Below are 56,220 nucleotides of genomic sequence, written 5' to 3'. Positions count from 1 at the left end.
GATGCCGTTGTCACCCAGGCGAATGCGATCCGGGTCGAGACCATTCACGTGAAGCTCGGGGCATCCGCTGACGGCGATATCCTCGACTACACCGACACCACCGTCCACGCGGTCGCCAACCTCAGCACCGCGCAGGCCGGATCGTTGATGCCGGGGAAACCGGTGACCGTAGCCCTGCCCGACGGGTCGACCATCGGCGCTCAGATCACCCAGATCCAGAAGAACCGCGGGTCCGACAAGGACGGAAAACGATTGCCGGACCGTGCGGTGATTGAATTCGCCGACCAGTCGGCGGTCTCAGGGATCGGCCTCTCCGCAGTGCGGGTCACCATCCCCAGTGACACCGTCGATGGAGCCCTCGTCGTACCGGTCACCGCGCTCCTCGCCTTGGCCGACGGTGGGTACGGCGTCGAAGTGCTCCGGAACGGAAGGCGGGTCCTCGTACCCGTGAAGGTGGGACTGGTCGCCGATTCCCGGCTACAGATCACCGGGGACATCAAGGAAGGGGAGGAGGTGGTGGCGGCGCCATGACCGAATTCGTCCTCACCGTCGAGGAGGTGTCCAAGACGTATCCGACAGACCCGCCGACGCACGCAATCAGCGCAGCCAACCTTACGGTGCGTGCCGGGGAGTCGGTCGCGATCGTGGGACCGTCCGGGTCGGGCAAGTCCACTCTGCTCTCAATCATGGGCACCCTTGAGGACCCCACCAGCGGAACGGTGCGTCTGCGGGGCTTCCCGGTCGCTCGACTCGGCGATGCGCAGCGTGCGGCACTGCGGGCACGACACATCGGTTTTGTCTTCCAACAGTTCCACCTCATCCCCACCCTCACGGCCGAGAAGAATGTCGCGACCGGGCTGCTCTACACCGGCGCCGGACACGCCGAACGCCTCCGTCAGGCCCGAGACGCTCTCGAAGCCGTCGGGCTGGCCCACCGAACCCGGTATCGGCCCGGACAGCTTTCCGGAGGTGAGAAGCAGCGTGTGGCGATTGCCCGCGCACTCGTCAAGCGACCGAGCATCGTGTTCGCCGACGAACCCACCGGTGCCCTCGACACGGCCACCGGGGAGAGCATCATCCGTCTCCTCAGTGAGATTGCCGGTTCCGGAACGGCGGTCATCGTCATCACCCATGACCACGCCATAGCCGACACAATGCCGCGCCGTGTCCGAATCCTCGACGGCCGCATCACCACCGATACGGGGTGCCCACCGCATGAGCAACTCTGACCTTCATCCGATCCGGATTCGCATCCGCGACCTCCTCGACGACGCCACCGCCGGAACCTGGGCAAGGCCGCTGCGCACCGTCCTGTCGTCCATCGGGATTGCGATCGGCATCGCCGCACTCGTCGCCATCACCGGCGTCGCCGGCTCCAACAAGGCCCAGTATCTGAACGAACTCGATGGCATGGGCGCGAACCTGCTCACCGTCGAGCCCGGGAAGGACACGGACGACAAGACCGTACCGCTGCCCGACACGGCGCTGGAGATGATCGAACGCATCGCCCCCGTCACGAATGCCGCCGCGGTATATGCCGTACCCGAGACGGTGCGCGCCTATCGCACCGATCGCGTCCCGATCAACCAGACCAGGGGGCTGCTCGTCCAGGCCGCAGGCCCCGGTCTCCCGGCAGCGATCGACGCCGACCTGGCCTGGGGGCAGTGGTTCAGCAACGCCAGCCGCATCCTCCCGGCCGTCGTGCTCGGATCGCAAGCCGCCACGACGCTCGGCATCGCCTACCCCGGACAGCGCATCTGGGTCGCCGACCAATGGCACTCTGTCATCGGTGTTCTGCGCCCGGTCGTCCTCGCGGACGGTATCGACCACGCTGTCTTCCTCGGCGATGACTGGACCGAAGACGCCATCTGGCCACAATTCACCGACACGACCGGCGCCACACCAGGCAGCATCGCCATGATCTACGTCAACACCCACCCCGGCACCGCCGCTCAGGTGCGTCCCGTACTCGCCGGTACCGCCAATCCCGCCGCACCCCAGTACGTCGGAGTGTCCCAGCTCTCCGACTATGCCGACATGCGCGAACTTGCCGACACCAGCCTCAGCAACCTCGCCACGGCCCTTGCCGCAATCGCGCTCCTGATCGGTGGGGTCGGCATCGCCAACACCATGATCGTCGCCGTCATCGAACGTCGCGGCGAAATCGGACTCCGGCTCGCCCTCGGAGCGCGACGCACACATATCGCCGCTCAATTCATCTTCGAAGCGCTTACTCTCGCCGCCATCGGCGCGACCATCGGCATCAGCACCGGCATCCTGGTCACCATCGGCTATGCCGCAGTCAACGCGCAAGCCGCAGCTCTTCCCATCACCGCGATCGTCGCGGCACCCGCGCTCGCTCTCACTGTCGGGATCGTCGCCGGGGCCTACCCCGCCTGGCGGGCCACCCGGCTTGCACCCAACGAAGCACTCCGCACAGCCTGACGGGGCGCAAGCGGGCCAGCCCGGCCGCCCCCGGTGCGGGGACGGCCGTCGTGACGCCTCAGGTTCAGTCGTTGAGAACCTGGGAGAGCCGGTCGCGGAACCGCCGCTCGGAGTCGCTCACCTGGTCGCCGCCGAGGCCGAGGATGCCGCCGCTGGACGCCGCGCCCACCACGTGCTCGGTGATCTTCATCAGCCAGTGCTTGTAGGCGCCGGCCTCGCCCTCGTCGACCTTGGTGGCCAGCAGCCGGGCCGCCGAGGCCGCCCGGTTCAGCACGTCCTCGATCATCGCCCGCGGGTCGGCCGGCACGATCACCGGCAGCTCCTCGCCGGCCTCCGGGTCGCCCACCCGGGACACGATCTCGCCGGCCACGGCGGCGACCAGGGGACTGGCCGACTCCCGGCCGGCGGCGATGGTCTCCAGACCCGCGGCGTTCTCGGCCATGGTGCGACGGGCGCTGTCGTGCTCGGCGACGCTCGCCGCGTTGAGCACCGCCTGCGGCAGGCCGACCAGCAGCCCCCACTCCTCGTCGGAGAAACCGAACCCGGTGTACGCCGGCTGCTCGATCACGTCCACGCTCCTCTCATCCTGGTCTCACTCGGCTCGACCGCCACCGCACCCCGGTCGCCGGGGCCCGGCTCAGGCTAGTCGAGGGTCAACAGCCCTTGTTCGGACACCACGCGCACCGACAGCGTCTTGTAGCCGACCTCTTCGAAGAGCACCGTCATCCGGTCGTCCTCGTAACTGAGCACCATGCCCGGCCCCCACTCCGGGTGCCGCACCTGGCTGTGCACCGGGAACGGCCCGCTGGCGCCGTCGCCGGCGACGCTCGTGCCGGCCAGGCAGTTGTCGCAGTGTTCGCACACCTTCGTCATCTGCTCGCCGAAGTACGCCAGCAGCGTCTGCCCCCGGCAGCCGGTGGTCTCGGCGAAGGCCCGCATCATGTCGGTCCGGGACCGGGTCACGGTCTGCTGGCGTTCCGCCTCGGCCCGCGCGGCCTCGCCGGCCTCGGCCGGCGTGGGGGAGTACCGGGGCGCGCCGATCCGCTGCTTCGACCGCGGCTCGGCGGCGCCGATCTGCTCCAGCAGGGCGAGGTACTGCCCGAGCTTGCGCGGCCCCAGGCCGGTCAGCTCCCGCAGCTCCTTCTTCGTGGCCGGCTTCTTGCGCAGCAGGGCGGCCAGGTCGCACAGCTCGGTGGCGTCCGGCAGGCCGCCGGAGAAGAAGCGTTGCAGGCCGACGTCCTCGGCCTGCCAGAGCAGCAGCACCCGGGCCGGCTCCCCATCACGTCCGGCCCGGCCGATCTCCTGGAAGTAGCTGTCCGGCGAGTCGGGCAGGGCCATGTGCACCACCCAGGCGATGTTGGGCTTGTCGATGCCCATGCCGAACGCGGAGGTGGCCACCATGATCGGCACCTGGTCGGCGAGGAACGCCGTGTGCAGCTCGCCGCGCGCCCCGGCGGGCATGCCGCCGTGGTAGTACTGCGACGGGTAGCCGGCATCCGTGAGTCGGCCGGCCAGCTCCTCGGCCGCGCGCCGGGTCGGCACGTAGATGATCCCGGGGCGCTGGTCCTCGTTCAGCAGCGCGATCAGCCGCCGCCACCGGTAGTCCTCGGTGGGGCAGTGCGCCACCTCGAGGAAGAGGTTCGGCCGGTCCAGCCCGGAGACCACCACCTCGGCGTCGCGCAGCCGCAGCCGGGCGATGATGTCGTCGCGGACCGGCGGCGAGGCGGTGGCGGTCAGCGCGACCACCGGCGGCCGGCCGATGCCGTCGATGAGGTGGCCCAGCGCCAGGTAGTCGGGGCGGAAGTCGTGCCCCCACGCCGAGATGCAGTGCGCCTCGTCGATCGCCACGAGCGCCGGCTTGAGTGACTTCACCTCCGCCATCCGGTCCGGGTTGGCGAGCTGCTCCGGAGTGATGAACAGGAACTCCGCCCGGCCGTCGCGGATCTCGGCGATCGCCTCCGCCTGCTGGGCGGCGGTCTCGTCGGAGCTGATCCGTACCGCCCGTAGCTCCGGGCGTCGGCGTTCGTTGAGCGCCGCGATCTGGTCCTGCTGGAGGGCGAGCAGCGGGGAGATCACCACGGTCGGGCCGGGGATCAGACTGGCCGGGATCTGGTAGATCGCCGACTTGCCGGCACCGGTGGGCAGCACCACCAGGGCGTCGCGTCGCTTCATCACCGCGCGCATGGCGGCGAGCTGGTTGGGCCGCAGGGCGGTCCAACCGAACAGGCTGCGCGCCGCGCGGCGCAGCGTCATCGAGTGCGTTGACAGTTTCATCGAGGGCCGGAGGTACCCGACGCGATCAGCGGCGAAACCCCACGGCAGGAGCGTGTCGGCCCGTGGGGCTACGACCGGCGACCGCGGGGGTCAGCGCCGGCGGAACATCGCCCGGATGGCGGCGAGCAGGAGCAGGCCGCCGACGACCAGGCCGAGCAGCCGAACACCGGGTACGTCGGCCGCGCTGGTCGCGTCGGCGAGGGGCGGCAGTGGCATGTGGGAACTCTCCCACGTGGGGCGGCTCCGCGCCACGGATTAACAGTAAGGTTTATTGACTATTAGTGGTGCCCGGTGTGACCATGGCATGCACCGCCGCGACCCGCGGCCGGTCCGAAACGGGAAAGACGGGGGTACGGCAGCCGCATGAGCAGCACACCGACGGGAAAACTGGCGAGCCTGGCGGCCGCTGTCCTGCAACCGGGATTCGTCGGCACCACCCCACCGCCCTGGGTCTGCCGGTGGCTCGGCGAAGGGCTCGGCTCGGTGGTCCTCTTCGCCCGCAACATCGTCGACCTCGACCAGGTCGCCGCGCTCACCGCGGCTCTGCGCGCGGAGCGGCCCGACGTGGTGGTCGGCATCGACGAGGAGGCCGGCGACGTCACCCGGATCGAGTCCGGCCGGGGCAGCTCCCGCCCCGGCAACTTCGCCCTCGGCGCGGTCGACGACCCGGAGCTGACCCACGAGGTGGCCCGCGACCTCGGCCGCGAGCTGGCCTCGGTCGGCGTCACCCTCAACTACGCCCCGGACGCCGACGTCAACTCCAACCCGGCCAACCCGGTCATCGGGGTCCGCGCCTTCGGGGCCGATCCGGTCCTGGTCGCCCGGCACACCTCCGCCTGGATCCGGGGGCTGCAGTCCAGCGGGGTGGCGGCCTGCGCCAAGCACTTCCCCGGCCACGGCGACACCCGCGTCGACTCGCACCACGACCTGCCCCGCATCGGCGGCACCCGGCAACAGCTCGACGCCGCCGAGCTGGTCCCGTTCCGGGCCGCCGTGGCGGCCGGGGTGCGGGCGGTGATGACCGGCCACCTGCTCGTCCCGGCGCTGGACCCGGAACTGCCGGCCACGCTCAGCCCGCGCATCCTCGGCGGCCTGCTCCGCGACGAGCTCGGCTTCACCGGTGTGGTGGTCACCGACGCGGTGGAGATGCGCGCGGTCGCCGACCGGTACGGCTTCGCCGGGTCGGCCGTGCGCGCCCTTGCCGCCGGCGCGGACGCGATCTGCGTCGGCGGGGAGCGGGCCGACGAGGACTCCGCCCGCGAGCTGCGCGACGCCATCGTCGCCGCCGTCGTGGCCGGCGAGCTGCCCGAGGAGCGGCTGGCCGAGGCGGCCCAGCGGGTCGGTCAGCTGGCGAGCTGGACGACGACGGCCCAGGCCGCCGCTCCGGCCCGCTCCGGCGTCGCGGTCGGCGGCTCCCTGGTCGGGCTGGCCGCCGCCCGCCGGGCGGTCCGGGTGACCGCGCGCACCGGCGCCGAGGCGGCGCTGCCCCTGGTCACCGCCCCGCACGTGGTCGAGTTCGAGCCGCCGCGCAACATCGCGATCGGCCAGGAGACCCCGTGGGGGGTTGCCGCGCCCCTCGCCGGCCTGCTCACCGGCACCACCTCGGTACGCCTCGGCGAGGCCGACCTGCCCGCCGACCCGACCGCCGGGGCGGCCGGCCGGCCGCTCGTGCTGGTCGTCCGTGACCTGCACCGGCACGAATGGATGCGCGCCGCCGTGGGGCGGGCCATCGCCGCCCGCCCCGACGCGGTGGTGGTCGAACTGGGCGTGCCCGTGCTGGTCGCCGGGGTGGTGCACGTGGCCACCCACGGCGCTACCCGGTCCGCGGCCCGCGCCGCCGCCGAGCTGCTCGCCGGCACCCTCGCCGCGCCGCTGGCCGGCCTTGGGCGGCCAATCGCCGGCTGAGGTCCGACGCCGGCTGGCGGCCCGTCGCCGGCTGGCGGCCCGTCGCCGGCTGGCGGCCCGTCGCCGGCTGGCGGCCCGTCGCCGGCTGGCGGCCCATCGCCCGGCGGCCCGTCACGCCGTGGGCGGGTCGGTCGGGCGCGCCCGCCGGTTCAGGCGGAGATGACCAGGTCCGCGTACTCCGGGTGGCGTTCGATGAACGCGGCCATGAACGGGCACCTGGGCGACACCCGGCCGCCACGCTCGCGGACCTGGTCCAGGGTGGCCCGCATCAGCGCGGATCCGACCCCCATGTTCTGGAACCCGGGGTCGACCTCGGTGTGGGTGAAGACCAGCACCTCGCCCCGGGGCAGGTACGCGGTGAACCCGGCCAGCGCGTCGTCGACCAGGATCTCGAAGCGGCGGCGGGCGGGGTTGTCCTCGACCAGGATGCTCACCCGGCCATTCTGCCCCGGGCCCCGGCCAACTGGTCCAGTTCGGCCAGCAACCGGTCCACCTCGTCGGTCGGAAACCGGGGTGCGAAGACGTTGAGCAGGGCGATTGCGTGCCGGGCGGGCGTTCGCGCGGATCTCGTACCCTTGATCGGGTGACGAACCGACCCGGTACCCCCCCGTCCACCCCCACCCGCCGGGCCGTCGGCCTGCTGGCCGGCCTGGCGCTCGGCGTCGCCCTGCTCGCCGGCTGCAGCAGCGAGGGCGCCTCCACCGACTGCGGCCTGGACGCCTGCACGGTCACCTTCGACCGTGGCGTCGAGGCCAGCGCCACCATCCTCGGCGTCGAGGCCAAACTGGTCGGCGCCCAGGGCGACCAGGTGACCGTCGAGGTCGCCGGCGAACAGCTGTCGCTGACCGTCGGCCAGCAGGCCACCGAGGTCGGCGGCTTCGCCGTCACCCTGGACAGCGTCACCGACCAGGAGGTCAAGATCCGCGTCTCGCGTAATCCCGGCAACTAGCGACGCCGCGGCGGCGGTGGCCGACGTTTGGGAATCTCCGCAATCGGAGATTGTGGCGCCATGTCACTCACCCGGAACGCCGAAGCCACCGCCTCGCAGGCCGCGAACAGCCGGTGGCTCGAACTACTCGCCCGGGCCGGCTTCATCGGCTACGGCGTCGTGCACCTGCTGATCGCCTGGCTCGCCCTGCAGATTGCCTTCGGCAGCTCGGGCGGCAAGAGCGGCGACCAGTCCGGTGCGCTGAGCACCCTGGCGGAGAAGCCGATGGGTAAGTTCCTCTGCGTCGCCATCGCCGTCGGCATGCTCGCCATGGCGATCTGGCAGGCGCTGGAGGCCGCCGTCGGCCACCAGGCCGAGCGCGGCAAGGAGCGGATCTTCGAGCGCGTCGCCTCCGTCGCCCGTGCCCTGGTCTACCTCTACTTCGCCTGGACCGCCTGGAAGGTCTTCTCCAACGCCGGCGCCAGCAACGCCGACCAGTCGGAGGCGCTGACCGGCAAGCTGATGACCTCCTCCGGCGGACGCTGGCTGGTCGGACTGGCCGGCCTGGTGCTCGCCGCCATCGGCATCGGCCTGGTGATCTACGGGTGGAAGAAGAAGTTCGAGAAGCGCCTGAAGACCGGGGAGATGAACGCCCACACCCGGACCCTGGCCCGCCGGCTCGGCATGGCCGGCTACATCGCCAAGGGCGTCGCGTACGGCATCGCCGGCCTGCTGGTCGTGCTGGCCGCCGTCAACTACGACCCGGAGAAGGCCCGCGGCCTCGACGCCGCGTTGCGCACGCTGCGCGACCAGTCCTACGGCCCGGTGCTGCTGGTCCTGGTCGCCCTCGGCATCGCCTGCTACGGCGTCTACTGCTTCCTCCAGTCCCGGTACCGCAAGGTCTGACCTGGTCGGATCGGGAAACAGCGGGCACCATTGGGCCTTTGCCCGGATCCGGGGTGCCCGCTGGAGGGAGAGAGATACCTGTGCAGAGCTACCTCACGACGGTCGTCGCCGCGCTCGCCGCGGCGGCGATCGCCCTTTTCCTGGTCGAGGTGGTGCACCGCGCGACCCGGCGATTCGGCCGGGGCTCGCTGCTGATGACCGAGCTGACCGACCACACGCACCGCTCGTTCCAGGTCGCCGCGACCGTCGTCGCCGTGCAGTTCGCCGTCCGGCTCTCCACCGGCTACGCCGTCGGCACGCAGTGGCGGCAGGTGGTGCTGCACATGCTGGTGCTCGCCGTCATCGCCGCCGCGGCCTGGCTGGTCGCCTCGCTGCTGGTGGCGGTCGAGGACGTGGCGCTGGCCCGGTTCCGGGTCGACGTGCCGAACAACCGGCACGCCCGCCGGGTGCGTACCCAGGTGGTGATGCTGCGCCGGCTGACCATCGCGGTGATCGTGATCCTGACCGTCGGCGTGATGCTGATGACCTTCCCCAGCGTCCGGGGCATCGGGGCCGGCGTGCTGACCTCCGCCGGCGTGGTCGGCGTGGTCGCCGCGTTGGCCGCGCAGAGCCTGCTCGGCAACGTCTTCGCCGGGCTCCAGCTCGCCTTCAGCGACGCGGTACGCCTGGACGACGTGGTGGTGGTCGAGGGGGAGTGGGGCCGGATCGAGGAGCTGACCCTCAGCTACGTGGTCGTGCAGATCTGGGACGACCGCCGGCTGATCCTGCCCACCTCGTACTTCACCAGCAGGCCCTTCCAGAACTGGACCCGGACCGAGGCTGCGGTGCTGGGCACCGCCGAGTTCGACGTCGACTGGTCGGTCAACGTGCAGGCGATGCGCGAGGAGCTGCGCCGGCTGGCGGAGAGCAGCGACCTGTGGGACGGCCGGGTGTGCGTACTCCAGGTGACCGACGCCACCGGCGGCCTGGTCAAGGTCCGCGCCCTGGTCAGCGCGGCGGACGCCGGCAGTCTGTGGGACCTGCGCTGCCTGGTGCGCGAGCACCTGGTCGGCTGGGTCCGCGACCACCGCCCGACCGCCCTGCCCCGGATGCGCGCCGAGGTCGGCGACTCCTCCGGCGCCCTGCCCTGGCAGTCGGTGCAGCCCCGGCGCCCGGTCCGCCGGCCGGCAGACACCGACGTCCCCGACGACGCCCGGGTCTTCGGCGGCAGCGACGACGGCGCGGCCCGCAGCGAAGCCTTCATCGGCCCCGACGACGCCCTCACCCCGACCCACACCCGATGAATGCGGTGATCAAGAGGTCTGCGTCGGGATCTGCGGTCCGGCGACGCAGACCTCTTGATCACCGTGGGCCGGGCGTGGGCCGGCGGGGTGGGGCTGGGTTTGGGGCGGCGGGTTCTGGGGACTGGTGCGCGGGGTGGTCGGTGTTACTGGCTGCACCGCGCAGGATTGACGGGCGGCGGCTCCGGGCATACAGCGCGGTGATGATGAAAGGAGGACAGCATGGCTGACGTCGCGAATCACCGCACGTCTCGGACCGGGAGCGGGAGCGAGCCGTCCACCGCGGAACTGGTGCAGCGGGCCACGGAGCAGGTCTCGCGCCTCGTCCGGGACGAGCTCGCGCTGGCCCGGGCGGAACTGACGCAGAAGGGCAAGCACGCCGGCATCGGGATCGGCCTGTTCGGCGGTGGCGGGGCCCTGGCGCTTTACGGGCTCGGCGCACTGGTCGCCGCCGTGATCCTGCTACTGGCGCTGGTCATGCCCGCGTGGCTGGGCGCGCTGATCGTGGCGGTGGCGCTCTTCCTGCTGGCCGGGATCCTCGCACTGGTCGGCAAGAAGCAGGTCAGCCAGGCGGTTCCGCCGGTTCCGGCCGCGACGGTACGCAGCCTCCGGGCGGACGTGGACACCGTGACCGCCGCGGTCCGGGACAGGGGACGGGCATGACGGGCAACGGGGCCGGCGACACCGAGGGGCTCCGCGAGGAGATCCGGCGGACCAGGGTGGAGTTGGGCGAGACGATGGAGGCGCTGGCCGCCAAGGCCGACGTCAAGGCCCGCCTGAGGTCCTCCGCCGAGCAGGCGAAGGGCCGGATGCGGGAGCAGGCCGCGCAGACGGTGGCCCGGGTGCGGGAGCAGGCCGCGCAGGGGGCCGGAGTGGCCCGGGAGGGGGCGTCCACCGCCGGTGCGGGGCTGCGCGGCCCGGTGCCGTGGGCGGCCGTCGCCGCCGGCGCGGTGGCTACGATGATCGTGTTGTTGATCGTTCGGGGGAGGAACAGGTGAGCAGGGGCATCGGCAAGGCCGCGTACAAGCCGGTCGGGGTGCTGCTCGGCGTGGCCGCCGGTACGGTCGCGGGCGCGATCTTCCGGCAGGTCTGGAAGGCGACCGCGGGCGACGGCGAGGCCCCGAGCGCCACCGACGAGGACCGTGGCTGGGGCGAGATCCTGGCCGCCGCCGCCCTCCAGGGCGCGATCTTCGCGGTGGTCCGGGCCGCCGTGGACCGGGGCGGGGCGGCCGGCGTGCGCCGACTGACCGGCCGCTGGCCCGATTGACCCGCCGGCACCATGCGAAAGGGCCCCTTTCCGGTACGTGGGAAAGGGCCCTTTCGCTCGGGGCGCGACCCGTCCGGGCCGGAATTCGAGCGTCCTTCGGGTCACCTTTCCGAGGATCTCTTCGGGTACGCTGTGCGAAGTTTTCGCTACGTGGTTCGCTGTCCCACGCTGTTGCGAGAAGGCGTGGGTTGAGAGAAGTCTCCTGCACAGGGGGCCGCCTCAGGCGCCGCTGCTCGAAAACGGCCAATCGGCCGCACGGCGTGCTCGGCCGCCAGTTTTAGAAGGAGATTCACATGGCGCAGGGAACCGTGAAGTGGTTCAACGCAGACAAGGGCTTCGGCTTCATCACCGTCGACGGCGGGGGTGCTGACGTGTTCGTCCACTTCTCGGCGATCCAGTCCAGCGGCTACCGTTCGCTGGAGGAGAACCAGCGGGTGGAGTTCGAGATCGCCCAGGGTCAGAAGGGCCCGCAGGCTGAGCAGGTCCGCCCGATCTGAGCAGCCGTGGCCGGCGTGCCGGCCGAGGCCGGGTGATCCGCCCGGATCACAGTGAAACCCCGCGTCCTGTCCGGGATGCGGGGTTTTCCGTTGCCCCGGGACCCGTGCCCTCGGTGGGGGGAGCGGTCAGGGCCGGCGGCGGCTGCGCAGGCCGCGCCAGGTCGTCACGAGTCCGATCAGGACCAGCAGTGGGCCGAGCAGCGCCCAGATCCACTGGTCGGTCATGATGCTGCCGCCGACGTAGCCGAGGCCCTGCACCGTCCAGACGGCGCCCACGACCATGGCGAGCAGGCCGAGGGTGAGCGGAAGCCACCCCTTCATCGCGTTCCTCCTTCGCCGACCGGCCGGGCCCGTCCAGCATGCGCGTCGTCACCGAGCTGGGCGAACACCGCCGCCCCCGGGCGGGTCACCACCGGTCGTGCACCTGCGGCCGGACCAGCTCGTCGTAGGTGTGCCGGACGACGGCCAGCTCCTCGGTGGACAGCGACGGCAGGCCGGCGGTGGCGGCGTTGCGCCGGGCCTGGTCGGTGTCGCGGGCACCGGGGATGACCACGGTGACGCCCGGCTGGTCGACCACCCAGCGCAGCGCGAACTGGGCCAGGGTGCGGCCCGTCCGGGCCAGCGGGGCGAGCCGGCGCACGGCGGCCAGCCCGGTGTCGAGGTCGACCCCGGAGAAGGTCTCCCCGACGTCGAACGACTCGCCGCGCCGGTTGAAGGTGCGGTGGTCGTCGGCGGGAAAGGTGGTGTGCTCGTCGTACCGACCGGAGAGCAGGCCGCTGGCCAGCGGCACCCGCGCGATGATGCCCACCCCCGCGGCTGAGGCGGCCGGCAGCACCCGCTCCAGGGGCTTGAGCCGCAGCGCGTTCAGGATGATCTGGACGCTGGCCACGCCTGGCCGGGCGATCGCGGTGAGCGCCTGGTCGCAGGTCTCCACGCTGACCCCGTACCCGGCGATGCGTCCGGCCGCGACGAGGTCGTCCAGGGCGTCGAAGACCCGGTCGTCTCCGAACACCGCCGTGGGCGGGCAGTGCAGCTGCACCAGGTCCAGGGTGTCCACACCGAGGTTGGCCCGGGACCGGTCGGTCCAGGCCCGGAAGTTCTCCGCGGTGTACGCCTCCGGCCGCTGCTCGACCCGGCGGCCCATCTTGGTCGCCACGGTCAGTCCCGCGTCGGGCCGGCTCCTCAGGAACCGGCCGATGAGCTGCTCGCTGCGCCCGTCGCCGTACACGTCGGCGGTGTCGACGAACGTGACGCCGGAGTCCACAGCGGCGGCCAGCACGGCCAGCGCGTCGGCCTCGTCGACCCGACCCCAGTCCGCGCCGAGCTGCCAGGTGCCGAGGCCGACCACGCCGACGGACCGCCCGAGCCGGGGGAGGGTGCGCTGCTGCATGCCCCGAGCCTAGTGATCGGCTTGCCCGGTCGTGCGGCGGGCCGTACCGTTCAACAAGACGAACGTACGGTTTGGGGGGCGACGATGTGGGACCCGGCGGCGTACCTGCGCTACGACGACGAGCGGGGGCGGCCCTTCCACGACCTGGTCGCCCGGGTCCCGGTCGGGCGGGCCAGGGCCGTCGTCGACCTCGGCTGCGGTCCCGGCACGCTCACCGCCACCCTGGCCGCCCGCTGGCCGGGTGCCCGGATCACCGGCCTCGACTCGTCGGCGGAGATGATCGACCGGGCCGCAGCCCTGGGCGCACCGGTCGACTTCGCGGTCGGCGACGTGCGCGACTGGCGCCCCGCCCCCGACGTCGACGTGGTGGTCAGCAACGCGGTGCTCCAGTGGGTGCCGGGGCACCGGGAACTGCTGACCCGGTGGGCCGGCGAACTGCCCGCCGGGGCCTGGCTCGCCGTGCAGGTGCCGGGAAACTTCGAGGCCCCGTCGCACCGGGCGCTGCGGGAGGTGGCCGGGGCGGGGCCGTGGGCCACCGAGCTGACCCCGCTGCTGCGCGAGGCCCCGGTCGACGAGCCGGTCGGCTACGCCAGGCTGCTGACCGACGCCGGCTGCGCGGTCGACGCCTGGGAGACCACGTACGTGCATCAGCTCCCGGCCCCGGCGCACGCCGAGCACCCGGTGCTGACCTGGATGGAAGGCACCGCGCTGCGCCCGGTCCGGGCGGCGCTCGACGACGCGGGGTGGGCCGACTTCCGCGCCGAGTTGCGGGCGCGCCTCGCGGCGGCCTACCCGGCCCGGCGGAATCTGGTGTACTTCCCCTTCCGCCGGCTCTTCGTCGTCGCCCGGACCGACGCCAGCGCAAGGGAGAAATTGTGATCGATCTGTCCACCTTCATCGCCGGACTGCCCAAGGTGGAGCTGCACGTGCACCACGTCGGCTCGGCGTCGCCGCGGATCGTGGCCGAGCTGGCCGCCCGGCACGCCGGACGCAGCCCGGTGCCGGCGGACCCGGACGCCCTCGCCGACTACTTCGCCTTCCGGGACTTCGCCCACTTCATCGAGGTCTACCTCAGCGTCGTGGACCTGATCCGTGATCCCGAGGACGTCTGGATCCTCACCCACGAGGTCGCCCGCGAGCTGGCCCGCCAGCAGGTCCGGTACGCCGAGCTGACCGTCACCCCGTACTCGCACGTGCGCCGGGGCATCCCCGCGCCGGCGTTCTGCGAGGCGATCGAGGACGCCCGGAAACGGGCCGAGGTCGACTTCGGCATCGCGCTGCGCTGGTGCTTCGACATCCCGGGCGAGGCGGGGCTGCCGGCCGCCGAGGAGACCCTGCGGATCTGCCTGGAGGAACGCCCCGACGGGCTGATCAGCTTCGGCCTGGGTGGCCCCGAGATCGGGGTGCCCCGACCGCAGTTCAAGCCGTACTTCGACCAGGCCCGGGCGGCCGGGCTGCACTCGGTGCCGCATGCCGGGGAGACCACCGGCCCGCAGACCGTCTGGGACGCGCTGCGCGACCTCGGCGCGGAGCGGATCGGCCACGGCATCTCCGCCGCCGAGGACCCGGAGCTGCTCGCCCACCTCGCGGAGCGGCGGATCGCCCTGGAGGTCTGCCCGACCTCCAACCTGCGCACCCGGGCGGTCGCCTCCCTCGACGAGCACCCGCTGCCCCGACTCGTCGAGGCGGGTGTGCTGGTCACCATCAACTCCGACGACCCGCCGATGTTCGGCACCACCCTCGACAACGAGTACGCGGTGGCCGCCCGGCTGCTCGGGGTCGGCCCCGAGGGAGTGGCCGCGCTGGCCACCGACGCGGTGAACGCCGCGTTCCTCGATCCGGGGGAGAAGTCACGGCTCACCGCCGAGATCGACGGCTACCTGGCCGCGGCGACCCGCTGACCCGCCGGCGCCAGGCGGTCGGCGTCCGGGGTCGTGGGGCCGGCGCGCGCGGCGGGAGCCGGTTGTGGGGGGACCGTACTCCCGCCGCGTGCACGGACTCCACCGGCCAGTTGGTGGATCCGGGGGCGGCCGGTGGAACTGGTGGGTTCGCCCCCGGATCCTGTCAGGTCGCGCCCGGCCCGCCGGTGCCGTTAATCCGAATCTAAGAAAGACTTGTGTCTGCCCACAGGCTGCGGGGCGGTCAGCCGTCCGTGGGGCGTTGCCGGGGCCAGCGGCGGCCCCCGCTCTTCTGCTCCCGCGCCTCCCGGGCCATCCGGCCGACCAGGCCGAAGCGGCTGACCTGCCGCGGGGTGGCCTCCGGGTCGGCCAGCAGCATCACCACGCTGGCCCCGCCGAGCCGGGCCCGGTCGATGCTCACCGACCCGTTGGCCTGCAAGGCCACCCGCTTGGCGATGTCCAGGCCGAGCCCCGTGGAGCCCTGGTCGCTGGTTCCCCGCCGCAGCGCCCGGTCCGGGTTGGCGATGCCCGGGCCGGCGTCGTCGATGCGGATCGCCACGTATCCGTCCCGGCGGGAGACCGCGAGCTCGAACGCGGTGCCCTGCGGGGTGTAGCGGAACACGTTGCCGATCACCGCGTCGAGGGCGGCGGCCAGCTCGGCCCGGGGCACGGGCGCCGGGATGCGCAGCTGCGCCCCGCTGACCCGGTGCGGCCGGTTCTGGTCACCCGCGAGGGCCGACCAGAACACCATCCGGTCCCGGACCACCTCGCTGACGTCGCACATCGCCGGGCCGGCCTCGTGGGCGACCGTCTTGCGGGTCGTCTTGATCAGCACGTCGATCTCGCCCTCGAGGGTCACGATGGCCTGCCGGATCCGCCGGATGGTGCGCCGCCGGTCCAGCTCCGCCTCCGTGAACGAGCCCACGCTGGTGTCGTCGGAGTCCAGCCCCTCGGCGTCCAGCCGCAGCACCGTCAGGGGCGTGCGCAGCCGGTGCGACAGGTCCGCCACCAGTTCCCGCTCGTCGGTGCGCGCCGCCGCCATCCGGTCCGCCATCCGGTTGAACGCGTAGCCGGCCTCGGCCAACTCGCGCGGGCCGCTCGGCTCGACGTGTACCCCGAGGTCGCCGTCGCCCACCGCGAGAGCGGCCTTCACCAGCCCCCGGGTCGAGTCGACCGCGCGGGCGGCCACCCGGTCCACCACCAGCACGGCGGCCCCGACCAGGGCCACCGCCACCGCGGCCAGCAGCAGCCAGCGGCCCCCGGAGCCCTCATCGAGCGCGGAGTCCGGCACGAACACCTCGACCACGACCACCGTGTCGCCGAGCACCACCGGATCCAGCCGGAGCGCCCCGCCGGGCACGTCGACGATCACCGAGCGCCGGTCCGCGGTGGCCCTGGCCAGCGCCGCCGCGTCGGCCCGGCCGGCCGGCGCGGCGCCGTCCAGCCCGTGCACCACCGGTCGGGTCGCCGGGTCCGCGCCGCTGGCCTCCACCGCGCGCCGCACCGCCGCCGGCTCGGTGCTGACCGCGAGCGCGCCGGTGACCAGTGCGCCGCGCCGGGCGGCGTCGGCGAGGGCCTCCTGACGGGTCTGCTCGCCCAGGCTGATGCCGAGGGGGACCAGGAACGCCAGCGCGACGAGCGCGCACATGCCGGCCGTGAGCCAGGCCAGCGCGACCCTCAGTCCGGGGCCACCAACCGGAAGCCGACCCCCCGCACGGTGCGCAGGTAGCGCGGCTTCGCCGCGGACTCGCCCATTTTGCGACGCAGCCAGTACAGGTGAACGTCGATGGTCTGGTCCTCGCCGACCGATGGCTGGTGCCATACCTCCTCCAAGAGTTCCCGGCGGGAAACCACCCGCCCCGGTCGGGCGGCGAGATACGCCAGCAGGTCGAATTCCTTGCGGGTCAGCGCGAGCGCCATCCCGTCGAGCTGGGCGCTGCGCTCGCCGACGTCCACCCGCAGGCCGCCGACGGTGTGCACGGCCGGCTGCACCGTCCGGCTGGCCCGGCCGGCCCGGCGCAGCACCGTGGTGATCCGGGCGTCCAGGTGCGCGCCGGTGAACGGCTTGACCATGTAGTCGTCGGCGCCCGCCCGCAGCAGGCGCACCACCGACTGCTCGTCGTCGCGGGCGGTGGCGATGATGATCGGCACGTCGGTGATGCCGCGCAGCATCCGCAGCGCGTCCGAGCCGTCCAGGTCCGGCAGGCCGAGGTCGAGCACCACCAAATCGGGGGTCTCCGCGGCCACCCGGCGCAGCGCGTCCAGCGCCGTGCCGACGGCGTGCACGGCGTGCCCCCGGTCGGCGAGGGACCGCAGCATCGCGCCGCGTACGACGTGGTCGTCTTCGACCAGGAGCACCGTGGCCACGTCAGCACCGTACTCGGCAGGGCAAGTAGACGCGTTGCGGCGCACCCGCGAACCGGGCAAGCTGGTACGACCATGTCCTTCACGCTCTTCCCGGACACCCGACTGGCGCTCGCCCGGGACAGCCTCGCCGGGCTCTCCGTCGGCGACGCCCTCGGCTCCCAGTTCTTCGTGCCGGGGCATCGGCCCGGGGACCTCGCCGCCGGCCGGCTCCCCGCGCCGCCCTGGCAGTGGACCGACGACACCGAGATGGCGTGCTCCGTGCTGGCCGAGCTGGCCGGCGCAGGGGAGGTCGACCGGGACCGGCTGGCGCTGGCGTTCGCGCACCGGTGCGAACCGTACCGCGGCTACGGCCCCGGGGCGGTGACCATCCTGCGCCTGATCCGCGCCGGCACGCCCTGGCCCGTCGCCGCGGCCTCCGCGTTCGACGGGCAGGGCTCGTGCGGCAACGGCGCGGCGATGCGGGTCGGGCCGCTCGGGGCGTGGTTCGCCGACTCGACCCGGCGGGCCGCGGCCCAGGCCCGGGCGTCCGCCGAGGTCACCCACGCCCACCCGGAGGGAATCGCCGGCGCGGTGGCGGTGGCGGTGGCCGCCGCCCTGGCCGCCCGGGCCCGCCTCGACGGGGCCCGCCCGCCGCCGTCGCGGCTGCTCGCCGCGGTGGCCGCCGCCCTCGACCCGGGCGGCCAGGTGCACCAGGGGGTACGCCGGGCCGCCGCCCTGCTGGACCGCCCGGTGGCCGTCGCCGCCGACGCGCTCGGTAACGGCTCCCGGGTGACGGCGCAGGACACCGTCCCGTTCACGCTCTGGGTCGCCGCCGCGCGCCTCGACGACTACCCGGCCGCGGTCCGGGCGTGCGTCGAGGCGGGCGGGGACGTGGACACCACGGCGGCGATCGTCGGCGCGGTGGTGGCCGCCCACACCGGCGTCGGCTCGCCGGGCGGGGTGCCCGCCGACTGGCTCGCCGCCCGCGAGCCGCTGCCCGACTGGGCGGGCTGACCACCCCGCCCGGCCCGGTCGCGGGCCGCCCACACCTCGTGTCCGGGCCGCCGCGGTGGCCGCCACCGCCCCTACCGGCCCCGCCGTCGGCCCGGGGCGGAAGGCGTCGGGAAGGAGCGCCGCCTTCACCGAATGCGACAAGAAGGGCCCCCTTGCTGCCCGCTAGCATCAGCGGGGGCGGTCGCTCGGCCGCGTTCGTCGTCAGCTGAAGGAGTCACCGTGTCCGCACCCCGTACCCCCGTCGTGGCCGACCCCGTCGTCGTCGCCGCCGGGACGACGGCGGCCGACGCGGTGGCCGCGGCCGGCCTGCCGGTCAGCGGCCCCAAGGCGGTCGTCGTGGTCCGCGACCCGCAGGGCCAGCTCCGCGACCTGGACTGGGCGCCGGCCGGGGACGTCGCCGTCGAGCCGGTCGGCCTCGACACCCCGGACGGGCTGAACGTGCTGCGCCACTCGACCGCGCACGTGCTCGCCCAGGCCGTGCAGGACGTGTTCCCGGAGGCGAAGCTCGGCATCGGCCCGCCGATCGAGAACGGCTTCTACTACGACTTCGCCGTGGACAAGCCGTTCCAGCCCGACGACCTGGCCAAGCTCGAGAAGCGGATGCAGGAGATCGTCAAGTCCGGTCAGCGGTTCCGGCGGCGGCGGTTCGACAGCCTGGACGAGGCGAAGGCCGAGCTGGCCGCCGAGCCGTTCAAGCTGGAGCTGATCGACGTCAAGGGCGAGGGGCTGGACTCGTCCGAGGTGATGGAGGTGGGCGGCGGCGAGCTGACCATCTACGACAACCTCGCGGCCAAGGAGGACAAGGTCTGCTGGTCGGACCTGTGCCGGGGCCCGCACCTGCCGAACACCCGGCTGATCGGGGCGTTCAAGCTGATGCGCTCGGCCGCCGCGTACTGGCGGGGGAGCGAGAAGAACCCGCAGCTCCAGCGGGTGTACGGCACCGCGTGGCCGACCCGGGACGAGCTCAAGGCGTACCTGAAGCTGTTGGAGGAGGCCGCCCGGCGTGACCACCGCAAGCTCGGCGCGGACCTGGACCTGTTCAGCTTCCCCGACGAGATCGGCTCCGGCCTGGCGGTCTTCCACCCCAAGGGCGGCATCATCCGCCGGGAGATGGAGAACTACTCGCGCCGCCGGCACGAGGACGCGGGGTACGAGTTCGTCAACACCCCGCACATCACCAAGGCGCAGCTCTTCGAGACCTCCGGCCACCTGCCCTACTACGCCGACACCATGTTCCCGCCCATCCAGTTCGAGGGCGTGGACTACATGCTCAAGGCGATGAACTGCCCGATGCACAACCTGATCTTCAGGTCGCGCGGGCGGTCCTACCGGGAGCTGCCGCTGCGGCTGTTCGAGTTCGGCACGGTGTACCGGTACGAGAAGTCCGGCGTGGTGCACGGCCTGACCCGGGTGCGCGGGCTGACCCAGGACGACTCGCACATCTACTGCACCCGGGAGCAGATGCCCGGCGAGCTCTCCGCCCTGCTCACCTTCGTGCTGGACCTGCTGCGCGACTACGGCCTGGACGACTTCTACCTGGAGCTCTCCACCCGGGACGACTCGCCGAAGTTCATCGGCGACGACGCCGACTGGGCGGAGGCGACCGAGGCGCTGCGCAGCACCGCCGAGGCATCCGGGCTGGAGCTGGTGCCCGACCCGGGCGGCGCGGCCTTCTACGGCCCGAAGATCTCGGTGCAGGCCCGGGACGCGATCGGTCGGACCTGGCAGATGTCGACGATCCAGCTCGATCTCAACCAGCCGGCCCGGTTCGGGCTGGAGTACCAGGCCGCCGACGGCAGCCGCAAGCAGCCGGTCATGATCCACCGGGCGCTCTTCGGCTCGATCGAGCGGTTCTTCGGGGTGCTCACCGAGCACTACGCGGGGGCGTTCCCGGCCTGGCTGGCCCCGGTGCAGGTGGTGGGCATCCCGATCCGCGAGGACCACACCGACTACCTGCACGGGTTCGTCGCGGCGCTGCGCGCCGAGGGCATCCGGGCCCAGGTGGACGCGGGCGACGACCGGATGCAGAAGAAGATCCGCACCGCCCAGCAGCAGAAGATCCCGTTCATGGTGATCGCCGGCGACGACGACGTGGCCGCCGGGACCGTGTCGTTCCGGTACCGGGACGGCTCGCAGCGCAACGGGGTGCCGATCGCCGACGCGGTGACCCACGTGCTCGAGGTGGTCACCTCCCGCAGCAACACCGGTCCCTCCGCAGCCGAGGGCTGACCGGCCCGGCGCACGACACGGCGGGGCGTCCCTGAGCCGGGACGTCCCGCCGTGCCGTCTACGTGCGGGGATCAGGTTCAGATGCCGCAGCTCGACGCCGACCAGCCCCCGACGGCCCCGACGTGCGTGTGGGTGCTGTGGCCCGGGTAGCCGGGGCCGAGGATGTTCCCGAAACCGTGGTAGCGGGCCTGCTGGGCCATCCGGCAGAACGACGGGGAACCGACCAGGTCCACCCCGTCGCCGTACATGTGCCGGCTGTTGGACGCCCCGCCGACCGCGTTGTTGCAGGCGACGCTGCGGAAGCCGCTGCTGATTTGGATGGACACGTCCCCGAGGGCGTGCCGCATGGCCTGGAGCTTCCACATCGAGACGAGCGCGTTGAACTTGGCGGTGCTCGCCGCGACCGCCCCGCCGGCCCAGGTGCTGTTGCACCGGTTCAGCTCGGCGTAGGTGAAGTTGATCGGCGTGCAGTCGTCGTCCTGGAGGGCGTACAGCTTGGCGAAGGTCAGCGGGCCGGCGGCGCCGTCGGCCGACAGGCCGTACGCCTGCTGGAAGCGGATCAGCGCCGCGCGTGTCGCCGGGCCGAACACGCCGTCGAGGCCGATCTGCGAGTTGTAGCCGGGGTAGCCGGCGATCCGGATCTGGAGCTGGCGGACGTCCTCGCCGGTCGAGCCCTGGACGAGCGTCCGGCCCCAGTTGTAGCAGCCGTCGGCCTGGGCGGCACCGGTGGTCACGGTCAGGCCCACCAGGGTGGTGGCGGCGGCGAGCGCGCAGGCGGCAAGAACTCTGCCGATCCGGCGGAATGCGGTCTTCACAGGGTGACTCCCATCGACGAATATAAGTTTCTATCGGAATGGAAGTTTCATTCACCATCATCTCTTCGTCAAGAACTTTCACACCCCTATTCGTCCCGGTGAGGCCCCATGGCACCCCCAGGAAGCCCCGAGCGGATCCCGTACTCCGGCACTGGGACGGCACCGGGCGGGAACGTAGGATCGGTGGCGTGACAGGGGAGGAACGGCACAGGGACGGCGGCATGGCCGACGGGTTGGAGCGGCTCTGGACTCCGCACCGGATGGCCTACGTCTCCGGTGGGGACCGGCCCGAGGGTGGGTACGAGAAGCCCGCCGGCTGCCCGTTCTGCCGGGCGCCGGGGCTGCCGCCGGGGGAGAGTCTGGTGGTGGCCCGGGGCGAGCACGTGTTCGCGGTGCTCAACCTCTACCCCTACAACCCGGGGCACCTGCTGGTCTGCCCCTACCGGCACGTGGCCGACTACACCGACCTGGCCCTGCCGGAGACCGCCGAGCTGGCGGCGTTCACCCAGACCGCGATGCGGGTGGTGCGCGCGGTCAGCAACGCGCACGGGTTCAACCTGGGCATGAACCAGGGCGGGGTGGCCGGTGCCGGGATCGCCGCGCACCTGCACCAGCACGTGGTGCCCCGCTGGGGCGGCGACGCCAACTTCATGCCGGTGATCGGGCGGACCAAGGTCCTGCCACAGTTGCTCACCGACACCCGCGAGCTGTTTACCCGCGCCTGGCCGAGCTGACCCTACGTAGTCGGCCGCCTTCTTTCGGCCAACCCGCTGCCCTCGACCGGGCCCGGGGTGGCACGATCTGGCGATGGCAGTGACGACACGGACATTGGGTCGCAGCGGCATCGAGGTCAGCGCCCTCGGCATGGGGTGCTGGGCGATCGGTGGCCCCTGGGCCGAGGGCGTCCAGCCGCTGGGCTGGGGCGCGGTCGACGACGACGAGTCCGTCCGCGCGGTGCGCCGCGCGCTCGATCTCGGGGTCACCCTCTTCGACACCGCCGACACGTACGGGGCCGGGCACGGCGAGCGGGTCCTCGGCCGGGCCCTCGCCGGCCGGCGCGACGAGGCCGTGATCGCCACCAAGTGGGGCTACACGTTCGACGAGGACGCCCGCCAGGCCACCGGGGAGGACCCCTCGCCGGAGTACCTGCGCCGGGCGGTCACCGACTCCCTGCGCCGGCTGGACACCGACCGCATCGACCTCTACCAGCTGCACCTGGGCGACCTGCCGGTGCCGAGGGCCGAGGCGCTGCTCGGCGTCTGCGAGGACCTCGTCGCCGACGGCCTGGTCCGGGCGTACGGGTGGAGCACCGACCGGGTCGACCGGGCCACCCGGTTCGGGCAGGGCGCCCGGCACGCCACCGCCGTGCAACACACCCTGTCGGTGCTACGTGACGCCCCCGAGTTGCTCGCCGTCTGCGACAAGTACGACCTGGCCAGCATCAACCGCAGTCCGCTGGGGATGGGCCTGCTCACCGGCAAGTACGGCGCCGGCTCCACGCTGCCCCGCGACGACGTGCGGGGGGCCACGGCGAACTGGCTGGAGTGGTTCCGCAGCGGCCGACCCGCCCCGGAGTGGCTGCGCCGGGTCGGCGCGGTCCGGGCGGCGCTCACCGCCGACGGGCGCACCCTGGCCCAGGGCGCGCTGGGCTGGATCTGGGCGCGCAGCGACCGAGCGGTCCCGATCCCTGGCTGCCGCACCGCCGCCCAGGTCGAGGAGAACGCCGCCGCACTGGCCCTCGGCCCGCTCGCCCCCGACCACTTCGCCGAGGTGGAACGCCAACTGGCGGCCCTCCGCGCAGCCGCCCTCCGCTCCGCCGACCGCCCCCGCTGGCCCATGCCCCCCACCCCCTCCGCCCGCCCCTGACCCCCCGCCTCTCCCGCCCTCGCACCCCCGCACCCCACCCATCCCCGTCGATCTTGCAGTTGTGGCCCTCGGAACGAGGCTTTTGCGCCATTTGCCGGGGCCGCAACTGCAAGATCGCGGGTGCGGGGTGCGGGGTGCGGGGTGCGGGGTGCGGGGTGCGGGGTGCGGGGTGCGGGGGTGCGGGGGTGCGGGGGTGCGGGGGTGCGGGGGTGCGGGGGTGCGGGGGTCAGGGGGTGCGGGGGTGCGGGGGTCAGGGGGTGGGGGGGTGTTCGTTGCGGGTCTGGTCGGACAGGTGGGTGGGCATCGGGTCGTGGCGGGTGAAGTGGCGGCGGAAGGTGCCGGTGCCGGAGGTCAGGGCGCGCAGCTCGATCGCGTACCGGAGCAGCTCGACGGCCGGGACCTCGGCCCGGACCACGGTGCGGCCGTCGGCGTCCGGGTCCGGCTCGGTGCCGAGCACCCGGCCGCGCCGGCCGGAGAGGTCGCCCAGCACCGCCCCGACGGTGTGGTCCGGCACCCGGACGGCCACCTCGTCCACCGGCTCCAGCAGGGTCGGCTGGCCCTTCTCGGCGGCGTGGCGCAGCGCCAGCGCCCCGGCGGTCTGGAACGCCGCGTCGGAGGAGTCGACGCTGTGCGCCTTGCCGTCGACGAGGGTCACCCGCAGGTCCACCACCGGGTGCCCGGCGACCAGGCCGCGCTCCAGCTGGGCCCGCACGCCCTTCTCCACCGACGGGACGTAGTGGTGCGGCACCGCCCCGCCGACCACCCGGTCGACGAACTCGAAGCCGGCCCCCCGGGGCAGCGGCTCCACCTCGATGTCGCAGACGGCGTACTGGCCATGGCCGCCGGACTGCTTGACGTGCCGGCCGTGCCCGGTGGCCGGGGCGGCGAGGGTCTCCCGCAGCGCCACCCGGACCGGCTCGGTGTCCAGCTCGACGCCGCCACCGCGCAGCCGGTCGAGCACCACGTCGGCGTGCGCCTCGCCCATGCACCACAGGACGAGCTGGTGGGTCTCCGGGTTGCGTTCCAGCCGCAGCGTCGGGTCTCCGGCGACCAGCCGGGCCAGGTTGCGGGACAGGGTGTCCTCGTCGGCCCGGCTGCGCGCGGCGACCGCCACCGGCAGCAGCGGCTCGGGCATCTCCCACGGGGCCACCAGCAGCGGGTCGTCCTTGGCGGAGAGCGTGTCGCCGGTCTCCGCGCTGCCCGACTTGGTGATCGCGCAGATGTCGCCGGCCACGCAGACCGGCACCTCGCGCAGGGTCGCCCCCAGCGGCGTGTGGAGGTGCCCGACCCGCTCGTCCGCGTCGTGGTCGGGGTGCCCCCGCTCGGCCAGGCCATGGCCGGCGACGTGCATCGTCCGGTCGGGGCGCAGGGTGCCGGAGAAGACCCGGACCAGGGAGACCCGGCCGACGTGCCGGTCCACCGTCGTGCGGACCACCTCGGCGACGAGCGGGCCGTCCGGGTCGCAGGTCAGCGGCGGCCGGGGGGAGCCGTCCACGCCGGTGACGGCGGGCAACTCGTGCTCCAGCGGCGACGGGAATGCTGATACGAGGCCGTCGAGCAGCACGTCCAGCCCGACGCCGGTCGCCGCGCAGACCGGCACCACCGGGTGGAAGTGCCCCCGGGCGACCGCCTTCTCCAGGTCGGCGACCAGCACCTGCGTGTCGATCTCCTCGCCGGCGAGGTAGCGGTCCATCAGGGACTCGTCCTCGCTCTCGGCGATGATCCCCTCGATCAGCTCGTTGCGGGACTCGGCGATCGCCGGCAGGTGCTCCGGGTCGGGCTCGCGCACCTGGGCCGGCAGCCCGGCGGTGTAGTCGAAGACCCGGCGGGTGACCAGGTTGAGCAGTCCGACGACGGACTCGCCGTCGTCGCCGAGCATCGTCAGGTGCAGGGGGACCACGTTGTCGCCGAAGACCCGCTGGCACAGCGCCACGGCCTCGTCGAAGTCCGCGCGGGGGTGGTCCAGCCGGGTCACCGCGACCGCCCGGGGCATGCCCACCGCGGCGCACTCCTCCCAGAGCGCGGCGGTGGCGGCGTCCATCCCGTCGACGGCGGAGACCACGAACAGCGCGGCGTCGGCGGCCCGCAGGCCGGCGCGCAGCTCGCCGACGAAGTCGGCGTACCCCGGGGTGTCCAACAGGTTGATCTTGACGCCGTCGTGCACCAGCGGGGCGCAGGCCAGGCTCACCGAGCGCTGTTGGCGCACGGCGGCCGGGTCGTGGTCGCAGACCGTGGTGCCGTCGGTGACCGTGCCGGCCCGCCCGATCGTGTCGGTCGCCGCGAGCAGCGCCTCGACCAGGGTCGTCTTGCCCGCCCCGGAGTGCCCGACGAGCACCACGTTGCGAATACTGGCGGGATCGGTCACCACCGGCACGCCGCCGGTGACCCCCTTGTCCTGATTCCTCTGCGCCATGGGGCGCACCTCCCTCAGCCGGTGGTTGGTGGCGACCGCCGCGCGCGACGGGGAAGCGGCCCGGTGCGGAAGCTCTGCGGCGCCATCCTCCGGTGATCTGCCGTGCGGCGGGTACGGGACGGTCGGTCGGGTGAGCTGGCTCACCCTCAGGCTCGATCTCACACCCCTCGGGGGGCCGGCACAAGACTTCCCCGGGCGGGTCGGTGACCGTGGCGTGTCCTCGCCGGGGGCCGGCCGTTATCGTGGGACCGCCATGGCGAAGATCTTCCAAGTGTCGGTCCGGGCGGGGATGACCCGCGTCGTTGAGCCGATCGCGCGCGGCCTGCTCCGCGCAGGCGTGTCCCCCAATGCTGTCACCGTCACCGGCACCCTCGGGGTGCTGGCCGGTGCGCTCGGCTTCGGCGCCCGCGGCCATCTGGTCGCCGGCGCCCTCATCGTGACGTTCTTCGCGCTGACCGACCTGCTCGACGGGACGATGGCCCGGATGAGCGGCGGCTCGACGAGATTCGGGGCGTTCCTCGACTCGAGCATGGACCGGGTCGCCGACAGCGCCGTCTTCGGCGCGGTCGCGTACTGGCTGGCCACCGAGGGCGACCACGCCGGGGTCGCCGCCGCGCTGCTCTGCCTGGCCGCCGGCGGCCTGGTCTCCTACGTCAAGGCCCGCGCCGAGGGGCTCGGGATGACCTGCAACGTGGGCATCGCCGAGCGGACCGAGCGGCTGCTCATCGTCGGCGTGGGCGGCCTGCTCACCGGCTTCGGCGTTCCGCACGCCCTGCAGATCGCGCTCTGGCTGCTGGCCGCCGTCTCGATCTTCACCGTGGGCCAGCGGATCGCCCACGTGTACCGGCAGGCCCGCGAGGCAGCCCCGGACGGGTCGCAGGGGTGAACCTGACCGAGCTCGGCTACGTCGCCGGCTGGCGTCTGGTCCGCGCGCTTCCCCGGCCCGTGGTGGCTGCGGCCTTCCGGGCGGGTGCCGACCGCGCCCACCGCTCCGGCGGCGGGGGTACGGCCCGACTGCGCGCCAACCTGCGCCGGGTGGTCGGCCCCGAGCTGCCCGAGGCGGAGCTGGACGACCTGCTCCGGCGCGGCCTGCGCTCCTACGCCCGGTACTGGATGGAGACGTTCCGGCTGCCGGCGCTGAGCCGGGAACAGCTCCTCGCCGGGTTCCGACTCGCCCCCGAGGGGGTCGACCGGCTCGCCGCCGACGTGGCCGCCGGCCGGGGCGCGGTGGTGGCGCTGCCGCACGCCGGCAACTGGGACGCCGCCGGGGCCTGGGTGGCGGCCACCGGCTGGCCGATCACCACGGTCGCCGAGCGGCTCAAGCCCGAGGGCATCTACCAGCGATTCCTTGCCTTCCGGCGGGGGCTGGGCATGGAGATCCTGCCCACCCACGGCGGCGAACGGCCCGCGTTCGACGTGCTGGTGGACCGGCTGCGCGCCGGCGCGGTGGTGCCGCTGCTGGCCGACCGGGACCTTTCCGCCCGGGGGATCGAGGTCGACTTCTTCGGCGCGCGGACCCGGCTGCCGGCCGGCCCGGCGCTGCTGGCATTGCGCACCGGGGCACCGCTCTACGTCGCCTCATTGTGGTACGAACCGGACGCGGCGTGTGCCTCGATCGAGGGTCCGCTGCCCGTGCCCGGCGAGGACAGCGGGCCGCTGGACCAGCGGGTCCGGGCGCTGACCCAGCGAATTGCCGACGGTCTGGCGGCGGGCATCGCCCGGCATCCGGAAGACTGGCACATGTTGCAACGGATGTGGCTGGATCAGCGCGGCACCGGCGACGGCGGGCCCCGACCCGTCTCCACGCCGCCGGCCGCCACCGGAACGGTCTGAGGCGGAGGGGCGCTCACATGCGGATCGGCATCGTGTGCCCGTACTCCTTCGACGTGCCCGGCGGGGTGCAGAACCACGTGATGGACCTGGCCGAGGCGCTGATCTGGCTCGGGCACGAGGTGAGCGTCCTCGCCCCCGCCGACGAGGACTCCCCGCTCCCGCCGTACGTGGTGTCGGCGGGCCGGGCCGTGCCGCTGCCGTACAACGGGTCGGTGGCCCGGATCGCGTTCGGCCCGGTCTCCACCACCCGGGTCCGGCGGTGGATCGCCCGGGGCGACTTCGACGTGCTGCACGTGCACGAGCCGCTGACTCTGAGCCTGTCGATGCTCGCCGTGCTGTCCGCGAAGGGGCCGGTGGTGGCCACCTTCCACACCGCGATGACCCGGTCCCGGGTGCTCGCCGCCGCGCAGGGCCTGCTGCAGATCGTGCTGGAGCGGATCACCGCCCGGATCGCGGTCAGCGCCCTGGCCCGCAAGGTGCAGGTCGAGCACATGGACGGCGGCGCGGTGGAGATCCCCAACGGGGTAACCGTGGCCAAGTTCAGCCACGCGACACCGCTGCCCGGCTGGCCGGGGGAGTGTGACCTGGCCGAGGGCGGCACGCTCGGCTTCCTCGGCCGGTTCACCGAGGCCCGCAAGGGCTTCCCGATCCTGTGCGACGCGTTCGTCGAGCTGGCCCGCTCCCGCCCGGGACTGCGGCTGCTGGTGGCGGGGCCGGGCGATCCGGACGACCTGTTCGACCAGTTCCCCGCCGAGCTGCGCGACCGGGTCACCTTCCTCGGCCTGGTCTCCGAGGAGGACAAGGCGCGCATGCTGCGCAGCGTCCACCTCTACGTGGCCCCGAACACCGGCGGGGAGTCGTTCGGGATGATCCTCACCGAGGCCCTCGCCGCCGGCACCACGGTGGTGGCCAGCGACCTGGACGCGTTCCGCCGGGTGCTCGACGGCGGCCGGGCCGGGCTGCTCTTCCCCACCGGGGACGCGGTGGCGCTGCGGGCGGCCCTGGCCGGGCTGCTGGACGACCCGGCGCGGCGGGCCGCGCTGACAGCGTGCGGGGACCAGGTGGTGGCGCACTTCGACTGGCCGGTCGTCGCCCGCCGGGTGCTGGAGGTGTACGCGGCGGCGATCGAGGCGACCGACGGGCGGGTGATCGACCAGGAGTGGGCGGGGCTGGGCTGACCGCCGTGACCGGAAGTGCCGGTGGGACGCAGGTGTCGGGGCGGGTCGCGCCCCGACCGGAGGCGAACGGAGCAGCACTACGATGCCGGGCATGTGGTGGTGGTTGGGCGGGATTCTCGTCGTGGGGCTGCTCGCGGCGTACCTGACCTGGACCGTCGGCCGGGTCGAGCGGCTGCGCCTGCGCGCGGAGTCGGCGACCCGGGCACTGGAGGCGCACCTGCTGCGCCGGGCGGCCGCCGCCGCGGTGCTGGCCGAGCGGCGCTACGGCGTGGAGCTGTACGCGGCGGCCCGGATCGCGTTGGACGCCGAGCCGGAGGAGCGGGAGGCCGCGGAGAACGACCTCACCCGGCAGCTGCGGGCGGTGCGGCTGGACCCGGCGGACCCGGACTGCGAGGCGGTGATCGCCGCGAGCCGGCGGCTCGCCCTGGCCCGTCAGGTGCACACCGACCTGGTCCGGGACGCCCGCGCGGCGCGGGGCCGGCGGCTGGTGCGGCTGTTGCGGATGGGCCGCCGACACCCGTGGCCGCGCTACTTCGACATCGACGACCCGACCCTCGCGCTGCCCGCCGACGTGCCCGCCTGAGCGGCGTCTGCCGCAGCCCGGGGCCCGTCGGCCAGCGGCCGGGCCGGGGTGATGACGGCCACAGAGCAGGCCACCCGGGGTCTGATTGGCTGTCGGACCGGCGTTGACCCCGTCGTAGCATTCAGCTGAGCCACCCCCCGAGCACGCCGAGGAGCGATAACCCGTGCCCGAAACCATCTCCCCGAACGCCAGCGCCACCCCCGTCGTCGGCACCGCCCGCGTCAAGCGCGGCATGGCCGAGATGCTCAAGGGCGGCGTGATCATGGACGTGGTCACCGCCGAGCAGGCCAAGATCGCCGAGGACGCCGGAGCTGTCGCGGTGATGGCCCTGGAGCGGGTGCCCGCCGACATCCGCGCCCAGGGCGGGGTGTCCCGGATGAGCGACCCCGACATGATCGACAGCATCATCAACGCCGTCTCGATCCCCGTGATGGCCAAGGCCCGGATCGGCCACTTCGTCGAGGCCCGGATCCTCCAGTCGCTCGGCGTGGACTACGTCGACGAGTCCGAGGTGCTCACCCCGGCCGACTACGCCAACCACATCGACAAGTGGGCGTTCACCGTCCCCTTCGTGTGCGGGGCGACCAACCTGGGCGAGGCGCTGCGCCGGATCACCGAGGGCGCGGCCATGATCCGCTCCAAGGGCGAGGCCGGCACGGGCGACGTCTCCAACGCCACCATGCACATGCGCAAGATCCGTCAGGAGATCGCCCGGCTCAGCTCGCTGCCGGCCGACGAGCTGTTCGTCGCGGCCAAGGAGCTCCAGGCCCCGTACGACCTGGTCAAGGAGGTCGCCGAGACCGGCAAGCTCCCGGTGGTGCTGTTCACCGCCGGTGGCATCGCCACCCCGGCCGACGCCGCGATGATGATGCAGCTCGGCGCCGAGGGCGTCTTCGTCGGCTCCGGCATCTTCAAGTCCGGTAACCCGGCCCAGCGGGCCGCCGCGATCGTGAAGGCCACCACCTTCCACGACGACCCGGACGTGCTGGCCAAGGTCTCCCGGGGCCTCGGCGAGGCGATGGTCGGCATCAGCGTCGACGAGATCCCGCAGCCGCACCGCCTGGCCGAGCGCGGCTGGTGACGTGAGAGGAGGCCCCTGCTCGCCGGCTCAGGCGGAGCAGGGGCCTCTTTCTGACCCCCGAGAGGAGTGAACGTGACGGCACCGGTCATCGGTGTGCTCGCCCTGCAGGGTGACGTCCGCGAGCACGTGGGCGCGCTGGCCGGGGTCGGGGCGGACGCCCGCCCGGTCCGCCGCCCGGGCGAGCTGGACGCGGTCGACGGGCTGGTCATCCCCGGGGGCGAGTCCACCACGATCAGCAAGCTCGTCGACATCTTCGAGATGCGGGAGCCGATCGACAAGCGGATCGCCGCCGGGATGCCGGTCTACGGCTCCTGCGCCGGCATGATCATGCTGGCCACGGAGGTGCTCGACGGCCGCCCCGACCAGCGCGGCTTCGCCGGGATCGAGATGACGGTGCGGCGCAACGCGTTCGGCCGGCAGGTCGACTCGTTCGAGGCGCCGGTGGAGATCGCCGGGGTCGGGGGCGAGCCGTTCCACGCGGTCTTCATCCGGGCACCCTGGGTCGAACGGGTCGGCCCGGACGTCGAGGTGCTGGGTCGGGTCATCGAGAGTCCCGTCGCGGACCGGATCGTCGCGGTCCGGCAGGGCAACCTGCTGGCCACCTCCTTCCACCCGGAGCTGACCGGCGACCTGCGCCTGCACCGCTACTTCGTGGACCTGGTCCGCGCCGCCTGAGCCACCGCCGAGGGGGCCCCTTCCGTGCCGGGAGAGGCCCCCTCGGCGTGCCGGCCGCCGGGCCCGCCGGTGCCGGGTGTGACACCGACCCGTCCCGCCTCGATAGGATTGCCGCGGTTCGGCAGGGCCCAGCGCCCGCCGCGGCCATCCACGCAGAGCCGACCGGCCCGTCCTACGCCGGTGGAGAAGTGGAGTTGGCGCGGGCAGTCGACGCCGGCGTGATCAACAGACGGAGGTAGCAGATGTCCGGCCACTCAAAGTGGGCGACCACCAAGCACAAGAAGGCCGTGATCGACGCCAAGCGCGGCAAGATGTTCGCCAAGCTGATCAAGAACGTCGAGGTCGCGGCCCGCATCGGCGGCGGCGACCCGGCCGGCAACCCCACCCTCTACGACGCCATCCAGAAGGCGAAGAAGAGCTCCGTACCCAACGACAACATCGACCGGGCGGTCAAGCGCGGCTCCGGCCTGGAGGCCGGCGGAGCCGACTGGCAGACGATCATGTACGAGGGGTACGGCCCGAACGGCGTGGCGATGCTCATCGAGTGCCTCACGGACAACCGCAACCGGGCCGCGACCGAGGTGCGCACCGCGTTGACCCGCAACGGCGGATCGCTCGCCGACGCCGGGTCGGTGTCCTACATGTTCTCCCGCAAGGGCGTGGTGATCGTGTCCAAGGCCGGCACCACCGAGGACGACGTGATGATGGCGGTCCTCGATGCCGGGGCGGAGGAGGTCAACGACCTCGGCGAGGCGTACGAGGTGGTCTCCGAGCCGACCGACCTGGTCGCCGTGCGCACCGCCCTGCAGGACGTCGGCATCGAGTACGAGTCGGCCGAGTCCTCCCTCATCCCCAGCATGAACGTGCCGCTGGACGAGGAGGGCGCTCGCAAGGTCTTCAAGCTGATCGACGTCCTGGAGGACTGCGACGACGTGCAGAACGTCTACGCGAACTTCGACATCTCCGACGAGGTGATGGCCGCGGTCGGCTGAGCCGTGGCGACCGGGCGGGAGCGGCGGTTCGCGCCGGGCGACGTGGTCGTCCGGCGCGAGATCCTGCGCGGCGAGGTCTGGTTCGCCGCCCCGACCGTCTGCGTGCGGGACTCGCCGGACCTGCTCGCCCTCTACCTGCCCACCGGGGCCGAGTTCGGCTTCCCCGAGCGCGGGAGCTTCCCCTGCGGGCGGCACCCCTGGCAGGTCGCCGGGCAGCGCGCGTGGCGCGGGCCCGGCAAGCTGATGCTGCACCGCCCCGGCGAGGCGCACTCCGTCGACGTGTTCTGGGCCGAACCGGGGCGGTCGTTCGCCGGCTGGTATTTCAACCTCCAGGACCCGCTGCGGCGCACCCCGATCGGGGTGGACACCCTCGACCACGAGCTGGACCTGTGGTGGGCGGCGGACGCCGACCGGTACGAGTTCAAGGACGTCGAGATGTTCGCCCAGCGCCTCGTCGAGGGGCGCTACCCGGGCATGGCGGCGGCCATCCGCGCGGAGGGCGACCGGATCGCGGCCCTGCTCGACGCGGGGGAGCGCTGGTGGGATCCGGCGTGGGCGCGGTGGCGTCCCGACCCGGCCTGGCCGGTGCCGACGCTGCCCGCCGGGTGGGACACCGTCCCCTGCTGACCCCGGCCGCGCGGCCCCCGGCCCACCGCTACGGTCCCCCGCTCTGATTCGGCCCGGCGGCCCGGCGGCCCGGCACGCCCGGTGAAGACGTGCCGGGCCGGGTCGGCGGGGGACGGTCAGCCCGCGCGCCGGGCCTTGACGCCGGAGTCGATCAGGTCCCAGACCAGTACCACCACCGTCGTGATGATCGCGATGACGGTGATCGACTGCCGGTTGCCCTCGTCCTGGAGCCAGGCGAAGCGCTCGACCAGGTCCGGGTTGAGCAGCCGGTCGTCCGCCAGCAGCCAGACCACGGGCACCGAGAACGCCAGGTCCAGCGTGGCCTTCACCGCGACCAGCGGCCAGGTCCAGCGCCCGACGCGGTACTTGACCAGCTCGAACACCACGCCGGCCAGCAGCACGGCCATCAGCACCGGCAGCCACGACCGCCACAGCGCCGGGTCGAGCAGCGGGATGCGCTCGCCGTCGATCTGCCGCGCCCACGACAAGAAGTGCTGCCAGGGCAGGAAGGCCGCGGTGAACAGCAACAGGGCGACGGACGCGGCGATGTCGGCCAGGGTCATGTCCTGCTTCGCCGGCACCTCGGGTAGTTGGTCGACCGTCCACGCCGGCAGCTTCAGCGACGGGTCGGCGCGCTCGATGATCGCGAAGGTCAGGGTCACCCAGAACGTGATCTGGATCGCGACCTCGAAGGCGGTGCCGAACCCGGAGGCGATCGCGGGGACCGGGTCCTCCCCGGTGGCTGCCTGGACCACCCCGACCGTCGTGCCCACCAGCGCCGGGATGAAGGTGAGCAGCAGCCGCAGCAGTCGCTGCCAGTGCAGGTAGTAGGTGGGGCCGATGAGCTGCAACCTGCGGTCGGCGTACCGGGCGGCGAGCCGGTCGGGGTTGCCGAGCTCGTTGAGCACCTCGCGTTCGGCGGTGGCGGCGTCCCGCCCGGCGTCCGTCCGACCCTCGATCATGTCCTCGATCGAGCCGCGCAGCTCGGTGGCGATCTCCTCCCGCCGGGGGGCGGGCACCGCGCGCAGGGTGGCGGCGAGATAGCGGTCGGTCAGCGAACTCATCGGTCCACTCCTTCGATCAGGCCCGTGAGGGATTTCTGCACGGCGGAGAGGTCGGTCAGCAGCAGGCGCAGCACCGTCTCGCCGTCGTCACTGGTCTGGTAGAACTTCCGCGGCCGGCGCTCCTCGGTGTTCCACTCGCTGGTCAGCAGCCCCTGCTCCTCCAGCCGGCGCAGCAGGGGGTAGAGCGTGTTGGCGTCCACGGGGAAGCCGTGGTCGGCGAGCCGCTGGAGCAGGGCGTAGCCGTAGCCCGGCTGGCGCAGCGCGACCAGGCTCGCCACCACCACCGTCCCCCGGCGCAGCTCCTGTAGATGGGTCCGCAGGATGTCGTCGCTCACCATGCCTCACACCATACTGTATGCCACACACTATTGTCGCCTGGCACATCGTTGTTCCCGGACGGGTATGTCTGGAGCGGCCGGTGGAGACGCGGGCCACCGCCCCCGGCGCGGACGGTGGAGCCGGCGAGATCACCTCGGTAGGGTGGGTGCCGGTCGGCTCCGACCATCAAGATCCACATCGCCGGGGGGCGTCACGCATGGCTGATTCGTTCGCGCATCTGCACGTGCACACCGAGTACTCGATGCTCGACGGTGCGGCCCGGCTCAAGGACCTGTTCGCCGAGGCCAGCCGGCTGGGCATGTCGGCGGTCGCGATGACCGACCACGGCAACATGCACGGCGCGAACGACTTCTACAAGCAGGCGATGGCCGCCGGGATCACCCCGATCCTGGGCGTCGAGGCGTACGTCGCGCCGGAGTCGCGGTACCACAAGGCGCGGGTGAAGTGGGGCCGGCCGGAGCAGAAGAGCGACGACATCTCCGGCAACGGCGCGATCACCCACAAGACGATGTGGGCGGCCAACAAGACGGGCCTGCACAACCTGTTCACGCTCAACTCGCGCGCCTCCATGGAGGGTCACTACGTCAAGTGGCCCCGGATGGACATGGAACTGATCTCCGAGCACGCCGAGGGGATCATGGCCACCACCGGCTGCCCCTCCGGCGCGGTGCAGACCCGGCTGCGGCTCGGCCAGTTCGACGAGGCACTCAAGGTCGCCTCCGCGTACCAGGACATCTTCGGCAAGGAGAACTACTTCCTGGAGCTGATGGACCACGGGCTGAGCATCGAGCAGCGGGTCCGTGAAGGGCTCACCGAGATCGGGAAGAAGCTCGGCATCCCGCCGGTGGTCACCAACGACTCGCACTACACCCACGAGGCCCAGGCCGAGGCGCACGACGTCCTGCTCTGCGTGCAGACCGGCAGCAACATCGCCGACCCGAACCGGTTCCGCTTCGAGGGCGGCGGCTACTTCATCAAGTCCGCCGACCAGATGCGCGCGGTGGACTCCTCCGAGCTGTGGCTGGAGGGCTGCCGCAACACGCTGCTGGTCGCCGAGAAGGTCGACCCGACCGGGATGTTCGAGTTCCACAACCTGATGCCGCGCTTCCCCGTCCCGGAGGGGGAGACCGAGGAGTCCTGGTTCCGCAAGGAGACCTTCGCCGGGCTGGCCCGCCGCTACCCCGGTGGTATCCCCGAGGGCCACGTCGTCCAGGCCGAGTACGAGCTGGGCGTCATCAACCAGATGGGCTTCCCGTCGTACTTCCTCGTGGTGGCCGACTTCATCCAGTGGGCGAAGAACCAGGGCATCGCGGTGGGCCCGGGCCGTGGCTCGGCCGCCGGCTCCCTCGTCGCGTACGCGCTGGGCATCACCGACCTGGACCCGATCCTGCACGGGCTGATCTTCGAGCGGTTCCTCAACCCCGAGCGCGTCTCGATGCCGGACGTCGACATCGACTTCGACGAGCGCCGGCGCGGCGAGGTGATCAAGTACGTCACCGACAAGTGGGGCGAGGACAAGGTCGCCCAGATCGCCACCTTCGGCACGATCAAGGCGAAGGCCGCGATCAAGGACTCGGCCCGGGTGCTCGGCTTCCCGTACGCGGTCGGCGACCGGATCACCAAGGCGATGCCCCCGGCGGTGATGGGCAAGGACATCCCGCTCACCGGCATCTTCGACCCGAAGCACCCCCGCTACGCCGAGGCCGGGGAGATCCGCGGCCTGTACGAGTCGGACCCGGACGTGCGCAAGGTGATCGACACCGCGAAGGGCATCGAGGGGCTGATCCGGCAGACCGGCGTGCACGCCGCCGGCGTGATCATGTCCGCCGAGCCGATCATCGAGCACATCCCGCTGACGCGCCGGGACGCCGACGGGGCCATCATCACCCAGTTCGACTACCCGACGTGCGAGTCGCTCGGGCTGTTGAAGATGGACTTCCTCGGCCTGCGCAACCTGACGATCATCGACGACGCGGTCAAGAACATCCAGCTCAACCACGGCAAGGAACTCGACCTGCTGGGCCTGGACCTGGACGACAAGCCCGCGTACGAGCTGCTGGCCCGGGGCGACACCCTCGGCGTGTTCCAGCTCGACGGCGGGCCGATGCGCTCGCTGCTGCGGCTGATGAAGCCGGACAACTTCGAGGACATCTCCGCCGTCCTGGCGCTCTACCGGCCCGGCCCGATGGGCGTCGACTCGCACACCAACTACGCGCTGCGCAAGAACGGCCTCCAGGAGATCACCCCGATCCACCCGCAGCTGGAGGAGCCGCTGCGGGAGATCCTCGCCCCCACCCACGGCCTGATCGTCTATCAGGAGCAGGTGCAGCGCGCCGCGCAGATCCTGGCCGGCTACACCCTCGGCCAGGCCGACCTGTTGCGCCGGGCGATGGGCAAGAAGAAGAAGGAGATCCTCGACAAGGAGTTCGGCCCGTTCCGGGACGGCTGCCGCGAACGCGGTTACTCCGACGAGGCCATCCAGGCCGTGTGGGACGTGCTGGTCCCGTTCGCCGGGTACGCCTTCAACAAGGCCCACTCCGCCGCGTACGGCCTGGTCTCCTACTGGACGGCGTACCTGAAGGCGCACTACCCGGCCGAGTACATGGCCGGGCTGCTCACCTCCGTCGGCGACGACAAGGACAAGATGGCGCTCTATCTGGCGGAGTGCCGGCGGATGGGCATCCAGGTCCTGCCGCCCGACGTGAACACCTCCGCCGGGCCGTTCACCCCCGTCGGCAAGGACATCAGGTTCGGCCTCGCCGCCATCCGCAACGTCGGCGCGAACGTCGTCGCCTCGATCATGCGCTGCCGCCAGGAGAAAGGCGAGTACGCCGACTTCTACGACTTCCTGTCCAAGGTCGACGCGGTGGTCTGCAACAAGAAGACCATCGAATCGCTGATCAAGGCCGGCGCGTTCGACGTGATGGGCCACCCCCGCCGGGGCCTGCTCGCCGTGCACGCCGACGCCATCGACGCGTACGCCGACGTCAAGCGCAAGGAGGCCGTCGGCCAGTACGACCTGTTCGGCGCCGGATTCGGCGACGCGGAGGCCACCGGCAGCACCACGGTCATGCCGACCATCGGCGACAGCGAGTGGGACAAGCGGGACAAGCTGGCCTTCGAGCGGGAGATGCTCGGCCTGTACGTCTCCGACCACCCGCTGTTCGGCCTGGAGCACGTGCTCAACGCCGCGGCCGACTGCACCATCGCCTCACTGTCCGAGGAGGGCACCGTTCCCGACGGCGCGGTGGTCACCCTCGCCGGCATCCTCTCCGGCGTGCAGCGCCGGGTCACCAAGCAGGGCCGGGCCTGGGCCTCGGCCACCCTCGAGGACCTCGCCGGCGGCGTCGAGACGCTGTTCTTCCCGAACACGTACGAGGTGATCGGCCAGTACATCGCCGAGGACGCCATCGTGGTGGTCAAGGGGCGGGTGGACCGCCGCGACGACACCCCGCGCATGATGGCGATGGACATGCAGCTTCCGGACGTCAGCAGCACCCCGGGCAGCAAACCGGTCACCCTCACCATCCCGGTGCACCGGTGCACGCCGCCGCTGGTGAAGCAGCTCAAGGAGACCCTGGTGCTGCACCCCGGCGACACCGAGGTGCACGTCAAGCTGCTCAACGGCGGCAAGACCACCACGCTGCGGCTCGGCCCGTTCCGGGTCGCCGCCACCACGGCGCTGATGGGCGACCTGAAGAGCGTCCTCGGCCCCGCCAACGTCACCTGACCCCGCCAGCCGGGGCCGCACCCAGGGGTGCCGGGGCCGCGAGCGCGGGATTGGCCATCCCGGTACGCGGCGCGGGTGACTAGCGTCGGCAGGGTGGAGATCGCACAGGTGCAGACGTTGTGGCAGCCGCAGCCGGGTTGGCTGAACACCGCGAGTTACGGGCTGCCGCCCGAGCCGGCGTGGGACGCGGTGCAGGAGGCGCTGGCCGACTGGCGGGCGGGGCGTACCTCGTGGGAGGGCTGGGGGCAGGCCACCGAGCGGTCCCGGGCCGCCTTCGCCGGTCTGGTCGGGGTGCCGGTCGCCGACGTCGCGGTCGGCAGCACGGTCTCCCAACTGCTGGCCCCGGTCGCCGCCGCCCTGCCGGCCGGCGCGACCGTCGTGGTGCCGGAGGTCGAGTTCACCTCCAACCTCTTCCCGTGGCTGGTGCAGGCCGAGCGTGGTGTCCGGGTGCGCACCGTGCCGCTGGCGGGGCTGGTCGACGCGATCGACGCCGACACCGACCTGGTCGCGTTCAGCCTGGTGCAGTCGGCCGACGGCGCGGTCGCCCCGTACGACGAGATCGTCGCGGCGGCCCGGGCGCACGGCGCGCTCGTCGCCGTCGACGCCACCCAGGCGTGCGGCTGGCTGCCGTTCGACGCGGGCCTCGCCGACGTGGTCGTGGTCGGGGCGTACAAGTGGCTGATGGCTCCGCGCGGCTCGGCGTTCGCCTACCTCGCGCCCGCGCTGCGCGAGCGGCTACGCCCCGACGCCGCCAACTGGTACGCGGGGGCCGACCCGCACGCTTCCTACTACGGCCCGCCGCTGCGCCTGGCCGACGACGCCCGCCGGTTTGACATCTCGCCGGCCTGGTTCAGCTGGGTCGGCACGGCCCCCGCCCTGGAACTGGTCGCGGAGATCGGCGTGCCGGCCGTGCACGCGCACGACGTCTCGCTGGCCAACCGGTTCCTCGCCGGGCTGGGCCGGCCGGCGGGGGACAGCGCGATCGTCACCGTGGAGGTGCCCGGCGCGGCGGAGCGGCTGGAGCGGGCCGGCGTCCAGGCGGCGGTCCGCGCCAGCCGGGTCCGGGCGTCCTTCCACGTCTACTCGACCGAGGACGACGTCGACCTCGCGCTGGACGCGCTCACCGGCTGAACCGGGGCGGGGTCAGCGCCGGTCGGCCGTCACTTGGCGCCGGTGATGATCCCGGGGTTGATGCAGAGGCCGGGGTTGCTGCCGTTGCGCTCGGCGATCTCCAGGCACCGCGACACCTTGTCGACCTTCGCGTTCGTCTCGGTGATCTGCTTCTGGATGGCGGCGTTCTTCCGGTCCTGCTCCAGGTTGCGGGTCTGGGCGAGCTTGTCCTGGAATGCCTTGATGTTGCCCTCGGTCTTGTCGTCGTGGTTGACCCGGGTGATCGTGACCGACAGGATGTCGACGTCGCTGGAGAGCCGCGTCTCCGCGCTGGCCTTGATGCTCTCGGCGAAGGGCTTCAGGTCCACGTTCAGGCTGCCGGTGTTCGAGTCGATCTTCTCCAGCGGGTTGTACGTGGCGAAGGCGTCGTTGACGGCGCTGTCGAGCTGGACGCCCACCCGCTGGCCCCGGAAGCTGTCGAAGTCGCCCTTGTAGTCCATGAACTGCTTCGGCGCGTTCTCCGGCTTGACCTGCCACTCGACGAGCACCTCGACGCAGGCGTCGGCGAGCGTGCCGGTGCGGACCCGGACGCAGTGGTCGCCGCCGATGTGGTCGTACTTCTGCCGACCCGCGTCCCACTCGCCGACCTTCTGCCAGGGGGCGACCCACTTCAGGCCGGAGCCGGTGACCTTGCCCGTCGGCTTGCCGAAGCTGGTGACGATCCCGACCGAGCGGATCGGCACGGAGTGGGCGCTGGAGCCGACGACGAACACCACCGCGCCGACGAGGCAGCCGAGTGCCGCCAGGGTGGCGGACCGCTTCGTCGACCTGCTCGGAGCCGCGAGCGCGAGCAGGCCGGAGATAGCCAGGGCGATGACAAAGATGATCGCAACAGTGAAGCCGAAGGGCATTCGTTCGGCTCCTTTCGAGGGGAGTGGGCCATCACCCTAGAGGCATCTGTCAAGGCGGAGCGCAGGCGGGTCCGAGCTGTTCGGGCTGGCACTCCGCCCCGGGTATGCCAACGGCCGGCACCCGTGTCGGGGCGCCGGCCGCTGGTGTGGATGTGCCGCTGGCCGGCACCGAGTCGTCGGTGCCGGCCAGCGATCCCCTTGTGGTGGAAAGTCTGGGTCAGCTGTTCCAGTGCTCGGCGACGAGGTCGGCGGCCTGCTGTTCCCACTGGGCGTAGTGGTCGGGGTACGCGGACACCTGCACGGTCTGGGCGGCCTTGGTCAGGGGCATGTCCTGCCATCCGTCGACCTGTTTGAGGCCCTTGAGGAACGCGAGGGTGGAGTACTCGGGGTCGGTGATCTGTTCCACCGTGCCCCAGCCGGAGGTGGGGCGCTGTTGGAACAGGCCCTGCGAGTCGTGGTCGTTGCGGTCGCCGAGGTGGCCCAGGTTCTCCAGCTTCGACTCCTGCAGCGCCGTGCCGATGGAGATGACGGCGGCTCGCTCGTCCATGTCGGCCTTCTTCGTGGCGGCGATGATCGCCTTGACGTTGGCGGTCTGCTCGGCGTCGAGGTCGATGCGGGACTGGTCGCCCTGCACGCCGTGCGGGATCAGTTTGGCCTTGTCGACAACCGGCTTTTCGGCCTGCACGGCGACGACGGCGGTGGGGGTGGTTTCGGTGGTGGGGGTGGCGTGGGCGGTGGCGGGGCCGGCGAACACGCCGCCGGCGAAGGCGAGACCGGCGATTCCGAGAACGCTCTTACGCATGATCGTGTTCATGGGGGTGTCTCCAATCGGGGGTCGACACACACGCCGCCCCGGGGGAGGGGCGGGGGTGTGAGCACCACGTCGAGGCGCCCAACAGATCAAGGGGGGAAGTCACCGGCTCACCGCACCGGGGGGTGCTGGTGGCGGCGGGACCATGTGTAACGACCGGCGGCCGGCCCGCATTCCCCGACGGGGTCACGGGGGTTCGGGTGGCTCGGCAGCGGCGTGCGCTACTCGATCGTCTGCCATGTGTAACGACCCCGTCCCGCCCGATGTTCCGCCGACCGGATGCCCCCGGCCACACCCCCAAACCCCCTCAAACACCCCACCTCACCCACCCCCGCGCCACCTTTGGCGCGGTGATCAAGAGGTTGCGTCGGGTTCGGGGCGCAAACCCGATGCAAACCTTTTGATCACCGCGCGAGGGCAGTGGGGTGGGGTGTGAGGTGGGGCACATCTGATACGGGTCGGTTCCGTATCGAAAAGGGTTGGCCTAGGCTCATTCGCGTTACGAGTATGACCAGTCTCGTAATTGCCGCGGGTGGACCTGGGGGAGAGCCGGCCATGCAGCTTCACGAGAACACCGGACACCCGAGGAGGTGGGCGATCCTCGGGGTGCTGGTGATCAGCCTCCTCGTCGTCGTCCTCGACAACACCATCCTCAACGTCGCCCTGCGTACCCTTGCCGACCCGGTGCGCGGTCTCGGCGCCACCCAGGGCGAGCTGGAATGGTCCATCAACTCCTACACCCTGGTCTTCGCCGGTCTGTTGTTCACCTTCGGCGTGCTCGGCGACCGCGCCGGGCGCAGGCGGTTCCTGGTGGCCGGTCTGGTGTTCTTCGGCCTCGCCTCGCTGCTGTCCGCGTACGCGCAGAGCCCGGCCCAGCTGATCGCGGCCCGCGCGCTGATGGGTCTGGGCGGCGCGGCGATCATGCCGGTGACCCTGTCGATCATCTCCAACGTCTTCGACCCCAGGGAACGCGGCCGGGCGATCGGCATCTGGGCCGGCGCGGTCGGCCTGGCCGTGGCGATCGGACCGATCCTCGGCGGCGCGCTGCTGGAGCACTTCTGGTGGGGCTCGGTCTTCCTGATCAACGTGCCGGTCGTCGTGCTCGGCGTGGTCCTGGTCGCCCTGTTGGTCCCCGAGTCGCGCGACCCCGATCCCGGCCGGGTCGACGTCCCCGGCGTGCTGCTGTCGGTGGTGGGCCTGGTCGCGCTGTCCTACGGCATCATCGACGGCGGCGAGCACGGCTTCGACCGGCCGCTGGTCTGGGCGTCGATCGTCGGCGGGCTGGCCGTGTTGGCCTGGTTCGTGGTGCTGGAGCTGCGCAGCGACCACCCGTCGCTGGACGTCCGGCTGTTCCGGGTGCCGCAGTTCGCCGCGCCGGTGGCGATGGTCGGGCTGATCTTCTTCGCCGCCATGGGGGTGATGTTCTTCAGCTCGTTCTATCTGCAGCTGGTCCGCGGCTACAGCCCGCTGGAGACCGGCCTGCTCTTCCTGCCCTTCGCCGCGGCGCAGCTCATCTTCGCCCCGCGCAGCGCGGCGATGGTCCGCAGGTACGGGGGCAGGGCGGTCGCGGTCGTCGGCCTGGCGCTGACCGTGGTGTCGCTGGGGGCGTTCGTGTTCATCGACGCGGGCACGCCAATCTGGGCGGTCCTGGTGTGCTTCTTCCTCCAGGGCGCGGGGATGGCGAACGTCATGCCGCCGGCCACCGAGTCGATCATGTCGGCGCTGCCGAGGCAGAAGGCGGGGGTCGGCTCGGCGGTCAGCAACACGGTTCGGCAGGTGGCCGGCGCACTCGGGGTGGCCGTGCTCGGCTCGGTCCTGTCCGCGCTGTACCGCCAGGACGTCGCCCCGGCCCTGCGGGACCTGCCCGCGGCGGCGCACGAGGCGGCCGCTGAGTCGATCTCCGGGGCGTACGCCGCGGCCGGCCAGCTCGGCCCGGCCGGGCCGGCGCTGGTCACGTCGGCCAACCACGCCTTCGTCTCGGCGATGCACTGGGCGGCGGCCCTCTCGGCGGCGGTCGCCGCGCTCGGCATCGTGGTCGCGTTGCGCTGGATGCCCGGCCGGGACCAGGGGCAGCCGCCGGCCGCGACGCCGGTGGCCGGGAAATCGGAGTTGGCCGGAGCCGCATAAATATGGGAAGAATGTCGGACATGACTTCTGCCGCCGACGCTCCGCGACCGCCCGGCCGACCGCGGAGCGTCCGCGCGGACGAGGCGATCGTGGAGGCCGTTCTCGACCTGCTCGCCGAGGGCAGCACGATCGAGGCGCTGTCCATCGAGGCCATCGCCGCCCGGGCGGGGGTGGGCAAAGCCACCATCTACCGGCGCTGGTCGGGCAAGGACGCGCTGATGCTCGACGCGCTGCGCCGCCTCAAGGGCGTCCTCCCTCAGCCGACCGGGCACTCCGTCCGGGAGGACCTGGTGCTGCTGGTCGGCGCGATCGGGCACAACGTCGACCCCCGGGCCGCGAAGATCATGCCCTGCCTCGTGCCGGAGGTGAACCGCAGCCCGGACCACTTCCGGGTCTACCAGAACATCATCGAGCCCCGCCGGCAGCTCATGCGCGAGGTGCTCCGCTGGGGGGTACGCAGCGGTGAGCTGCGTGCCGACCTCGACATCGAGGTGGTGATGGCCCTGCTCACCGGGCCGATGCTGATACAGCGGATGCTGCGCTGGAACCCCGAGCTGGACGACGACTCCCTGCCCGGCCGGATCGTCGACGGCGTCCTGGACGGCATCCGGGCCCGCTGACCCCTCCGGGGCGGGCCGCCCACGGAACTCCGGGCCGCGACGGCCCCGGGAATCCGCCGGGCACACTCGCCACCGCAACCGGTTGGTGGACGACCCGCCGGCCCTCGTCGCCGCCGGGGCCCCGCGCGCTGCGGCCGGCTGCCGGCGTGTCCCCGGCGGAGGGTGTCCGGGGCGACCAGTAGGGTGTCGAACACACGTACTGCTGGCGGCTGGGGGAGGAGGCGGCGTGCGCGTGCTCGGCGTCGACCCGGGGCTGACCCGGTGCGGGGTGGGCGTGGTCGAGGGCGTGCCGGGCCGGCCCTGCACCCTGATCGCCTACCACGTCGTGCGCACCGACCCCGACGACGACCTGCCGCTGCGCCTGCTGCACCTGGACCGCTCGCTCGCCGACCTGGTCGCCGAGCACCAGCCGGACGCCGTCGCCGTGGAGCGGGTGTTCAGCCAGCACAACGTCCGCACCGTGATGGGCACCGCCCAGGCCAGCGGGATCGCCGTGCTGGCCGGCGCGCGGGCCGGGCTGCCCGTGCGCACCTACACCCCGAGCGAGGTCAAGGCCGCCGTCACCGGCTCCGGCACGGCCGACAAGGCGCAGATCACGGCCATGGTCACCCGGCTGTTGCGGCTGGCCGAGCCACCGAAGCCGGCCGACGCGGCCGACGCCCTCGCGCTGGCCATCTGCCACGTCTGGCGCGGCGGCACCCGCTCGAAGCTGGCCGAGGCGGCCGACCGGGCACGACGAGGAGGAGCACGATGATCGCCAGTGTGCGCGGCACGGTGACCGCGACGGGCCCCGATCACGCCGTGGTCGAGGTCGGCGGGGTGGGCCTGGCGGTGTACTGCGCCCCCGGCACGCTCGCCGACCTGCGGGTCGGCCAGCCCGCCCGGCTGGCCACCAGCCTGGTGGTCCGGGAGGACTCACTCACCCTCTACGGCTTCGCCGACGACGACGCCAAGCAGCTGTTCGAGCTGCTCCAGACCGCCAGCGGGGTGGGCCCCCGGTTGGCCCAGGCGGTGCTCGCCGTGCACACCCCGGACGCGGTGCGCAAGGCGGTCGCCAATGCCGACACGGCGGCGCTGACCCGGGTCCCGGGCATCGGCAAGAAGGGTGCCGAGCGCCTGGTGCTGGAGCTGCGCGACCGGATCGGCCCGGTGCCGGTGGGCACCGACGGCGCGGCCGGGGTGACCAGGGGCGCCTGGCCCGATCAGGTCCGCCAGGCCCTGGTCGGGCTCGGCTGGACGGCCGGCCAGGCCGACCAGGCGGTCGCCGCCGTGGCGGAGACCGTCGACGGGCCGCCCCCGCCCGTGCCGGTGCTGCTCAAGCAGGCCATCCGTCTCCTCGGCCGGACCCGATGACGGGCCCCGACGGCGGTGGTGACCTGGTCTCGGCGTACGCCACCGACGCCGAGCGGGACGCCGAGGCCAGCGTCCGGCCGAAGCGGCTGGAGGAGTTCATCGCCCAGCACCGGGTCCGCGACCAGCTCGACCTGCTGCTCCAGGGCGCGATGCGGCGCGGCTCCCCGCCCGACCACATCCTGCTGTCGGGCCCGCCCGGCCTGGGTAAGCCCGTCTCCGTCGACGCTCTGGTGCTGCTGGAGGACGGCTCCCGACGCCGGCTCGGCGACGTCGTGGTGGGCGACCGGGTCATCACTCGCACGGGCGCCGGTGCGACGGTGACGGCGGTGCACGAGCAGGGCGAGTTGGATTCCGTCCGCATCCGTACGACCAGCGGTCGCGCGGTGATCGCCGCACCCGACCACCCGTTCTGGACGCCCGACGGGTGGCTGAAGGCCGGCGACCTCACCGAACGGGACTTCCTGGCCAACGTGCTGTGCCCCGACCTGATCGCGGACGGCACCGCGGCCCTGGACGAGTACAAGCTCGCCGGATACCTGATCGGTGACGGGTGCACGAGCAACCAGGTCACCTTCACCGGCGGTGATGAGAGCGTCCTGGCCGACTTCCGGTCGGTCTGCGACCGACTGGGCCACCCGCACAACACCCGGCCGAACAGCCCTCGCAGCTCCCTGATCAGGGTCTCCGGGCTCCGGCCGTGGCTTGCCGAGCACGGGCTGTTGGACAAGACCGCCTGGCTGAAGCGGGTGCCCGAGTTCGTCCACCGTGGCGACGCCTGGCAGGTCGGGGCCTTCCTCGGCGCGTACTTCGCCTGCGACGGCACGGTCAGCCGGCGGGGTCAGGGCCGGTACGACCTGGTCGTCGAGTACTACAGCGTGTCCCGGGAGCTGCTGGCCGACGTGCAGCACCTCCTGCTCCGGCTCGGCATCCAGTCCCGTCTCAAGCTCAAGCGTGGTCGCTACCAGGGCAGACCGCACGAGTCGTGGCGGCTCAGCGTCACCAGCCAGGACGATGTGGCGCGGTTCGTCGAGCGGATCACCGTGGTCGGCGAACGGGGCGTGCGGCTCGCCGAGTGGGCCCCGCGCCGGGACCGCTTCGAAGAGCGCCTCGCCGTCGACCGGGTCGCCTCGGTGGAGCCCGTCGGCCTGCACGAGTGCCGCTGCCTGACGGTCGACGGCGACCACACGTTCACGGTCAACGACCTGGTCGTCCACAACACCACCCTGGCCAACATCGTGGCGGCCGAGTTGGGCTCCGGCCTCCGGGTGACCAGCGGCCCGGTGATCGAACGCTCCGGGGACCTGGCGGCGATCCTGACCAGCCTCGCCGAGGGCGACGTGCTGTTCATCGACGAGATCCACCGGATCGCCAAGCCGGCCGAGGAGCTGCTCTACAGCGCGATGGAGGACTTCCGGGTCGACGTGATCGTCGGCAAGGGGCCGGGAGCCACCGCCATCCCGCTGGACGTGGAGCCGTTCACCCTGGTGGGCGCGACCACCCGGTCCGGCCTGCTGACCGGGCCGATGCGGGACCGGTTCGGCTTCGTCGCGCACCTGGACTTCTACTCCCCGGCCGACCTGGAGGTGCTGCTGCGCCGCTCGGCGCGGATCCTGGGTGTGCCGATCACCGACGACGGCGCCGTCGAGATCGCCGGCCGGTCCCGGGGCACCCCCCGGATCGCCAACCGGCTGCTGCGCCGGGTGCGGGACTTCGCCGAGGTCCGCGCCGACGGCGTGGTCACCCTGGAGACCGCCCGGGCCGCCCTCACGGTGTACGACGTCGACGCGCTCGGGCTGGACCGACTGGACCGGGCCGTGCTCACCGCCCTGGTCGACTCGTTCCGGGGCGGGCCCGTCGGGTTGTCCACCCTGGCGGTGGCGGTGGGGGAGCAGCCGGACACGGTCGAGGAGGTCTGCGAGCCGTTCCTGGTCCGGGCGGGGCTGCTCGCCCGCACGCCGCGAGGCCGGGTGGCGACGGAGGCGGCCTGGCGGCACCTGGGGCGTACCCCGCCAAATGGTACATTTGGCACCGATGTTCCTGTCACGCCCGATCTGTTCTCCGCCGCGCCAGATCAGCCGTGATCCGAACGTGATCTGTGCCGCATTCGGCGTTCCCAGGTGCAGGGACTAGACTTCGCCGCGGTTTGTACAGGACGTGAGAATCCGCCTCCGCTCCGGTGCTTTTCGCGCCGAGCCGAAGGCCAATCGGAAGGTCAGTAACCGTGCTCTACGCAGCAGCGGGCGGAGGGGGAGCCGGCGGTCTTACGCCGATCCTCATGATCGCCCTGCTCTTCGGCGTCATGTACTTCATGATGATCCGCCCTCAGCAGAAGCGCCGCCGCGAGGCTGAGCAGATGCAGTCCGCCCTCGGCTTTGGCGACGAGGTGGTCACCATCGGCGGTCTCTACGGCACGGTCACCGAGGTGGACGACGACACCGTCCTGCTGGAGGTCGCGCCCGGCGTGCAGAACCGGTACGCCCGTCCGGCCATCGCCCGAGTGGTCAACCGGGCCGAGCGGGTCGAGTCGACCGAGCCGGTCAGCGAGGGCATCGAAACCGTCAAGGAGTGACCGCCTCCCCGACGGGGCAGCGGAGACGCCGTTAAAACTGGATAGTTGGGTCGACACCTGACGCCGACACCCGAAGGTTGCCGGTCGACGCCCCCGCGTCGGCTGTGGTCAGCCGTGTCGGCGTCAGGTCGCCGGCCCCGGACAGCCGTCGCCGGGACCCCCGGCCCGACATTCGCGCCGCCATATCGGCGGCGCGACCGTAACAGGGAGACAGACAGCCGTGGCACCACCTCAGGGACAGATGCGGCCCGGACGGCAGCTTGCCGTGCTCGGCCTCATCTTCGTCGTCCTATATCTCATGGTGTTCTTCTCGGGCGGCGCCAGTGGTGGCTTGAAGGATCGGCTCGAGCCTCGGCTCGGTCTGGACCTGATCGGCGGCACCCGGCTGACGCTCGAGGCGACGAACAGCATCGACGGCAAGCCCCCGACGACGGAGAACCTCGAAGAGGCCCGCCAGATCATCGAGAACCGGGTCAACGCGTACGGCGTGGCCGAGGCCGAGGTGGTCACCGAGGGCAACCGGAACATCGTCATCTCCCTGCCCGGTGAGAACCGCGACCTCGCCGACGTCGGCAGCGCCGCCGAGCTGCGCTTCCGCAAGGTGTTGAAGGCCGCCGACGGCACCGGCGCGGTGGCCCCCCCGGCGGCCACGCCGACCCCGGCCCCGTCCGGCAGTGCCTCCCCGGCCCCGTCGGGCAGCGCCAGCCCCAAGCCGTCGGGCAGCTCGTCGGCCGGGGCGAAGGCGACCGCGTCGCCGAGCGCCGGCGGTCAGGGCGGCGGGGCCGCGGCCCCGAGCGCCAGCGCCACCCCGCCGGCCTCGCCGAGCGCCGCCGCGCCGTCGCCGAGCGCCAGCGCCGAGCCGGTGCCGGAGGGCGTCGAGAAGCAGCGCACGGCCGTCCAGCAGAAGGTCGGGGCCGCCGCCTGGCAGGCCGCCAGCGGCCTGCAGGCCCCGGCCGACCTGACCACCGACCCGTCGCTGGGCGCGACCCTCAAGCCGTTCGGCACGCTCTCCCCGCGCGAGGTCGCGGTGCTGCCGGCGGAGATGCAGTTCAACGTCCCGACGATCGGCTGCGCCCAGCTCGACCAGCGCCCGGCGGCGTCGATCAAGGACGAGAAGCAGAAGGCCGTCGCCTGCGAGGACGGCACCCAGAAGTACCTGCTCGACGTGGCGAAGGTGCTCGGCACCGACGTCGGCGACGCCAACGCGGTGCTCGACCAGACCAGCTCCTGGGTGGTCAGCCTCGACTTCAAGGGCAAGGGCCAGGAGAAGTGGACCGCCCTGACCCGGGAGGCGTTCACCAACGAGGGCCAGGGCTGCGACCAGACCGCGCTGGGCCAGGACGGCAAGTGCCGGGTGGCCGTCGTCCTCGACAACAAGGTGGTCTCCTCGCCGGAGATCCAGGGCGTGCTCACCGGTGACTCGCAGATCACCGGAAGCTTCGACAACAAAACGGCCAGCGACCTGGCCAGCCAGCTGCGCTACGGCGCCCTGCCGGTCACCTTCGAGCAACAGGACAAGGTGAACATCACCGCCACGCTGGGCGCCAGCCACCTGCGTGCGGGCCTGCTCGCCGCCGGCATCGGCATGCTGCTGGTCATCATCTACTCGTTCTTCTACTACCGGCTGCTCGGCTCGGTCATCTTCCTGAGCCTGGTGCTGTCGGCGCTGCTGGTCTTCGGCGCGCTGGTGGTGCTCGGCCGGCAGATCGGCTTCACCCTCACCCTCGCCGGCATCGCCGGCATGATCGTCTCGCTCGGCGTGGCGGCGGACTCGTTCGTCATCTACTTCGAGCGACTCAAGGACGAGATCCGCGAGGGCCGCAGCCCGCGCAGTGCGGTGCCGCGGGCCTGGATCCGGGCCCGCCGAACGATCATCTCGGCCAACGCGATCACCCTCATGTCGGCCGTGGTGCTCTACGTCGTCTCGGTCGGCACGGTGAAGGGCTTCGCCTTCGCGCTCGGCCTGGCCACGGTGCTCGACCTGGTCGTGGTCTTCCTCTTCCGTCACCCGATCATGACGATGTTCGCCCGTACCAAGGCGTTCCTTTCCCCTCGGGTCAGCGGTCTCGGCCGGGCCCTTCCCGCTCGGACCACCGAGCAGGCCACCCCCCGCACCTCGCGCGTCAAGGAGGCCTGAGATGGCTAAGACTGGATTGGCGAGCCGCCTCTACCGGGGCGAGGCCGGGGTCGACGTCGTCGGCAAGCGCAAGCTGTGGTTCACCGTCGCCGGGGTGCTGATCCTGCTCTCGGTGCTCAGCTTCGCCGTGCGCGGCTTCAGCCTGGGCATCGAGTTCGCCGGCGGCAACTCGTTCCAGGTGCCGGCCAGCGTCGGGACGCTGGAGCAGGCCGAGGAGAAGGTCGACGCGGCGCTGGCGAGCGTCGCGGGCGGGGCCGAGGTGGCCACCGCGCAGAAGGTCGGCGGCACCGGCGGCGACTACTACGAGATCCGCACCTCGGAGCTCAATCCCGAGCAGGCCGACGCGGCCAAGGCGGAGATTGCCCGGGAGCTCGGCATCCAGCCGGACCAGATCAGCGGCAGCCAGGTCAGCGAGGCGTGGGGCAGCCAGGTCACCTCCCGGGCCATGCTGGGCCTGGTGATCTTCATCGCGGTGGTGATGGTCTACCTGATCCTGCGCTTCGAGTGGCGGATGGCGGTGGCGGCCGTCTCCTCGCTGTTCATGAACCTGATCCTCACCGCCGGCATCTACTCGCTGGTCGGTTTCGAGGTGACCCCGTCGACGATCATCGGGTTCCTCACGATCCTGGGCTTCGCGCTCTACGACGTGGTGGTGGTCTTCGACAAGGTCCAGGAGAACACCCGGGGCATCACCGCGAACAACAACCAGACGTACGGCGAGGCGGCCAACCTGGCGATCAACCAGAGCCTCATGCGGTCGCTGAACACGTCGGTGGTCGCCCTGCTCCCGGTCGGCGGTCTGCTCTTCATCGGCGCGGGCCTGCTGGGCGCGGGCACCCTGAAGGACCTCGGCCTGGTGCTCTTCGTCGGTATGGCGATCGCGTTCCTGACCTCGATCCTGCTGGCCACCCCGCTGCTGGTGCTGCTGAAGAACTACGAGCCGCGGATCCAGGCGCACAACAAGCGGGTGCTGGCCCGGCGGGGCGCCCTGGCCCGGGGCGAGATCACCCCGAAGGGCGCGCCGCGCCCGGCCGGGGAGGACGACGAGCCCATCGACCCGGAGGAGGCGGCCCTGGCCGGGGCCGCGCCGAAGGTGGGCGTTCGGCCCGCCGGCAAGCGCCCGAGCGGCGCCCGGGGCGGTCGCCCCGCCGGCGGCGGCGGCAACCGGCCGGGCGGCGCGAAGCGCCGCTGACGCGACCGGGAGACACCCGCCGGAGACGGTGACGACGGCGTCCTTCATGCTGTGCGAGCGGCGTGGAGGACGCCGTCGTCGTACGAAGGGAGACGGGCCGCCGTGACGGAGACGTACAGCGCCGGGGTACGGGGAGACAGCGGCCCGCAGGTCGCCGAGCTGGTCGCCAGCCGTGTGCTGGACGTGCCGGACTTCCCGAAGCCGGGCGTCATGTTCAAGGACCTGATGCCGCTCTTCGCCGACGGCGCGGTGTTCCGCGAGGTGGTCGACGGGATCGTGGCCCACCACGGGCGGGACTCGTTCGACGCCGTGGTCGGGATCGAGGCCCGGGGCTTCGTGATCGCGGCGGCCGTCGCGTACGCCACCGGGGTCGGCGTGGTGCCGGTGCGCAAGGCCGGCAAGCTGCCCCGCCCCGCCTATTCGGCCTCGTACGCGCTGGAGTACGGCGAGGCGACGCTTGAGCTGCACGAGGACGCGTTCACCGCCGGGCACCGGGTGCTGGTGGTCGACGACGTGCTCGCCACCGGGGGGACCGCCGAGGCCACCCTCGATCTGGTGGAGCGGGCCGGCGGCACGGTCGCCGGCTTCACCGTGCTGCTGGAGCTCGGTTTCCTCGGTGGCCGTGAGCGGCTCGCCCCGCGTCCGGTGCACGCCCTGCTCGAGGTCTGAGCGCCCCCAGCGGCGGCCGGCGACCCGCCCGGGCGGCCCCGTGGACAGGCGGCCCCGTGGACAGGCGGCCCCGTGGACAGGCGGCCCCGTGGACCGGCGACCCCGTCCAGGCTGCCCGCAGCGGGTTGGCGCCCGGTCCGTGCCCTGCTGACCGATTGGTCGTGCTGGCTGCCGGGCGGACCCGGTGCGGTCCGTCCGGCCGAGCGGCGGGGCACGGTGCGTGCGGGTAGCATTGCCCTTTGCTGACCGGCCGGGAGACCGTCCGGGCGGCGGAGACCAGGCCGGCCGGCGCACGGTCGGCGTACCCCGGCGAGCGGTGAGGAGGCCGGTGTCCCACGATGTCGTCCCTCCGGTGGAGGGCACGGTGCACCCGACAGGCGACGCTGACGGTTCGGTGACCGACAAGGGAGCTGAGCCACGGGGCGCGGCCCTCGGGAACGAGTTGGGTTCCGCCCACGCCGACGGCGACACCCCGGCGGCCGGTGTCCTGGATCCGCTGTCGGCCGGCGACTCCGGCGACCCGTCACCGAGCGGCGGCTTCGCCCTCTCCAACGCGCCCACCGGGCGGCGGGTGCGGGCCCGGCTGGCCCGGTTCAACGCGCCCTGGCAGACCTCGCAGGTCAGCGAGGTGCTGGAGCCGCTGATCTCGTCCCACCGGGTGAACCACCCCAAGGCCGACGCCCGGCTGCTCCAGCGGGCGTTCGACATGGCGGCCCGCTGGCACTCGGGCCAGTACCGCAAGTCCGGCGACCCGTACATCACCCACCCCCTGGCGGTGGCCACCATCCTGGCGAACCTGGGTATGGACACCACCACCCTGGTCGCCGCGCTGCTGCACGACACGATCGAGGACACCGAGTACACCCTCGACCAGATGAAGGTGGACTTCGGCGGCGAGGTCGCGCTGCTCGTCGACGGGGTGACGAAGCTCGACAAGGTCAAGCTCGGCGACGCCGCCAAGGCGGAGACCATCCGCAAGATGGTCGTGGCGATGGCCAAGGACCCCCGGGTCCTGGTGATCAAGCTGGCCGACCGGCTGCACAACATGCGTACCCTGACCTTCCTGCCCCGCCCGAAGCAGGAGCAGAAGGCGAAGGAGACGCTGGAGATCCTGGCGCCCCTGGCCCACCGGTTGGGCATGAACACGATCAAGTGGGAGTTGGAGGACCTCGCCTTCGGGACGCTGTTCCCGAAGCGGTACGAGGAGATCCTCCGGCTGATCGGGGAGCACCAGCCGCAGCGGGAGACGCAGCTGCGCCAGGTCACCCAGAAGGTGCAGACCGATCTGAAGGCCGCCAAGATCAAGGCGGAGACGACGGGACGGCCGAAGCACCTGTACTCGATCTACCAGAAGATGATCGTGCGGGGTCGCGACTTCAACGACATCTACGACCTGGTGGGTGTGCGGATCCTGGTCGACACGGTGCGGGACTGCTACGCGGCGCTGGGTGTGATCCACGCGAACTGGCAGCCGGTGCCGGGCCGGTTCAAGGACTACATCGCGATGCCCAAGTTCAACATGTACCAGTCGTTGCACACGACGGTCATCGGGCCCACCGGTAAGCCGGTGGAGATGCAGATCCGCACGTACGCGATGCACCGCACCGCCGAGTTCGGCATCGCCGCGCACTGGAAGTACAAGGAGCACAAGGGCACCCAGATCGTCGGCCCGCCGGCGCACATCGACGAGATGACCTGGCTGCGGCAGCTGCTGGACTGGCAGCGGGAGGCGGCCGACCCGAGCGAGTTCCTGGACGCGCTGCGCTTCGACCTGTCCAGCCAGGAGGTGTACGTCTTCACCCCCAAGGGTGACGTCATCCCGCTGCCGACGGGGTCGACGCCGGTGGACTTCGCGTACGCGGTGCACACCGAGGTGGGGCACAAGTGCATCGGGGCGCGGGTCAACGGCAAGCTGGTGCCGTTGGAGTCGACGCTGTCCAACGGCGACGTGATCGAGATCTTCACGTCGAAGTCCGAGACGGCGGGGCCGACGCAGGACTGGCTGGGCTTCGTGAAGAGCCCCCGGGCGCGCACGAAGATCCGCCAGTACTTCAACAAGGAGCGGCGCGAGGAGGCGATCGAGGCCGGCAAGGACTCGATCGTCAAGGCGATGCGCAAGCAGGGCATGCCGTTGCAGCGGATGCTCACCTCCGACGCGTTGATGACGATCGCCCGGGACCTGCACCTGGCCGACGTGGCGTCGCTGTACGCGGCGGTCGGCGACAGTCAGGTCTCCGCCCAGTCGGTGGTGCAGAAGCTGATGGCCGCGTACGGCGGCGAGGAGGGCGCGGCGGAGGACATCGCCGAGACCGCCGTCGCCACCCGGCCGCCGCGCAGCCGGCAGAGCAGCGCCGATCCGGGCGTGGTGGTCCGGGGGGTCAGCGACGTCTGGATCAAGCTGGCCCGCTGCTGCACCCCGGTGCCGCCGGACGCGGTCTTCGGGTTCGTCACCCGCTCCGGCGGGGTCAGCGTGCACCGGGACGACTGCGCCAACGCCGAGGACCTGCGGGCCCAGGACGAGCGGGTGGTCGAGGTCAGCTGGAAGCTCACCTCCGCCTCGACGTTCCTGGTGGCCATCCAGGTGGAGGCCCTGGACCGGCACAAGCTGCTGGCGGACGTGACCCGGGTGCTCTCCGAGGAGCGGGTCAACATCCTGTCCGCCACGGTCACCACCACCCGGGACCGGGTGGCGGTCAGCCGGTTCAGCTTCGAGATGGCCGACCCGAAGCACCTGGGCCACCTGCTGGCCGCCGTCCGCAAGGTCGACGGCGTCTTCGACGCGTACCGGGTCACCTCGGGGTCCTGACCCGCACACGACAGCGCCCGCCGGCTCGCAGCCGGCGGGCGCTTCGTCGTGGTGGAGGGCTCAGCCCTGCGGCTCGCTCATCGTCAGCTTCTTGATGACGACCTCCTTCTTGGGGTGGCCACCGCCGGCCTGCTTGGCGAACGCCTTGTCGTCGCCGGCCTTGGCGACGGCCTCGACGATGTCCATGCCGCCGGTGATCGTGCCCAGGACGGTGTAGTTCGGGTCGAGCTGCGAGTCGCCGTAGACGATGAAGAACTGGCTGCCGGTGCTGCCGGGCTGCCCTGAGTTGGCCATCGCGATGACCCCCTTCGGGTAGGCGGGGCGCTTGTCGGTGGGCAGGTTCTCCTCGGTCAGCTTGTATGCCGGGCCACCGGTGCCGTCGGTGTCCCGCCAGCCCTTGCCGGTCGCGCTCGGGTCACCGCACTGGAGCACCTGGATGCCCTCGGTGACCAGGCGGTGGCACTTGCTGTTGTCGAAGAAGTTCTTGCTCGCGAGGTGGGTGAAGCTGGCCGCGGTGCACGGCGAGGCGGCCCGGTCGACCTTGGCGGTGATCGGCCCCAGGTTGGTGTCCATCGTCAGGGTCTGGACGCCGGTGTTCGCCTGCTGGTTCTGCGGCAGCCCGACGTCCTTGATCTCCTTGGTCCGGTTCTCCTTGGGCATCTCGGTGAACGCGCACTGCACGAGACCGCTCGCAGCGCCAGCCTCCTGCTTGTTGTCGTCGTCACCGACGACGGTGGTGGCCAGCCACACGGTGCCGGCGACCACGAGCAACAGGGCCGCTCCGGCGCCGACGACCGCCTGCGTCTGCCGGCGCTTGCGTGCCCTGGTCGCCTGCGCGGCCATGTTCCGCTGAAGTCGGGCCTTCGCCGCCGCGCGCTGCCGCTCTTTCGTGGACGTCACGGTCGATCCTCCTGGACTGTGTCTCTGGCGCGGTCGGTGCCGCAGTGTGTGTGGCGGGGCCCGGTCAGCCGGCGCTCGGGCTGGCCGCCGGAGCGCCCGATGCCGGGGCGGTCGCGGCCGGCGCCGTCGTCGGCTCGCCGACGGTGAGACTCTGGATCACCACGTCGGTCTTCGGTTTGACCTTTGCTCCGCTCCCATTGTCCACGGTCGGGAGGGCACCGATCTTCGTGATCACGTCGAGCCCGCCGGTGACCTTGCCGATCACCGGGTAGACCGGCTTGGCGGGATTGAAGTCCTTGAAGAAGACGAGGAACTGGCTGCTGTTGGCGCCCGGCGGGTTGGCCATCATCGCGACCGTGCCCTTCGGGTACGCCGGGGGCTGGCCGGGGGCGGGGCTGGCCGACGGGCTCGCCTCGGGCTGCACGGGGACGTTCTCGTCGTAGAACGAGTAGGTCGGGCCGCCCAGGCCGGTGCCGCTCGGGTCACCGCAGCGCAACGCGCCCTCGTCGGTGATCTCGTGGCACGTGGCGTTGTCGTAGAAGCCCCGGCTGGCCAGGTGGGCGATGCTCGCCCCGGCGCAGGGGGCCGAGGCGAGGTCCAGCTCTGCGGTGACCGGCGCGCCCTGGTTGGTGGTGACGGTCATCGCCCGGGTGCCGGAGGTCGGCAGGCCGGTGGTGGCCGGGGTGCCGACGTCCTTGAGGTTGGTGTTCGCGGTGGCGTCCTGGGGGGTCCAGATGCAGACGTCCTCGGCGGCCCTGTTCTTCTCCGGGTCGTCGTCGAAGGCGCCCAGCGCCCACGCCGAGCCGGCCACGATCAGCGCGAGCACCACGGCGGCGCCGACGCCGGCCTGGATCTGCCGACGGCGCCTGATCCGGGAGGCCCGTCGGGCCAACTGTCGGTCGAGCTTGGCCCGCGCCATTTTGCGCTGCCGGTCCCTGCTGGAAGCCACCCGTGCTCCCCCTCCTCTACCCTGACGGTCACCGGCGGGTCGGGCGTCGCACCCTGTCTGGCGGCACGTGCGCCACGCCACACGCCCGCCAGAGTGTACGGGTACCGACTGGGAATGTGGTGTACCAGGTCCTCGCAAGGTTTATCGGGGGGTGTCACTGTGCCTCCGGGGGCCTGCGGGGCGGGTGGGGCGACGGAATCCACGCGTCGTTGCGGCTAGGCTGCCAGTGCAGGGACGACAGCTCGACGGAAGGGGAGCGGACGTGCTCGTGGCCGGCTTTCCCGCGGACGCCTTCGGCACCAACTGCTACGTGGTGGCGACCGCGCCGGGGGAGCAGTGCGTGGTGGTCGACCCGGGCATCGGGGTGCTCGACCGGCTCGACGCCGTGCTCGCCGAGCATCGTCTGCACCCGGCCGCCGTGCTACTCACCCACGGCCACCTCGACCACACCTTCTCCGTCGCGCCGGTCTGCGGCGCCCGGGGCATCACCG

The 56,220-nt window shown here is 72.3% G+C and carries 54 protein-coding genes and 2 pseudogenes (2 of these 56 only partly in view); 40 read left to right on the top strand and 16 right to left on the bottom strand.

Annotation, left to right across the window (positions count from 1 at the left end):
• The 3 genes in view from OG559_RS00835 to OG559_RS00825 are tightly spaced (each overlapping or abutting the next) and all read left to right on the top strand, a layout consistent with a single transcriptional unit that may run on beyond the window.
• On the top strand, window positions 1-531 hold the 3' portion of the coding sequence (locus OG559_RS00835) for a peptidoglycan-binding protein (protein ID WP_405111074.1). It extends 510 nt beyond the left edge of the window; only the last 531 of its 1,041 coding nucleotides appear in the window; its start codon lies beyond the left edge, outside the window; its stop codon occupies window positions 529-531.
• Entirely contained in the window at window positions 528-1,229 is a 702-nt protein-coding gene (locus tag OG559_RS00830; RefSeq protein ID WP_405111071.1) for an ABC transporter ATP-binding protein, read from the top strand. The genes OG559_RS00835 and OG559_RS00830 overlap by 4 nt, the downstream gene beginning before the upstream one ends.
• Window positions 1,216-2,445: an ABC transporter permease gene (locus OG559_RS00825; RefSeq protein ID WP_405111068.1), complete on the top strand. Its 1,230-nt coding sequence runs from the start codon at window positions 1,216-1,218 to the stop codon at window positions 2,443-2,445. The genes OG559_RS00830 and OG559_RS00825 overlap by 14 nt, the downstream gene beginning before the upstream one ends.
• A gap of 64 nt (window positions 2,446-2,509) precedes the next feature.
• On the opposite strand, the gene OG559_RS00820 is transcribed toward OG559_RS00825, so the two are convergent.
• The 3 genes from OG559_RS00820 to OG559_RS00810 all read right to left on the bottom strand — a co-directional run bounded on the left by OG559_RS00820 (window position 2,510) and on the right by OG559_RS00810 (window position 4,935).
• Window positions 2,510-3,013, bottom strand: a complete 504-nt coding sequence (locus OG559_RS00820) for a hypothetical protein (protein ID WP_405111065.1) — start codon at window positions 3,011-3,013, stop codon at window positions 2,510-2,512.
• A gap of 74 nt (window positions 3,014-3,087) precedes the next feature.
• On the bottom strand, window positions 3,088-4,719 hold the full coding sequence (locus OG559_RS00815) for a RecQ family ATP-dependent DNA helicase (protein ID WP_405111062.1): 1,632 nt from the start codon (window positions 4,717-4,719) through the stop codon (window positions 3,088-3,090).
• 90 nt (window positions 4,720-4,809) lie between these two features.
• The gene (locus OG559_RS00810) at window positions 4,810-4,935 is read right to left on the bottom strand and encodes a hypothetical protein (protein ID WP_256371533.1); all 126 of its coding nucleotides are present in this window, start codon (window positions 4,933-4,935) and stop codon (window positions 4,810-4,812) included.
• Between the two features lie 147 nt (window positions 4,936-5,082).
• Between OG559_RS00810 and OG559_RS00805 the strand changes: the two genes are divergently transcribed.
• Entirely contained in the window at window positions 5,083-6,624 is a 1,542-nt protein-coding gene (locus tag OG559_RS00805; protein WP_405111059.1) for a glycoside hydrolase family 3 protein, read from the top strand.
• Window positions 6,625-6,773: 149 nt separating this feature from the next.
• Here the strand turns inward: OG559_RS00805 and OG559_RS00800 are convergent, their stop codons facing one another.
• Entirely contained in the window at window positions 6,774-7,058 is a 285-nt protein-coding gene (locus OG559_RS00800; protein WP_396673927.1) for a GNAT family N-acetyltransferase, read from the bottom strand.
• 149 nt (window positions 7,059-7,207) lie between these two features.
• On the opposite strand from OG559_RS00800, the gene OG559_RS00795 reads away from it, so the two are divergent.
• The 7 genes from OG559_RS00795 to OG559_RS00765 all read left to right on the top strand — a co-directional run bounded on the left by OG559_RS00795 (window position 7,208) and on the right by OG559_RS00765 (window position 11,502).
• Window positions 7,208-7,573: a hypothetical protein gene (locus OG559_RS00795; RefSeq protein ID WP_405111056.1), complete on the top strand. Its 366-nt coding sequence runs from the start codon at window positions 7,208-7,210 to the stop codon at window positions 7,571-7,573.
• Window positions 7,574-7,633: 60 nt separating this feature from the next.
• Window positions 7,634-8,458, top strand: coding sequence for a DUF1206 domain-containing protein (locus tag OG559_RS00790; RefSeq protein ID WP_405111053.1), 825 nt, complete (start codon window positions 7,634-7,636; stop codon window positions 8,456-8,458).
• Window positions 8,459-8,538: 80 nt separating this feature from the next.
• Window positions 8,539-9,741, top strand: coding sequence for a mechanosensitive ion channel family protein (locus tag OG559_RS00785; RefSeq protein WP_405111050.1), 1,203 nt, complete (start codon window positions 8,539-8,541; stop codon window positions 9,739-9,741).
• Between the two features lie 219 nt (window positions 9,742-9,960).
• Window positions 9,961-10,401, top strand: coding sequence for a phage holin family protein (locus OG559_RS00780; RefSeq protein ID WP_405111047.1), 441 nt, complete (start codon window positions 9,961-9,963; stop codon window positions 10,399-10,401).
• Window positions 10,398-10,736 carry a DUF3618 domain-containing protein gene (locus tag OG559_RS00775; RefSeq protein ID WP_387019003.1) on the top strand — a complete coding sequence of 113 codons (339 nt, stop codon included), beginning with the start codon at window positions 10,398-10,400 and terminating at the stop codon, window positions 10,734-10,736. The genes OG559_RS00780 and OG559_RS00775 overlap by 4 nt, the downstream gene beginning before the upstream one ends.
• The gene (locus OG559_RS00770; protein WP_161691336.1) at window positions 10,733-11,005 is read left to right on the top strand and encodes a DUF4235 domain-containing protein; all 273 of its coding nucleotides are present in this window, start codon (window positions 10,733-10,735) and stop codon (window positions 11,003-11,005) included. The genes OG559_RS00775 and OG559_RS00770 overlap by 4 nt, the downstream gene beginning before the upstream one ends.
• A 293-nt stretch (window positions 11,006-11,298) precedes the next feature.
• Window positions 11,299-11,502, top strand: coding sequence for a cold-shock protein (locus tag OG559_RS00765; RefSeq protein ID WP_088962828.1), 204 nt, complete (start codon window positions 11,299-11,301; stop codon window positions 11,500-11,502).
• Window positions 11,503-11,628: 126 nt separating this feature from the next.
• Here OG559_RS00765 and OG559_RS00760 read toward each other — a convergent pair whose 3' ends face one another.
• The gene (locus OG559_RS00760) at window positions 11,629-11,823 is read right to left on the bottom strand and encodes a hypothetical protein (protein WP_405111043.1); all 195 of its coding nucleotides are present in this window, start codon (window positions 11,821-11,823) and stop codon (window positions 11,629-11,631) included.
• Window positions 11,824-11,908: 85 nt separating this feature from the next.
• Window positions 11,909-12,892, bottom strand: coding sequence for an aldo/keto reductase (locus tag OG559_RS00755; RefSeq protein WP_405111040.1), 984 nt, complete (start codon window positions 12,890-12,892; stop codon window positions 11,909-11,911).
• An 84-nt stretch (window positions 12,893-12,976) separates the two neighbouring features.
• On the opposite strand from OG559_RS00755, the gene OG559_RS00750 reads away from it, so the two are divergent.
• Both OG559_RS00750 and OG559_RS00745 read left to right on the top strand, forming a co-directional pair.
• Window positions 12,977-13,771: a trans-aconitate 2-methyltransferase gene (locus OG559_RS00750; protein WP_405111037.1), complete on the top strand. Its 795-nt coding sequence runs from the start codon at window positions 12,977-12,979 to the stop codon at window positions 13,769-13,771.
• Window positions 13,768-14,793 (top strand): adenosine deaminase, encoded by a 1,026-nt coding sequence (locus OG559_RS00745; protein WP_405111034.1) that lies wholly within the window; start codon window positions 13,768-13,770, stop codon window positions 14,791-14,793. Before OG559_RS00750 ends, OG559_RS00745 begins: the two co-directional genes overlap by 4 nt.
• Window positions 14,794-15,034: 241 nt before the next feature.
• Here OG559_RS00745 and OG559_RS00740 read toward each other — a convergent pair whose 3' ends face one another.
• Window positions 15,035-16,438 (bottom strand): ATP-binding protein, encoded by a 1,404-nt coding sequence (locus OG559_RS00740; protein WP_405111031.1) that lies wholly within the window; start codon window positions 16,436-16,438, stop codon window positions 15,035-15,037.
• Between the two features lie 29 nt (window positions 16,439-16,467).
• On the bottom strand, window positions 16,468-17,157 hold the full coding sequence (locus tag OG559_RS00735) for a response regulator transcription factor (protein ID WP_396673918.1): 690 nt from the start codon (window positions 17,155-17,157) through the stop codon (window positions 16,468-16,470).
• Window positions 17,158-17,229: 72 nt separating this feature from the next.
• On the opposite strand from OG559_RS00735, the gene OG559_RS00730 reads away from it, so the two are divergent.
• Window positions 17,230-18,150, top strand: coding sequence for an ADP-ribosylglycohydrolase family protein (locus OG559_RS00730; RefSeq protein WP_405111028.1), 921 nt, complete (start codon window positions 17,230-17,232; stop codon window positions 18,148-18,150).
• 219 nt (window positions 18,151-18,369) lie between these two features.
• Window positions 18,370-20,379 carry a threonine--tRNA ligase gene (gene thrS / locus OG559_RS00725; RefSeq protein ID WP_405111025.1) on the top strand — a complete coding sequence of 670 codons (2,010 nt, stop codon included), beginning with the start codon at window positions 18,370-18,372 and terminating at the stop codon, window positions 20,377-20,379.
• A 77-nt stretch (window positions 20,380-20,456) separates the two neighbouring features.
• Here thrS and OG559_RS00720 read toward each other — a convergent pair whose 3' ends face one another.
• Entirely contained in the window at window positions 20,457-21,194 is a 738-nt protein-coding gene (locus OG559_RS00720) for a D-Ala-D-Ala carboxypeptidase family metallohydrolase (RefSeq protein WP_405111022.1), read from the bottom strand.
• Between the two features lie 221 nt (window positions 21,195-21,415).
• Between OG559_RS00720 and OG559_RS00715 the strand changes: the two genes are divergently transcribed.
• A complete protein-coding gene (locus OG559_RS00715; protein ID WP_405116295.1) occupies window positions 21,416-21,928 on the top strand; it encodes an HIT family protein in 513 nt (170 codons plus the stop codon).
• A 73-nt stretch (window positions 21,929-22,001) separates the two neighbouring features.
• Window positions 22,002-23,060: an aldo/keto reductase gene (locus OG559_RS00710; protein WP_405111019.1), complete on the top strand. Its 1,059-nt coding sequence runs from the start codon at window positions 22,002-22,004 to the stop codon at window positions 23,058-23,060.
• 250 nt (window positions 23,061-23,310) lie between these two features.
• Here OG559_RS00710 and OG559_RS00705 read toward each other — a convergent pair whose 3' ends face one another.
• Window positions 23,311-25,473: an elongation factor G-like protein EF-G2 gene (locus OG559_RS00705; protein ID WP_405111016.1), complete on the bottom strand. Its 2,163-nt coding sequence runs from the start codon at window positions 25,471-25,473 to the stop codon at window positions 23,311-23,313.
• A gap of 253 nt (window positions 25,474-25,726) precedes the next feature.
• On the opposite strand from OG559_RS00705, the gene pgsA reads away from it, so the two are divergent.
• The 8 genes from pgsA (at window position 25,727) to OG559_RS00665 (ending at window position 32,442) form a co-directional block, all read left to right on the top strand.
• Window positions 25,727-26,359, top strand: coding sequence for a phosphatidylinositol phosphate synthase (gene pgsA / locus OG559_RS00700; protein ID WP_405111013.1), 633 nt, complete (start codon window positions 25,727-25,729; stop codon window positions 26,357-26,359).
• The gene (locus tag OG559_RS00695; RefSeq protein WP_405111010.1) at window positions 26,356-27,306 is read left to right on the top strand and encodes a phosphatidylinositol mannoside acyltransferase; all 951 of its coding nucleotides are present in this window, start codon (window positions 26,356-26,358) and stop codon (window positions 27,304-27,306) included. Before pgsA ends, OG559_RS00695 begins: the two co-directional genes overlap by 4 nt.
• Window positions 27,307-27,323: 17 nt before the next feature.
• On the top strand, window positions 27,324-28,484 hold the full coding sequence (locus OG559_RS00690; RefSeq protein WP_396673910.1) for a glycosyltransferase family 4 protein: 1,161 nt from the start codon (window positions 27,324-27,326) through the stop codon (window positions 28,482-28,484).
• An 82-nt stretch (window positions 28,485-28,566) separates the two neighbouring features.
• Complete coding sequence (locus OG559_RS00685) at window positions 28,567-29,067, top strand: hypothetical protein (protein WP_405111007.1); 501 nt, start codon at window positions 28,567-28,569, stop codon at window positions 29,065-29,067.
• Window positions 29,068-29,230: 163 nt separating this feature from the next.
• Window positions 29,231-30,148, top strand: a complete 918-nt coding sequence (gene pdxS, locus OG559_RS00680) for a pyridoxal 5'-phosphate synthase lyase subunit PdxS (protein WP_387019040.1) — start codon at window positions 29,231-29,233, stop codon at window positions 30,146-30,148.
• A 72-nt stretch (window positions 30,149-30,220) separates the two neighbouring features.
• The gene (gene pdxT, locus OG559_RS00675) at window positions 30,221-30,823 is read left to right on the top strand and encodes a pyridoxal 5'-phosphate synthase glutaminase subunit PdxT (RefSeq protein WP_405111003.1); all 603 of its coding nucleotides are present in this window, start codon (window positions 30,221-30,223) and stop codon (window positions 30,821-30,823) included.
• A 242-nt stretch (window positions 30,824-31,065) separates the two neighbouring features.
• Window positions 31,066-31,815: a YebC/PmpR family DNA-binding transcriptional regulator gene (locus OG559_RS00670; RefSeq protein WP_405111000.1), complete on the top strand. Its 750-nt coding sequence runs from the start codon at window positions 31,066-31,068 to the stop codon at window positions 31,813-31,815.
• 3 nt (window positions 31,816-31,818) lie between these two features.
• Entirely contained in the window at window positions 31,819-32,442 is a 624-nt protein-coding gene (locus OG559_RS00665; RefSeq protein WP_405110997.1) for a DUF402 domain-containing protein, read from the top strand.
• Between the two features lie 116 nt (window positions 32,443-32,558).
• Here OG559_RS00665 and OG559_RS00660 read toward each other — a convergent pair whose 3' ends face one another.
• Together OG559_RS00660 and OG559_RS00655 are read right to left on the bottom strand one after the other, a co-directional pair.
• Window positions 32,559-33,506 (bottom strand): permease prefix domain 1-containing protein, encoded by a 948-nt coding sequence (locus tag OG559_RS00660; protein WP_405110994.1) that lies wholly within the window; start codon window positions 33,504-33,506, stop codon window positions 32,559-32,561.
• Entirely contained in the window at window positions 33,503-33,844 is a 342-nt protein-coding gene (locus OG559_RS00655; RefSeq protein ID WP_405110992.1) for a PadR family transcriptional regulator, read from the bottom strand. Before OG559_RS00655 ends, OG559_RS00660 begins: the two co-directional genes overlap by 4 nt.
• Before the next feature lie 197 nt (window positions 33,845-34,041).
• Between OG559_RS00655 and dnaE the strand changes: the two genes are divergently transcribed.
• Together dnaE and OG559_RS00645 are read left to right on the top strand one after the other, a co-directional pair.
• Window positions 34,042-37,575 carry a DNA polymerase III subunit alpha gene (gene dnaE, locus OG559_RS00650; protein WP_405110989.1) on the top strand — a complete coding sequence of 1,178 codons (3,534 nt, stop codon included), beginning with the start codon at window positions 34,042-34,044 and terminating at the stop codon, window positions 37,573-37,575.
• 93 nt (window positions 37,576-37,668) lie between these two features.
• Window positions 37,669-38,706: an aminotransferase class V-fold PLP-dependent enzyme gene (locus tag OG559_RS00645; protein WP_405110986.1), complete on the top strand. Its 1,038-nt coding sequence runs from the start codon at window positions 37,669-37,671 to the stop codon at window positions 38,704-38,706.
• A gap of 29 nt (window positions 38,707-38,735) precedes the next feature.
• On the opposite strand, the gene OG559_RS00640 is transcribed toward OG559_RS00645, so the two are convergent.
• Both OG559_RS00640 and OG559_RS00635 read right to left on the bottom strand, forming a co-directional pair.
• A complete protein-coding gene (locus OG559_RS00640) occupies window positions 38,736-39,596 on the bottom strand; it encodes an SPFH domain-containing protein (protein ID WP_405110983.1) in 861 nt (286 codons plus the stop codon).
• 217 nt (window positions 39,597-39,813) lie between these two features.
• Window positions 39,814-40,410, bottom strand: coding sequence for a hypothetical protein (locus tag OG559_RS00635; RefSeq protein ID WP_405110980.1), 597 nt, complete (start codon window positions 40,408-40,410; stop codon window positions 39,814-39,816).
• A 552-nt stretch (window positions 40,411-40,962) separates the two neighbouring features.
• Here OG559_RS00635 and OG559_RS00630 point away from each other — a divergent pair.
• From OG559_RS00630 to OG559_RS00575, 12 genes and pseudogenes are all read left to right on the top strand, one after another.
• Window positions 40,963-42,534: an MFS transporter gene (locus OG559_RS00630; protein ID WP_405110977.1), complete on the top strand. Its 1,572-nt coding sequence runs from the start codon at window positions 40,963-40,965 to the stop codon at window positions 42,532-42,534.
• A gap of 11 nt (window positions 42,535-42,545) precedes the next feature.
• Complete coding sequence (locus tag OG559_RS00625; protein ID WP_405110974.1) at window positions 42,546-43,154, top strand: TetR/AcrR family transcriptional regulator; 609 nt, start codon at window positions 42,546-42,548, stop codon at window positions 43,152-43,154.
• Window positions 43,155-43,380: 226 nt separating this feature from the next.
• A complete protein-coding gene (gene ruvC / locus OG559_RS00620) occupies window positions 43,381-43,908 on the top strand; it encodes a crossover junction endodeoxyribonuclease RuvC (protein ID WP_161691387.1) in 528 nt (175 codons plus the stop codon).
• Window positions 43,905-44,507 carry a Holliday junction branch migration protein RuvA gene (gene ruvA / locus OG559_RS00615; RefSeq protein WP_405110970.1) on the top strand — a complete coding sequence of 201 codons (603 nt, stop codon included), beginning with the start codon at window positions 43,905-43,907 and terminating at the stop codon, window positions 44,505-44,507. Before ruvC ends, ruvA begins: the two co-directional genes overlap by 4 nt.
• Window positions 44,504-44,726: pseudogene (locus OG559_RS00610) on the top strand (Holliday junction branch migration DNA helicase RuvB); the annotation flags it as partial. The gene ruvA and the pseudogene OG559_RS00610, both read left to right, overlap by 4 nt.
• 11 nt (window positions 44,727-44,737) lie before the next feature.
• A pseudogene (locus OG559_RS00605) lies at window positions 44,738-45,532 on the top strand (LAGLIDADG family homing endonuclease); the annotation flags it as partial.
• A complete protein-coding gene (ruvB, locus tag OG559_RS00600; RefSeq protein WP_405116292.1) occupies window positions 45,521-46,588 on the top strand; it encodes a Holliday junction branch migration DNA helicase RuvB in 1,068 nt (355 codons plus the stop codon). The pseudogene OG559_RS00605 and the gene ruvB, both read left to right, overlap by 12 nt.
• 140 nt (window positions 46,589-46,728) lie before the next feature.
• Window positions 46,729-47,076 carry a preprotein translocase subunit YajC gene (gene yajC, locus OG559_RS00595; RefSeq protein ID WP_405110967.1) on the top strand — a complete coding sequence of 116 codons (348 nt, stop codon included), beginning with the start codon at window positions 46,729-46,731 and terminating at the stop codon, window positions 47,074-47,076.
• 220 nt (window positions 47,077-47,296) lie between these two features.
• Window positions 47,297-49,213 carry a protein translocase subunit SecD gene (secD, locus tag OG559_RS00590; protein ID WP_405110964.1) on the top strand — a complete coding sequence of 639 codons (1,917 nt, stop codon included), beginning with the start codon at window positions 47,297-47,299 and terminating at the stop codon, window positions 49,211-49,213.
• Between the two features lies 1 nt (window position 49,214).
• On the top strand, window positions 49,215-50,405 hold the full coding sequence (secF, locus tag OG559_RS00585; protein WP_405110961.1) for a protein translocase subunit SecF: 1,191 nt from the start codon (window positions 49,215-49,217) through the stop codon (window positions 50,403-50,405).
• Window positions 50,406-50,507: 102 nt separating this feature from the next.
• Entirely contained in the window at window positions 50,508-51,074 is a 567-nt protein-coding gene (locus OG559_RS00580; RefSeq protein ID WP_405110958.1) for an adenine phosphoribosyltransferase, read from the top strand.
• Window positions 51,075-51,390: 316 nt separating this feature from the next.
• Complete coding sequence (locus OG559_RS00575) at window positions 51,391-53,880, top strand: RelA/SpoT family protein (RefSeq protein WP_405110955.1); 2,490 nt, start codon at window positions 51,391-51,393, stop codon at window positions 53,878-53,880.
• Between the two features lie 60 nt (window positions 53,881-53,940).
• On the opposite strand, the gene OG559_RS00570 is transcribed toward OG559_RS00575, so the two are convergent.
• Window positions 53,941-54,780 (bottom strand): peptidylprolyl isomerase, encoded by an 840-nt coding sequence (locus OG559_RS00570; protein ID WP_405110952.1) that lies wholly within the window; start codon window positions 54,778-54,780, stop codon window positions 53,941-53,943.
• A 64-nt stretch (window positions 54,781-54,844) separates the two neighbouring features.
• Window positions 54,845-55,729 carry a peptidylprolyl isomerase gene (locus OG559_RS00565; RefSeq protein ID WP_405110949.1) on the bottom strand — a complete coding sequence of 295 codons (885 nt, stop codon included), beginning with the start codon at window positions 55,727-55,729 and terminating at the stop codon, window positions 54,845-54,847.
• A gap of 262 nt (window positions 55,730-55,991) precedes the next feature.
• Between OG559_RS00565 and OG559_RS00560 the strand changes: the two genes are divergently transcribed.
• Window positions 55,992-56,220, top strand: the beginning of a protein-coding gene (locus OG559_RS00560) for an MBL fold metallo-hydrolase (protein ID WP_387019319.1). The gene runs 491 nt beyond the window's last position; 229 of the gene's 720 nt are visible here — the first part of the coding sequence; its start codon is at window positions 55,992-55,994; its stop codon lies off the right edge, out of view.

This window comes from Micromonospora sp. NBC_01405, assembly GCF_045040155.1.
Classification (GTDB): Bacteria; Actinomycetota; Actinomycetes; order Mycobacteriales; family Micromonosporaceae; genus Micromonospora.
Note: the sequence above shows the minus strand (reverse complement) of the source record. Positions and strands in the feature narration are given on the sequence as shown.

What these genes read in the sequence shown, in the direction of transcription:
- OG559_RS00830 (WP_405111071.1), top strand. Translation starts at nt 528, where the DNA reads ATGACCGAATTCGTCCTCACCGTCGAGGAGGTGTCCAAGACGTATCCG.
- OG559_RS00710 (WP_405111019.1), top strand. Translation starts at nt 22,002, where the DNA reads ATGGCAGTGACGACACGGACATTGGGTCGCAGCGGCATCGAGGTCAGC.
- OG559_RS00640 (WP_405110983.1), bottom strand. Translation starts at nt 39,596, where the DNA reads ATGCCCTTCGGCTTCACTGTTGCGATCATCTTTGTCATCGCCCTGGCT.
- OG559_RS00730 (WP_405111028.1), top strand. Translation starts at nt 17,230, where the DNA reads ATGTCCTTCACGCTCTTCCCGGACACCCGACTGGCGCTCGCCCGGGAC.
- ruvA (WP_405110970.1), top strand. Translation starts at nt 43,905, where the DNA reads ATGATCGCCAGTGTGCGCGGCACGGTGACCGCGACGGGCCCCGATCAC.
- OG559_RS00780 (WP_405111047.1), top strand. Translation starts at nt 9,961, where the DNA reads ATGGCTGACGTCGCGAATCACCGCACGTCTCGGACCGGGAGCGGGAGC.
- OG559_RS00740 (WP_405111031.1), bottom strand. Translation starts at nt 16,438, where the DNA reads ATGTGCGCGCTCGTCGCGCTGGCGTTCCTGGTCCCCCTCGGCATCAGC.
- OG559_RS00690 (WP_396673910.1), top strand. Translation starts at nt 27,324, where the DNA reads ATGCGGATCGGCATCGTGTGCCCGTACTCCTTCGACGTGCCCGGCGGG.
- OG559_RS00655 (WP_405110992.1), bottom strand. Translation starts at nt 33,844, where the DNA reads ATGGTGAGCGACGACATCCTGCGGACCCATCTACAGGAGCTGCGCCGG.
- OG559_RS00635 (WP_405110980.1), bottom strand. Translation starts at nt 40,410, where the DNA reads ATGAACACGATCATGCGTAAGAGCGTTCTCGGAATCGCCGGTCTCGCC.
- OG559_RS00775 (WP_387019003.1), top strand. Translation starts at nt 10,398, where the DNA reads ATGACGGGCAACGGGGCCGGCGACACCGAGGGGCTCCGCGAGGAGATC.
- OG559_RS00760 (WP_405111043.1), bottom strand. Translation starts at nt 11,823, where the DNA reads ATGAAGGGGTGGCTTCCGCTCACCCTCGGCCTGCTCGCCATGGTCGTG.
- OG559_RS00790 (WP_405111053.1), top strand. Translation starts at nt 7,634, where the DNA reads ATGTCACTCACCCGGAACGCCGAAGCCACCGCCTCGCAGGCCGCGAAC.
- OG559_RS00810 (WP_256371533.1), bottom strand. Translation starts at nt 4,935, where the DNA reads ATGCCACTGCCGCCCCTCGCCGACGCGACCAGCGCGGCCGACGTACCC.
- OG559_RS00670 (WP_405111000.1), top strand. Translation starts at nt 31,066, where the DNA reads ATGTCCGGCCACTCAAAGTGGGCGACCACCAAGCACAAGAAGGCCGTG.
- dnaE (WP_405110989.1), top strand. Translation starts at nt 34,042, where the DNA reads ATGGCTGATTCGTTCGCGCATCTGCACGTGCACACCGAGTACTCGATG.
- OG559_RS00755 (WP_405111040.1), bottom strand. Translation starts at nt 12,892, where the DNA reads ATGCAGCAGCGCACCCTCCCCCGGCTCGGGCGGTCCGTCGGCGTGGTC.
- OG559_RS00630 (WP_405110977.1), top strand. Translation starts at nt 40,963, where the DNA reads ATGCAGCTTCACGAGAACACCGGACACCCGAGGAGGTGGGCGATCCTC.
- OG559_RS00765 (WP_088962828.1), top strand. Translation starts at nt 11,299, where the DNA reads ATGGCGCAGGGAACCGTGAAGTGGTTCAACGCAGACAAGGGCTTCGGC.
- pgsA (WP_405111013.1), top strand. Translation starts at nt 25,727, where the DNA reads ATGGCGAAGATCTTCCAAGTGTCGGTCCGGGCGGGGATGACCCGCGTC.
- OG559_RS00815 (WP_405111062.1), bottom strand. Translation starts at nt 4,719, where the DNA reads ATGAAACTGTCAACGCACTCGATGACGCTGCGCCGCGCGGCGCGCAGC.
- OG559_RS00705 (WP_405111016.1), bottom strand. Translation starts at nt 25,473, where the DNA reads ATGGCGCAGAGGAATCAGGACAAGGGGGTCACCGGCGGCGTGCCGGTG.
- OG559_RS00805 (WP_405111059.1), top strand. Translation starts at nt 5,083, where the DNA reads ATGAGCAGCACACCGACGGGAAAACTGGCGAGCCTGGCGGCCGCTGTC.
- OG559_RS00715 (WP_405116295.1), top strand. Translation starts at nt 21,416, where the DNA reads ATGGCCGACGGGTTGGAGCGGCTCTGGACTCCGCACCGGATGGCCTAC.
- OG559_RS00625 (WP_405110974.1), top strand. Translation starts at nt 42,546, where the DNA reads ATGTCGGACATGACTTCTGCCGCCGACGCTCCGCGACCGCCCGGCCGA.
- OG559_RS00660 (WP_405110994.1), bottom strand. Translation starts at nt 33,506, where the DNA reads ATGAGTTCGCTGACCGACCGCTATCTCGCCGCCACCCTGCGCGCGGTG.
- OG559_RS00750 (WP_405111037.1), top strand. Translation starts at nt 12,977, where the DNA reads ATGTGGGACCCGGCGGCGTACCTGCGCTACGACGACGAGCGGGGGCGG.
- secF (WP_405110961.1), top strand. Translation starts at nt 49,215, where the DNA reads ATGGCTAAGACTGGATTGGCGAGCCGCCTCTACCGGGGCGAGGCCGGG.
- OG559_RS00825 (WP_405111068.1), top strand. Translation starts at nt 1,216, where the DNA reads ATGAGCAACTCTGACCTTCATCCGATCCGGATTCGCATCCGCGACCTC.
- OG559_RS00685 (WP_405111007.1), top strand. Translation starts at nt 28,567, where the DNA reads ATGCCGGGCATGTGGTGGTGGTTGGGCGGGATTCTCGTCGTGGGGCTG.